This is a genomic window from Azospirillum doebereinerae (assembly GCF_003989665.1).
Taxonomy (GTDB): domain Bacteria; phylum Pseudomonadota; class Alphaproteobacteria; order Azospirillales; family Azospirillaceae; genus Azospirillum; species Azospirillum doebereinerae.
The window spans coordinates 56,153-107,419 of record NZ_RZIJ01000023.1; the positions used below are offsets into that span (position 1 = coordinate 56,153).

The 51,267-nt window shown below is 68.9% G+C and carries 54 protein-coding genes and 1 tRNA gene (1 of these 55 running past the window's edge); 30 read left to right on the forward strand and 25 right to left on the reverse strand.

Annotated elements, in window-relative coordinates:
* The 5 genes from EJ913_RS23895 to EJ913_RS23915 form a co-directional block, all read left to right on the forward strand.
* A protein-coding gene (locus EJ913_RS23895) for an ABC transporter substrate-binding protein (protein WP_127002625.1) crosses the window boundary here: on the forward strand, positions 1–552 show its 3' portion. The gene continues 495 nt to the left of window position 1, outside the view; only the last 552 of its 1,047 coding nucleotides appear in the window; the start codon falls outside the window, past its left edge; its stop codon occupies positions 550–552.
* A gap of 150 nt (positions 553–702) precedes the next feature.
* The gene (locus EJ913_RS23900) at positions 703–1,500 is read left to right on the forward strand and encodes an ABC transporter ATP-binding protein (RefSeq protein WP_127002627.1); all 798 of its coding nucleotides are present in this window, start codon (positions 703–705) and stop codon (positions 1,498–1,500) included.
* Positions 1,497–2,273: an ABC transporter permease gene (locus EJ913_RS23905; protein ID WP_127002629.1), complete on the forward strand. Its 777-nt coding sequence runs from the start codon at positions 1,497–1,499 to the stop codon at positions 2,271–2,273. The genes EJ913_RS23900 and EJ913_RS23905 overlap by 4 nt, the downstream gene beginning before the upstream one ends.
* 223 nt (positions 2,274–2,496) lie before the next feature.
* Positions 2,497–3,204, forward strand: coding sequence for an ABC transporter substrate-binding protein (locus tag EJ913_RS23910; protein WP_127002631.1), 708 nt, complete (start codon positions 2,497–2,499; stop codon positions 3,202–3,204).
* Positions 3,205–3,288: 84 nt separating this feature from the next.
* Positions 3,289–3,726 (forward strand): VOC family protein, encoded by a 438-nt coding sequence (locus EJ913_RS23915; RefSeq protein WP_127002633.1) that lies wholly within the window; start codon positions 3,289–3,291, stop codon positions 3,724–3,726.
* Between the two features lie 33 nt (positions 3,727–3,759).
* Here the strand turns inward: EJ913_RS23915 and EJ913_RS23920 are convergent, their stop codons facing one another.
* From EJ913_RS23920 to EJ913_RS31845, 3 genes are all read right to left on the reverse strand, one after another.
* On the reverse strand, positions 3,760–4,827 hold the full coding sequence (locus EJ913_RS23920; protein ID WP_127002635.1) for a COX15/CtaA family protein: 1,068 nt from the start codon (positions 4,825–4,827) through the stop codon (positions 3,760–3,762).
* Between the two features lie 87 nt (positions 4,828–4,914).
* A complete protein-coding gene (locus EJ913_RS23925; RefSeq protein WP_127002637.1) occupies positions 4,915–5,409 on the reverse strand; it encodes a lysozyme in 495 nt (164 codons plus the stop codon).
* Between the two features lie 150 nt (positions 5,410–5,559).
* The gene (locus tag EJ913_RS31845) at positions 5,560–5,703 is read right to left on the reverse strand and encodes a hypothetical protein (RefSeq protein WP_185909912.1); all 144 of its coding nucleotides are present in this window, start codon (positions 5,701–5,703) and stop codon (positions 5,560–5,562) included.
* Between the two features lie 340 nt (positions 5,704–6,043).
* Here EJ913_RS31845 and groES point away from each other — a divergent pair, with 340 nt between their 5' ends.
* From groES to EJ913_RS23955, 6 genes are all read left to right on the forward strand, one after another.
* Entirely contained in the window at positions 6,044–6,334 is a 291-nt protein-coding gene (gene groES, locus EJ913_RS23930) for a co-chaperone GroES (protein ID WP_014248860.1), read from the forward strand.
* Positions 6,335–6,385: 51 nt separating this feature from the next.
* The gene (gene groL / locus EJ913_RS23935; protein ID WP_127002639.1) at positions 6,386–8,029 is read left to right on the forward strand and encodes a chaperonin GroEL; all 1,644 of its coding nucleotides are present in this window, start codon (positions 6,386–6,388) and stop codon (positions 8,027–8,029) included.
* Positions 8,030–8,281: 252 nt separating this feature from the next.
* The gene (locus EJ913_RS23940; protein WP_127002641.1) at positions 8,282–8,626 is read left to right on the forward strand and encodes a hypothetical protein; all 345 of its coding nucleotides are present in this window, start codon (positions 8,282–8,284) and stop codon (positions 8,624–8,626) included.
* A 13-nt stretch (positions 8,627–8,639) separates the two neighbouring features.
* Positions 8,640–9,557, forward strand: coding sequence for a DMT family transporter (locus tag EJ913_RS23945; protein ID WP_244939475.1), 918 nt, complete (start codon positions 8,640–8,642; stop codon positions 9,555–9,557).
* A 359-nt stretch (positions 9,558–9,916) separates the two neighbouring features.
* A complete protein-coding gene (locus EJ913_RS23950; RefSeq protein ID WP_244939476.1) occupies positions 9,917–10,615 on the forward strand; it encodes a response regulator transcription factor in 699 nt (232 codons plus the stop codon).
* 164 nt (positions 10,616–10,779) lie between these two features.
* The gene (locus EJ913_RS23955) at positions 10,780–11,784 is read left to right on the forward strand and encodes a hypothetical protein (protein WP_127002643.1); all 1,005 of its coding nucleotides are present in this window, start codon (positions 10,780–10,782) and stop codon (positions 11,782–11,784) included.
* Between the two features lie 18 nt (positions 11,785–11,802).
* Here EJ913_RS23955 and EJ913_RS23960 read toward each other — a convergent pair whose 3' ends face one another.
* Positions 11,803–13,371: an FAD/NAD(P)-binding protein gene (locus tag EJ913_RS23960; RefSeq protein WP_244939477.1), complete on the reverse strand. Its 1,569-nt coding sequence runs from the start codon at positions 13,369–13,371 to the stop codon at positions 11,803–11,805.
* Between the two features lie 210 nt (positions 13,372–13,581).
* Positions 13,582–13,866: a hypothetical protein gene (locus tag EJ913_RS23965; RefSeq protein WP_127002645.1), complete on the reverse strand. Its 285-nt coding sequence runs from the start codon at positions 13,864–13,866 to the stop codon at positions 13,582–13,584.
* Between the two features lie 201 nt (positions 13,867–14,067).
* On the opposite strand from EJ913_RS23965, the gene EJ913_RS23970 reads away from it, so the two are divergent.
* Entirely contained in the window at positions 14,068–15,078 is a 1,011-nt protein-coding gene (locus EJ913_RS23970) for a zinc-binding alcohol dehydrogenase family protein (protein ID WP_127002647.1), read from the forward strand.
* Positions 15,079–15,101: 23 nt separating this feature from the next.
* Here EJ913_RS23970 and EJ913_RS23975 read toward each other — a convergent pair whose 3' ends face one another.
* Positions 15,102–16,007, reverse strand: coding sequence for a LysR substrate-binding domain-containing protein (locus EJ913_RS23975; RefSeq protein WP_127002649.1), 906 nt, complete (start codon positions 16,005–16,007; stop codon positions 15,102–15,104).
* 158 nt (positions 16,008–16,165) lie between these two features.
* Between EJ913_RS23975 and EJ913_RS23980 the strand changes: the two genes are divergently transcribed.
* Positions 16,166–16,672 carry a hypothetical protein gene (locus tag EJ913_RS23980; protein WP_127002651.1) on the forward strand — a complete coding sequence of 169 codons (507 nt, stop codon included), beginning with the start codon at positions 16,166–16,168 and terminating at the stop codon, positions 16,670–16,672.
* Here the strand turns inward: EJ913_RS23980 and EJ913_RS23985 are convergent.
* The gene (locus EJ913_RS23985) at positions 16,669–17,250 is read right to left on the reverse strand and encodes a helix-turn-helix domain-containing protein (RefSeq protein WP_127002653.1); all 582 of its coding nucleotides are present in this window, start codon (positions 17,248–17,250) and stop codon (positions 16,669–16,671) included. The genes EJ913_RS23980 and EJ913_RS23985 overlap by 4 nt on opposite strands.
* Positions 17,251–17,315: 65 nt before the next feature.
* Between EJ913_RS23985 and EJ913_RS23990 the strand changes: the two genes are divergently transcribed.
* Complete coding sequence (locus EJ913_RS23990; RefSeq protein ID WP_280531393.1) at positions 17,316–17,816, forward strand: GNAT family N-acetyltransferase; 501 nt, start codon at positions 17,316–17,318, stop codon at positions 17,814–17,816.
* A gap of 4 nt (positions 17,817–17,820) precedes the next feature.
* Here EJ913_RS23990 and EJ913_RS23995 read toward each other — a convergent pair whose 3' ends face one another.
* Complete coding sequence (locus EJ913_RS23995; RefSeq protein WP_127002657.1) at positions 17,821–19,383, reverse strand: ATP-binding protein; 1,563 nt, start codon at positions 19,381–19,383, stop codon at positions 17,821–17,823.
* A gap of 599 nt (positions 19,384–19,982) precedes the next feature.
* Between EJ913_RS23995 and EJ913_RS24000 the strand changes: the two genes are divergently transcribed.
* Positions 19,983–21,827, forward strand: coding sequence for a GGDEF domain-containing protein (locus EJ913_RS24000; protein WP_127002659.1), 1,845 nt, complete (start codon positions 19,983–19,985; stop codon positions 21,825–21,827).
* Here EJ913_RS24000 and EJ913_RS24005 read toward each other — a convergent pair.
* Positions 21,796–22,707: a LysR family transcriptional regulator gene (locus tag EJ913_RS24005; RefSeq protein ID WP_127002661.1), complete on the reverse strand. Its 912-nt coding sequence runs from the start codon at positions 22,705–22,707 to the stop codon at positions 21,796–21,798. The two genes, EJ913_RS24000 and EJ913_RS24005, sit on opposite strands and share 32 nt — an antisense overlap.
* A 115-nt stretch (positions 22,708–22,822) precedes the next feature.
* Here EJ913_RS24005 and EJ913_RS24010 point away from each other — a divergent pair, with 115 nt between their 5' ends.
* On the forward strand, positions 22,823–24,004 hold the full coding sequence (locus EJ913_RS24010) for an MFS transporter (RefSeq protein ID WP_127002663.1): 1,182 nt from the start codon (positions 22,823–22,825) through the stop codon (positions 24,002–24,004).
* A 7-nt stretch (positions 24,005–24,011) separates the two neighbouring features.
* Here EJ913_RS24010 and EJ913_RS24015 read toward each other — a convergent pair whose 3' ends face one another.
* The 5 genes from EJ913_RS24015 to EJ913_RS24035 form a co-directional block, all read right to left on the reverse strand.
* Positions 24,012–24,788: an ABC transporter ATP-binding protein gene (locus EJ913_RS24015; RefSeq protein WP_127002665.1), complete on the reverse strand. Its 777-nt coding sequence runs from the start codon at positions 24,786–24,788 to the stop codon at positions 24,012–24,014.
* The gene (locus EJ913_RS24020) at positions 24,785–25,654 is read right to left on the reverse strand and encodes an ABC transporter ATP-binding protein (protein WP_127002667.1); all 870 of its coding nucleotides are present in this window, start codon (positions 25,652–25,654) and stop codon (positions 24,785–24,787) included. Before EJ913_RS24020 ends, EJ913_RS24015 begins: the two co-directional genes overlap by 4 nt.
* A 5-nt stretch (positions 25,655–25,659) precedes the next feature.
* Positions 25,660–26,571 (reverse strand): nickel transporter permease, encoded by a 912-nt coding sequence (gene nikC, locus EJ913_RS24025; RefSeq protein WP_127002669.1) that lies wholly within the window; start codon positions 26,569–26,571, stop codon positions 25,660–25,662.
* An 11-nt stretch (positions 26,572–26,582) separates the two neighbouring features.
* Positions 26,583–27,593, reverse strand: a complete 1,011-nt coding sequence (locus EJ913_RS24030; protein ID WP_127002671.1) for an ABC transporter permease — start codon at positions 27,591–27,593, stop codon at positions 26,583–26,585.
* Positions 27,594–27,691: 98 nt separating this feature from the next.
* A complete protein-coding gene (locus tag EJ913_RS24035; protein WP_127002673.1) occupies positions 27,692–28,540 on the reverse strand; it encodes an EF-hand domain-containing protein in 849 nt (282 codons plus the stop codon).
* A 239-nt stretch (positions 28,541–28,779) separates the two neighbouring features.
* Here EJ913_RS24035 and EJ913_RS24040 point away from each other — a divergent pair, with 239 nt between their 5' ends.
* The 3 genes from EJ913_RS24040 (at position 28,780) to EJ913_RS24050 (ending at position 31,127) form a co-directional block, all read left to right on the forward strand.
* Entirely contained in the window at positions 28,780–29,397 is a 618-nt protein-coding gene (locus EJ913_RS24040; protein ID WP_127002675.1) for a glutathione S-transferase family protein, read from the forward strand.
* Between the two features lie 63 nt (positions 29,398–29,460).
* Positions 29,461–30,642 (forward strand): M20 aminoacylase family protein, encoded by a 1,182-nt coding sequence (locus EJ913_RS24045; RefSeq protein ID WP_127002677.1) that lies wholly within the window; start codon positions 29,461–29,463, stop codon positions 30,640–30,642.
* 5 nt (positions 30,643–30,647) lie between these two features.
* Complete coding sequence (locus EJ913_RS24050) at positions 30,648–31,127, forward strand: protease complex subunit PrcB family protein (RefSeq protein ID WP_127002679.1); 480 nt, start codon at positions 30,648–30,650, stop codon at positions 31,125–31,127.
* Positions 31,128–31,306: 179 nt separating this feature from the next.
* On the opposite strand, the gene EJ913_RS24055 is transcribed toward EJ913_RS24050, so the two are convergent.
* Positions 31,307–32,296 (reverse strand): 2-hydroxyacid dehydrogenase, encoded by a 990-nt coding sequence (locus EJ913_RS24055; protein WP_127002681.1) that lies wholly within the window; start codon positions 32,294–32,296, stop codon positions 31,307–31,309.
* Between the two features lie 253 nt (positions 32,297–32,549).
* Between EJ913_RS24055 and EJ913_RS24060 the strand changes: the two genes are divergently transcribed.
* Positions 32,550–33,071, forward strand: coding sequence for an SH3 domain-containing protein (locus tag EJ913_RS24060; RefSeq protein WP_127002683.1), 522 nt, complete (start codon positions 32,550–32,552; stop codon positions 33,069–33,071).
* A gap of 94 nt (positions 33,072–33,165) precedes the next feature.
* The gene (locus EJ913_RS24065) at positions 33,166–33,765 is read left to right on the forward strand and encodes a DUF2239 family protein (RefSeq protein ID WP_127002685.1); all 600 of its coding nucleotides are present in this window, start codon (positions 33,166–33,168) and stop codon (positions 33,763–33,765) included.
* A 21-nt stretch (positions 33,766–33,786) separates the two neighbouring features.
* Here the strand turns inward: EJ913_RS24065 and EJ913_RS24070 are convergent, their stop codons facing one another.
* The 6 genes from EJ913_RS24070 to EJ913_RS24095 all read right to left on the reverse strand — a co-directional run bounded on the left by EJ913_RS24070 (position 33,787) and on the right by EJ913_RS24095 (position 39,478).
* Positions 33,787–34,377 (reverse strand): DUF3501 family protein, encoded by a 591-nt coding sequence (locus EJ913_RS24070; protein WP_127002687.1) that lies wholly within the window; start codon positions 34,375–34,377, stop codon positions 33,787–33,789.
* 22 nt (positions 34,378–34,399) lie between these two features.
* A complete protein-coding gene (locus EJ913_RS24075; protein ID WP_127002689.1) occupies positions 34,400–35,761 on the reverse strand; it encodes a heterodisulfide reductase-related iron-sulfur binding cluster in 1,362 nt (453 codons plus the stop codon).
* 161 nt (positions 35,762–35,922) lie between these two features.
* A complete protein-coding gene (locus tag EJ913_RS24080; protein ID WP_127002691.1) occupies positions 35,923–36,336 on the reverse strand; it encodes a rubrerythrin family protein in 414 nt (137 codons plus the stop codon).
* 202 nt (positions 36,337–36,538) lie between these two features.
* Complete coding sequence (irrA, locus tag EJ913_RS24085) at positions 36,539–36,961, reverse strand: iron response transcriptional regulator IrrA (protein WP_185909915.1); 423 nt, start codon at positions 36,959–36,961, stop codon at positions 36,539–36,541.
* 127 nt (positions 36,962–37,088) lie between these two features.
* A complete protein-coding gene (locus tag EJ913_RS24090) occupies positions 37,089–38,486 on the reverse strand; it encodes an NAD(P)H-dependent flavin oxidoreductase (protein ID WP_185909913.1) in 1,398 nt (465 codons plus the stop codon).
* Positions 38,487–38,701: 215 nt separating this feature from the next.
* Positions 38,702–39,478, reverse strand: coding sequence for a glycerophosphoryl diester phosphodiesterase (locus EJ913_RS24095; protein ID WP_127002695.1), 777 nt, complete (start codon positions 39,476–39,478; stop codon positions 38,702–38,704).
* A gap of 65 nt (positions 39,479–39,543) precedes the next feature.
* Between EJ913_RS24095 and EJ913_RS24100 the strand changes: the two genes are divergently transcribed.
* A complete protein-coding gene (locus EJ913_RS24100) occupies positions 39,544–40,578 on the forward strand; it encodes a lysine-2,3-aminomutase-like protein (protein WP_127002696.1) in 1,035 nt (344 codons plus the stop codon).
* Here the strand turns inward: EJ913_RS24100 and EJ913_RS24105 are convergent.
* Entirely contained in the window at positions 40,575–41,114 is a 540-nt protein-coding gene (locus tag EJ913_RS24105; protein ID WP_127002698.1) for a tryptophan-rich sensory protein, read from the reverse strand. The genes EJ913_RS24100 and EJ913_RS24105 overlap by 4 nt on opposite strands.
* A 263-nt stretch (positions 41,115–41,377) precedes the next feature.
* Between EJ913_RS24105 and EJ913_RS24110 the strand changes: the two genes are divergently transcribed.
* A complete protein-coding gene (locus EJ913_RS24110) occupies positions 41,378–43,120 on the forward strand; it encodes a tetratricopeptide repeat protein (RefSeq protein WP_244939478.1) in 1,743 nt (580 codons plus the stop codon).
* Positions 43,121–43,127: 7 nt separating this feature from the next.
* Here EJ913_RS24110 and EJ913_RS24115 read toward each other — a convergent pair whose 3' ends face one another.
* Both EJ913_RS24115 and ddpX read right to left on the reverse strand, forming a co-directional pair.
* The gene (locus EJ913_RS24115; RefSeq protein WP_127002702.1) at positions 43,128–44,171 is read right to left on the reverse strand and encodes a polysaccharide deacetylase family protein; all 1,044 of its coding nucleotides are present in this window, start codon (positions 44,169–44,171) and stop codon (positions 43,128–43,130) included.
* A gap of 204 nt (positions 44,172–44,375) precedes the next feature.
* Positions 44,376–44,924 carry a D-alanyl-D-alanine dipeptidase gene (gene ddpX / locus EJ913_RS24120; RefSeq protein ID WP_127002704.1) on the reverse strand — a complete coding sequence of 183 codons (549 nt, stop codon included), beginning with the start codon at positions 44,922–44,924 and terminating at the stop codon, positions 44,376–44,378.
* A 70-nt stretch (positions 44,925–44,994) separates the two neighbouring features.
* On the opposite strand from ddpX, the gene tsaB reads away from it, so the two are divergent.
* Together tsaB and EJ913_RS24130 are read left to right on the forward strand one after the other, a co-directional pair.
* Positions 44,995–45,699 (forward strand): tRNA (adenosine(37)-N6)-threonylcarbamoyltransferase complex dimerization subunit type 1 TsaB, encoded by a 705-nt coding sequence (gene tsaB, locus EJ913_RS24125; protein WP_127002706.1) that lies wholly within the window; start codon positions 44,995–44,997, stop codon positions 45,697–45,699.
* Positions 45,696–46,175 carry a GNAT family N-acetyltransferase gene (locus EJ913_RS24130; protein WP_238522290.1) on the forward strand — a complete coding sequence of 160 codons (480 nt, stop codon included), beginning with the start codon at positions 45,696–45,698 and terminating at the stop codon, positions 46,173–46,175. The genes tsaB and EJ913_RS24130 overlap by 4 nt, the downstream gene beginning before the upstream one ends.
* A gap of 3 nt (positions 46,176–46,178) precedes the next feature.
* Here the strand turns inward: EJ913_RS24130 and EJ913_RS24135 are convergent, their stop codons facing one another.
* The gene (locus EJ913_RS24135) at positions 46,179–46,433 is read right to left on the reverse strand and encodes a sulfurtransferase TusA family protein (protein ID WP_127002708.1); all 255 of its coding nucleotides are present in this window, start codon (positions 46,431–46,433) and stop codon (positions 46,179–46,181) included.
* A gap of 90 nt (positions 46,434–46,523) precedes the next feature.
* Here EJ913_RS24135 and EJ913_RS24140 point away from each other — a divergent pair, with 90 nt between their 5' ends.
* The 5 genes from EJ913_RS24140 to EJ913_RS24160 all read left to right on the forward strand — a co-directional run bounded on the left by EJ913_RS24140 (position 46,524) and on the right by EJ913_RS24160 (position 50,388).
* Entirely contained in the window at positions 46,524–46,940 is a 417-nt protein-coding gene (locus EJ913_RS24140) for a Ros/MucR family transcriptional regulator (RefSeq protein WP_127002711.1), read from the forward strand.
* A 215-nt stretch (positions 46,941–47,155) separates the two neighbouring features.
* Positions 47,156–47,977, forward strand: coding sequence for a GNAT family N-acetyltransferase (locus EJ913_RS24145; protein WP_127002713.1), 822 nt, complete (start codon positions 47,156–47,158; stop codon positions 47,975–47,977).
* An 8-nt stretch (positions 47,978–47,985) separates the two neighbouring features.
* Positions 47,986–48,828: a lysophospholipid acyltransferase family protein gene (locus tag EJ913_RS24150; protein WP_127002715.1), complete on the forward strand. Its 843-nt coding sequence runs from the start codon at positions 47,986–47,988 to the stop codon at positions 48,826–48,828.
* Between the two features lie 67 nt (positions 48,829–48,895).
* Positions 48,896–48,969: transfer RNA gene (locus EJ913_RS24155), tRNA-Gly, on the forward strand.
* Positions 48,970–49,185: 216 nt separating this feature from the next.
* A complete protein-coding gene (locus EJ913_RS24160; protein WP_127002717.1) occupies positions 49,186–50,388 on the forward strand; it encodes a tyrosine-type recombinase/integrase in 1,203 nt (400 codons plus the stop codon).
* Positions 50,389–51,267 lie beyond the last annotated feature (879 nt).

Consider the following 51,267-nt stretch of genomic DNA (forward strand, 5'->3'; position numbering starts at 1 on the left):
CCCGATTCGGTGACCTGGAAGAGCATGGACCCGCCGCTGCGCGAGCCGATGCTGGTGCGCGGCGAGGTGCAGGCGATCTCCGGCTTCTACTTCACCAGCCTGCTGAACCTGCGGGCGCTGGGCGTGACCGAGAAGGACCTGACGATCTTCAACTTCGCCGACGCCGGGGTCAGCCTGTACGGCAACGCCCTGATCCCGTCGCCCAAGCTGATGAAGGAGAACCCCGAGGCGCTGAAGGGCTTCCTGCGCGCGGTGGTGAAGGGCTGGCGCGACGTGGCCGCCAACCCGGCGGACGGCATCAAGGCGATCAAGAAGCGCGACCCGCTGATCGACGACGCGCTGGAACTCGACCGCCTGAAGATGGCGCTGGAGATGTGCGTCCTGACCCCGGACGTGAAGGCCGACGGCATGGGCGGCGTGCGCGCCGACCGACTGGAGGCGGCCATCGCGCAGGTGTCGGCGACCTTCGGCTTCGCCAAGACGCCGGCGGCATCCGACGTGTTCGACGCCTCCTTCCTGCCCTCCGCCGCCGAGCGCAAGCTGACGCCGTAAGGGCTTAGCACTGAAGCCCTTCTCCCCTTGAGGGAGAAGGGTTGGGATGAGGGGTATTCCGCCGCAGGCGGAAAGCTTGCGTCCCCTCACCCCAACCCCTCTCCCACAAGGGGAGAGGGGCTCCTGACTGAAAACAGAGGAAACGGACGGATGACCGCCTTTGTGGATCTCGACCGCGTGACGTTGCGCTACGGCGCCGGCGACACGCTGGCGCTTTCCGAAACCACCATGAAGATCGCCAAGGGCGAGTTCATCGCCGTCGTCGGCCCCAGCGGCTGCGGCAAGTCCTCGCTTCTCAAGCTGGTCTCGGGGCTGATGCGGCCCTCGACCGGCACGGTGATCGTCAACGGGCAGGAGGTCACCGGCCCGCTCAAGATCGTCGGCATGGCCTTCCAGAACCCGACGCTGCTGCCCTGGCGCACCACGCTGGACAACGTGATGCTGCCGATGGAGATCGTCGAGCCGCACCGCCACCGCCTGCGCAAGGCCCGCGCCGAATACGAGGAGCGCGCCCGCGCCATGCTGGCCAGCGTCGGTCTGGCCGGCTTCGAGGACAAGTTCCCCTGGCAGCTCTCGGGCGGCATGCAGCAGCGCACCTCGCTGTGCCGCGCGCTGATCCACGAGCCCGACCTGCTGATGTTGGACGAGCCCTTCGGCGCGCTCGACGCCTTCACCCGCGAGGAGCTGTGGGCGATCCTCCAGAACCTTTGGACCAAGCGGCCCTTCACCGTGATCCTGGTCACCCACGACCTGCGCGAGGCCGCCTATCTGGCCGACACCATCTACGTGATGAGCAAGCGGCCGGGCCGCATCGTCCACGTCCGCCCCAACGATCTGCCGCGCCCGCGCAACCTGGAAACCACCTTCACCCGCGACTTCACCGATCTGGTCCACGAACTGCGCGACCACATCAGCGCCGTGCGCGCCGCCGAGGAGACCTTGCCATGACCCCGCAGGCCAAAGCGTTCCTCGACAAGGCGATGCCGCTGGTCTCGGCCATCGGGCTGTTCCTGGTGTGGGAGCTGGTCTGCCGCCTGTTCGCGATCCCCGACTATCTGCTGCCCACCCCCTCGGCCAGCTTCGCCGCCGCCTGGACCTACCGCGACGCGATCTGGATGCACGCCCTGCAGACGCTGCTGACGACGCTGGCCGGCTTCGCGCTGGCCGTCGCCTTCGGGGTGCTGCTGGGGGTCGCGGTCGGCTCGTCGCGCGCCGTCTACCGCGCGGCCAACCCGCTGCTGATCGGCTTCAACAGCGTGCCCAAGGTGGCGGTGGTGCCGGTGCTGGTGATGTGGTTCGGCATCGGCACCGTGCCGGCGATCCTCACCGCCTTCCTCATCAGCTTCTTCCCCATCGTGGTCAACGTCGCCACCGGCCTCGCCACGCTGGAGCCGGAGCTGCGCGACGTGCTGCGCTCGCTGGGAGCGACGCGGATGGACATTTTGCTGAAGGTCGGCTTCCCGCGCGCCCTGCCCTTCTTCTTCGCCTCGCTGAAGGTGGCGGTGACGCTGGCCTTCGTCGGCTCGGTGATGTCGGAGACGGTCGCCTCCAACCTCGGCGTCGGCTATCTGATGATGTCGGCCAGCTCGCGCTTCAACATGCCGCTGGTCTTCGCCGGGCTGCTGGTCATCGCGGCGATGGGCGTCGCCATGTACGCCGTCTTCTCGCTGATCGAGCACCGCTCCACCCGCTGGGCGCATCGCGGCGGCGACACCCTGTAGAGCGCCCGAGCCCGATCGCGCGCGACCGAGGCCCGCCCATCCGGCGGGCCTTTTTCATGCCCGCGACTCGTCCGGACAGGAAAAGGGCGGCCGGAACGCACCGGCCGCCCGAGGTTGAGGAAGACATCCGAACAAGGAACCTGCCTGCCCCCAGCATCGTCCGAACCCGCGCGCCTGTCCTGTCGGGGCCGACCCGCTTCGGGGAAACCCCGATCCCGTTTCCATGCCGATGTCCGTCTCCCCTTCGGACGCGTACGACGATGCCGTTCACGACCACGTCTGGACGCCGCCCGAGGAGCAGCGCCAAGCGGCCAATTGGACCACCTTCCTCACCGCCAACGGCCTTGCCGACTACCCGGCCCTCTCCGCCAAGGCGAAGGTCATCGGCATCGCCAACGCGGCGACCGACGCCGTCAACACCATCCGGCAGGCCAGCGAGTTCGGCATCGCCGAGGGCGGCCAGCAGCTCGCCGGGCTTCTGGTGTTCCTGATCGACGTGCGGGCGCTCGGCCTGAAATCGGCCAAGGGGCTGCGGCTGACCGAAAGCTTCTACTGGGACATGGACGACGGCACCCGCGCCTGGTCCAAGCCCTTCTCCGAGCGCTTCGACGGCCGCAAGCCCAGCATGGTCCACGCCGGGGTGTACAGCGCCATCACCCATTACCTGAAGGCCAGCGCCGACGCCAGGAGCGCCGACGGACTGACCGTCGCGGCGAAGATGCGCGAGACCCCCGTCAACGACTTCATGACCAGGAACGCCCGCGTCCTGCCCAACGGCTGGGTCCAGCGCGACTTCTACCTGTTCGAGGTCAAGGCGCCCGAGCAGTCCAAGGCCGACGGCGGCGACTACACCCTGCTCGCCACCATTCCGGGCGATCAGGCCAAGCCGCCCGCCGCGATGGCCGCCTGCCCGCTGGCCTCGGGGAACTGAGACCGGGACCGGCGCGGTTTACTTCCGGCATGTTCCCCCCCACTGTTTCGCGTGAAACACACGAAACAGTGGGGAGTGAACCGCATGGAACCGCGCATCAGTCTGGTCACGCTGGGGGTCGCCGATCTGGCGCGCTCCCGGCGTTTCTACGAACAGGGGCTGGGCTGGACGCCCTCCCCGGCGGGGAACGACAACGTCGCCTTCTATCAGCTGGGTGGCATGGCGCTGGGGCTGTTCAGCCGCGCGGCCCTGGCGGAGGACGCGCATCTGCCTGACGCCGGGGATCCGACGCGCTTCGGCGGCATCACGCTCGCCCAGAACGTCCGTTCCAAGGCGGAGGTGGACGCTGTGCTGGCGCTGGCGGAACGGGCCGGCGCGCGAATCCTCAAACCGGGGCAGGATGTGTTCTGGGGCGGTTATTCGGGCTATTTCGCCGATCCGGACGGCCATCCCTGGGAAATCGCCTGGAACCCCTTCTTCACGCTCGACGCGGCCGGAAACATGACGCTGTCGGCCGCGTGACCCATCCACGAACTGCGCGCCGTGCGGCGGCGGTCACCGCCGCACGGCGCGCAGTTCGTGCAGCAGCCACACCAGCGTCGAGACGACCAGGATCGCGCCCGCCTGATGGGCGGCGGCGACCGGGATCCACACCACCGTCAGCAGCGTCGCGATGCCGAGCCCGATCTGGACCAGCACCATCGCGCCCGCCGCCGCCGCCGCCCGGCCGGCGCGCCCCGGCAGCCGGGCCAGCGCCACCCGCGCCGCCAACGCCAGCACGGCCAGCCCGGTCAACAGGGCGAGCGCGCGGTGGATCAGCTGGATCGCGGCGGTGTTCTCGAACGGGTTGTGCCACCACGGCACCAGCGTGCCGATCTCCGGCGGGATCAGATGGCCTTCCATCAGCGGGAAGGTGTTGTAGGCGTAGCCCGCCCGCGCCCCGGCGACGAAGGCGCCCCAGACGATGGTGACGGCGACCAGCCCCAACGCCCAGCGGGCGTGACGGCGCAGGGACGCCGCCTCCGGACGCCAGCCGGCCAGCGGCAGCGGATCGAGCAGCCCCAGCGCGGTGCGCAGCAGCAGCGCGTAGATCAGGATCGCCATGCCCAGATGCAGGGCGAGGCGGTAGTGGCTGACGTTGGGCTGGTCGACCAGCCCGCTCTTGACCATGAACCAGCCGACGACGCCCTGGAGCCCGCCCAGCAGGAACAGCCCGGCCAGCTTCGGCCACAGGGCCGGCGCGATGCGGCCCTGGATCCAGAAGCGCAGGAAGGGGATCAGGAAGACGAAGCCGATCGCCTGCCCCCACAACCGGTGAAACCACTCCCACCAGAAGATTTCCTGGAAGCCGGCCAGATCCATACGGTTGTTGAAGACGCGGAACTCCGGCGTGCCCTTGTACAGGTCGAACACGCGGTTCCACTCGGCCTCCGACAGGGGGGGCAGGATGCCGATCAGCGGCTTCCATTCCACCATGGACAGGCCGGATTCCGTCAGCCGGGTGATGGCGCCGATCACCGCCATCGCCAGCACCAGGACGGCGCAGGCCAGCAGCCACAGCGCGATGGGACGGTCGGACGTGGGCGACGGAACGTGGACGGTGTCGGAGGTGATCGCGGTCAAGGCGGCAATCCGGAGTGCGGCGGTAGGACGTTCGCCACTCTGGCGTCATCCGCCCGCCGCGTCAAACCCCTCCCCGCCTCCCAACGATCAGGGCGTGCCGTCGGCGGTGACGACGCTGCAGCGCGGTTGGGCGGTCTGGCCCTGGAACAGCGCGGATTCGGCGGCGCGGCGGGCGACGAGGCCGGGGAGTTGCGTCTTCACGCCGTTGACCGTGGCGCAGACCCAGCGCCCGAACTGGCCGGCGGCCCCCGCGTAATCCTCCGCGTTCACCATCTTGAGCAGCGTCGAGCTGGCGAGGCTGCCCGCCCCCAGATTGAACACGAAGGAGGCGAGCGCGCCGCGCTGGTCCTCGTTCAGCGGGGCGGTGACCAGCTTGTCCACCTGGGCGGCGGCGGCGGTCAGATCGGTGGAGAGGAGGGCCGTGGCCTGATCGTCGGTGATGGTCTCGCCCATCGCGACGCCGGCCGTGTGGCCGTAGCCGATGGTCGGCACACCGGCGGGGCAGCGGTAGGCGGTCAGATACAGCCCTTCGAAATGCTTCACCAGATCGACGGCGGCTTGGCAAACCGGCTGGGTGCTCATGCTGTGGCGTCTCCTGAACGTCATCGCGCGGGCAGCCGTCCTCGGCCACCCTCATACGGGGTTCATTATAATTTATCTTCGCAAAATACGGATGCTGTTTGAGCAAGACGGATGGAAACGCGGGAGAAAGTCGCCCATTCGAAGCCAGACCTAAGGTAATATCTGAGGAAGCGCGCCGCACAGGATGAACAGCGCGGACAGCAGGACGAACAAGCCCGCGATCATGGTGTAGTCGGCCAGCCTTCCGGTCCGCCGCCGTCCGCTTTTTCGAGACGTTTCGTCGGTATCGTTCATGATCGACGCCCCCACGCCAGCCCTTCTCAATAGATAAAATTTTATACAATCCTCCGAAAACCGCTGTGACGAGTGTCACAAACGGTTTCCGTTTTGTGATTCTTTTGCAAATCCGCGCCTTGGGAAAACCAGGAAGTCTCGGAAAAAACTCAGCCAAAACAGCCAATTAAGCGATAATCGCCGCACTGATGCCGGGCATTCGAGTCAAAATCGGAAACGAGGCTCTTGAATCCAAAACCCGGTTCGATTAGCTGTCTGGCACTCGCCGAGGGAGAGTGCTAACACCCTTCCGACGGCCAATCATTCCCAAGACCAAGCCTTGTTCCTGAGGAGGCACACCATGAAGTTCCGTCCGCTCCACGACCGCGTTGTCGTCAAGCGTCTGGAGTCCGATACCAAGACCAAGGGCGGGATCATCATCCCCGACACGGCCAAGGAAAAGCCGCAGGAAGGCGAGATCATCGCCGTCGGCCCCGGCGCCCGTGACGAGGCCGGCAAGGTCGTGGCGCTGGACGTCAAGGCCGGCGACCGCATCTTGTTCGGCAAGTGGTCGGGCACCGAAGTGAAGATCGAAGGCGTGGATTACCTGATCATGAAGGAATCCGACATCATGGGCGTCATCGAGGCCTAAAGACCTCCGCCCATCCTTCTCTTCGACATTCGACATCAGAGGAATTGAGACATGGCTGCCAAAGACGTTAAGTTCGGCCCCTCCGCGCGCGAAAAGCTGCTGCGTGGCGTCGACATCCTCGCCGACGCCGTCAAGGTCACGCTGGGCCCCAAGGGCCGCAACGTCGTGATCGAGAAGTCCTTCGGCGCCCCGCGCATCACCAAGGACGGCGTGTCGGTCGCCAAGGAAATCGAGCTGGCCGACAAGTTCGAGAACATGGGCGCCCAGATGGTCCGCGAGGTCGCCTCGAAGACCAACGATCTGGCCGGTGACGGCACCACCACCGCCACCGTGCTGGCCCAGGCCATCGTCCGCGAAGGCGTGACGAAGGTCGCCGCCGGCCTGAACCCGATGGACCTGAAGCGCGGCATCGACATCGCCGTCGCCACCGTCGTCGCCGACATCCAGGCCCGCGCCAAGAAGGTCACGACCAACGACGAGATCGCCCAGGTCGGCACCATCTCCGCCAACGGCGAAGTCGAAATCGGCAAGATGATCGCCCAGGCGATGGAGCGCGTCGGCAACGAGGGCGTCATCACGGTGGAAGAGGCCAAGAGCCTGGACACCGAGCTGGACGTCGTCGAGGGCATGCAGTTCGACCGCGGCTACCTGTCGCCGTACTTCATCACCAACGCCGACAAGATGATCGCGGACCTCGAGAGCCCGTACATCCTGCTGCACGAGAAGAAGCTGTCGGGTCTCCAGCAGCTCCTGCCGGTCCTCGAGGCCGTCGTGCAGTCGTCGCGTCCGCTGCTGATCATCGCCGAGGACATCGAGGGCGAGGCGCTCGCCACGCTGGTCGTCAACAAGCTGCGCGGCGGCCTGAAGATCGCCGCCGTGAAGGCCCCGGGCTTCGGTGATCGCCGCAAGGCGATGCTGGAGGACATGGCCATCCTCACCGGTGGTCAGGTCATCAGCGAAGACCTCGGCATCAAGCTCGAGAACGTCACGCTCGACATGCTGGGCACCGCCAAGAAGGTCGTGATCTCCAAGGAGAACACCACCATCGTCGACGGCGCCGGCCAGAAGGCCGACATCGAGGCCCGTTGCGGCCAGATCCGCGCCCAGGTCGAGGAGACCACCTCGGACTACGACCGCGAGAAGCTCCAGGAGCGTCTGGCCAAGCTGGCCGGCGGCGTCGCGGTCATCCGCGTCGGCGGTGCGACCGAGGTCGAGGTGAAGGAGCGCAAGGACCGCGTTGACGACGCCATGCACGCCACCCGCGCCGCGGTGGAAGAGGGTGTGGTCGCCGGTGGCGGTTCGGCCCTGCTCTACGCCGGCAAGGCGCTCGACGCCCTGGTTCCGGTCAACGACGAGCAGCGCGTCGGCATCGACATCATCCGCCGCGCCCTCCAGGCTCCGGTCCGTCAGATCGCCTACAACGCGGGCACCGACGGTTCGATCGTGGTCGGCAAGCTGCTGGACCAGAACGACCCCAACTACGGCTACGACGCCCAGAAGGGTGAGTTCACCGATCTGGTCGCCGCCGGCATCATCGACCCGGTGAAGGTGGTTCGCACCGCCCTGCAGGACGCGGCCTCGATCGCCGGCCTGCTGATCACCACCGAGGCGATGATCGCCGAGAAGCCGGAGAAGAAGGCTGCTCCGGGCGGCATGCCGGGCGGCATGGGCGGCATGGACGACATGGGCTTCTAATAGGAAGTCCACGGCGTTCCGACGCTTTGGTTCGGAAGGGGGGCGCCCTCGCAAGGGGGCGCCCCTTTTCCTTGTCTTCGCGCTGCCTTTCGTCGCGGAGGCGCCGGCCTTTCCCGGAACTCCCTTTCCCGAAAGTCAAGGCGAAGTCCGGCTTGCTTTGGTGACGGCACCTCCCAATAATCCTGCCCCCACGCCGGGTCCCCCTTCGGGACCACGGCCGACAGTGTGTTTTTCAAAACGAGGGCCTGTTCCATGCGCTCCTTCGAGGGCCAGCATTCCGACAACGTCGCCATCAAGCGCACCCGCGAGGAGAAGCAGCGCCAGATGGCGCAGCTCAAGGAGCAACTCGCGACGCTGAAGGCCCACGCGGCCCCCTCCATCCGCGAGGCGCTGGGCAAGCGCATCGCCGAACTCGACGCCGAACTGCGCCAGCCGCCCAAGCCGCCCCGCGAAGGCCGCGAGGCCCGCGAGGACAGCCCGCGCCCGCGCCGCGAGAACCGCCCCAGCGTGTACCGCAGCGAGGACACCGGGCCGGGCGCGCGCTCCGCGGGACCGACGGCGGCCTCCGCCTTCGCGTCCCCGCGCCGCCGCAGCTGACCGGCCGGCACCCGTGACCCCCGACCGCGCGTCCCCCTCCGCAGCCCGCCGCCTGACGGATCAGGCGTGGCTGCTGATGATGCTGCCTCCCCTGTTCTGGGCAAGCAACGCGGTGATGGGCCGCGCGGTCGCGGGCGCCGTCCCGCCCATCGGTCTGGCCTTCTGGCGCTGGGTGCTGGGCACGCTGATCGTGCTGCCCTTCGCCTGGAAACATCTACGCCGGGACTTGCCGGCCCTGCGGGCGAGCTGGAAGCCGGTGCTGCTGCTGGGCACGCTGGGCATCGGCATGTTCAACACCTTCCAGTACATCGCGCTGAACTCCACCACGGCGCTGAACGCCGTGATGCTCCAGTCCTCGATGCCGGTGATGATCGTGCTGATGAGTTTCCTGCTGTTCGGCGACCGCGTGCGGCCGTTGCAGGGAGCGGGCATCGTCGTCTCGCTGGCCGGGGCGCTGACCCTGGTGTCGCACGGCGACCCGGCGGTGCTGCTGGGTTTGCGGCTGAACGCCGGCGACCTGTGGATGCTGACCGCCATCGCCGTCTACGCCGCTTACACCACCCTGCTGCGCCGCAAGCCGGCGGCGCACGGGTTAAGCTTCATCCTCGTCACCTTCGCCATCGGGGCGGTGGAACTGCTGCCCTTCTACCTCTGGGAAACCGTGACCCAGCGGCCGGTCGAGGCGACGGCGACGACCTTTCTGGCGGTCGGCTACGTCGCGCTGTTCCCCTCCATCGTCGCTTATCTCTGCTTCAACCGCGTGGTCGAGCTGGTCGGCGCCAACAGCGCCGGGCTGGCGATCCATCTGGTGCCCGTCTTCGGCAGCCTGCTGGCGGTGGCGTTCCTCGGCGAGCAGCCGCACCTGTACCACGGCGTCGGCATCGCGCTGATCGCCGCCGGAATAGCCCTGGCAACCCGCCGCCGCGCCTGAACCCTCGGCCGGAACCGCGACATTTTCCGCCTCCTCCTCGGCCCGAAAATGTCGCATCAATGCTAATCGCCCACCGCACCGGCCGAATTCTTGAAAAACCCGAAGAACACGATGGTCTTCGTTGTTTGCCACTTGCCCGCTTTTGGTAAACACCTTCTTTATTCATGGCCTTGCCGAATCACGAGAGCGGATACTATCCCCGATATCCTTTTTGCCGCCCCCGCTATCCCTCGCACAGGGAGAAAAAAGACCGAGGCCCCCGCTATGCTATGGGCAAGATGGTGGTTCGACGAACGGTCGGTCACCGAAAGGCTCAACTCGGCGCCGTGCCGATGGTTCTGTGGTGGAGGGCTGATCCAATGCTGTTGCAAACCGCTTGCCTCGTTCACGTCGTCGATGGCGACCTCCCGACCCGCAGCACCCTGGCGCGGGCGTTGGGCGCGGTGGGCATCGCCTGCCGGGTCCACAGCACGGGCGCCGACGCGCTGTCGGTGCTGGGCACCGGTTCGGCCTGTCTGGTCATCCGCAACGACCTGCCCGACATGACCGCGCAGGAGCTGATGTCCGAAGCCGCCCTGCACGGGCATGACCTGCCGGTGCTGGTCATCACCGAACAGGGCGACGTCGACGCCGCCGTCGGCGCCATGAAGGCCGGGGCCGTCGATTGCCTCGCCCATCCCTTCCAGACCGCGACCTTCCTGGAGCGGGTGCGCGCCTGCCTCGCCAGCGAGAACCCGCAGGCCCAGCAGCGCGACCGCGGCCGCGACGCCGCCCGCCGCCTGACCCTGCTGAGCCGCCGCGAGTCCGAGGTGCTGCGCCTGATCGTCGAGGGCAAGCAGAGCAAGACCATCGCCTGGGAACTCGGCATCAGCATCAAGACCGTCGAGGTCCACCGCGCCCGCATCATGGAAAAGACCGGCTGCCGCTCGATCGTCGGGCTGGGGCGTCTGTGGGAGGCGGCGGAAATGCTGCGCGCCCGCAGCCAGCGCTGCTTCGTTCCCTCCGCCGCCTCGCTGTCCGCCGCGCTCTCCGTCCCGGTCGGCGTCGCGGCCCCCTGACGCCTTTCCCTTCGGAAAGGCCCATTCTTCGGGCCGATGGGGGAAAAACCGCGCGATCCTGCGGGCTTGCCGGCTTTTCGCGTAGGCTGGCGCTTGGGTTACGGTGGCGGGTGGACGTACACTCCCGCTTCGCCAGACCACGCCGCGCCCCCAGGAGCGTCCTGATGTTGCCCGACCATTGCCACCGCCGAATCGCGATCGCCGCGCCCGCCGATACCGGCGCCGCGCGGGAGCTTGCCGCGACGCTGGGCGAGGGCGTTCTGACGGAGGACGGTTCCGGCCGTCTCGACGCCGTGGTCGCCGCGCTGTCCGCCCATCTGCTGGAGCAGCCTGGTGCCGGAACCCTGCTTCTGCGCCGCTGGGGTCGGCGGCAGGGCGTGGAATGCCTCGCCTACTCCGACCATGACATCGCGCCGGACGCCTTGACGGGGCTCCGCGCACAGGCCGACCGCTTGGCCACGCACGTCACGCCCGGAGTCGGGACGGTGACGCTCGCGCGGGTGTTGCGCCCCGGCTGCTCGGACGAACCCTCCCCCACCGACACCGCCCTGGCCGGAGTGGCCATGCTGGCGCGACCGGAGGCCGCGTCCTGCGCGGACGGCTGGTTCATCCGCTGCAACGGCGACGGCAGCGGCATCGCCCTGGTCGTCGACGGAGCGGCCGGCGACGCGTCCAGCACGGACACGGCTCGCCGCACCGAGGCGGTGGTCGCCGCGACGGCCCCCGGCCTGTCGCCGCAGATGGTGATCGGCGCCGTCCGGCGCGACGCCGCGACCGCCCCCTCCAACGAAACGGCGGCGGGTGTGACGGCGGCGGTTCTGCGCTTCGACGGCACGGCGGTGGACTACACCGCGCTCGGCACCGTGGCCGGGGCGGTGGTGCGGCGGCACGGCGTCACGTCGCTGGCGGCGCGCTGGGCCATGGTCGGCTACAACCCGCAAATGCCGGCCAGCGTGCATTTGCTGTGGAAGCCGGGCGACCACGTCGTCCTGCACAGCGACGGCTGCGCCCGCCTGCCGGTCCTGTTCATCGAACGCGGACTGCACGAGGTCGATCCGACGCTGGCGGCGGCCGTGCTGCTGCGCGACGGCGGGTTGGCGGACGACGACCGCACCGTCGTCGTCCTGCGCAACGTCGCGGCCGTTGTGGAAGAGCCGGCGAGCGACTGACCGGCCCCGGAACCGCGTTCAATCGGAACGGGCGTTCAGTCCAGACCCGGCGTTCGCCCATCCCCCCGACGAGGGCAGACCGGGCGACAGGCCCGGTGGCGGCGCCGCCGCGCCCAGCCCCTCCGCCGGACCCAAGGCCAGCAGCCGTTCCGCCGCCTGGGCGCATTGGTTGCGGAGTTCCGGCACCGCCGTCATCTCCCAGAAGGGCGCCTTGCTGACCGGCCCCAGCGCGAACAGCCGCGACGCGGGCTTCCCGTCGGTGCCGATCACCGCCCCCGTCTGGGTCACGTCCAACCCCAGCCGCAGCGGGTCCGGCCGGGCCAGCCCGTGATCGAGCAGCGCGCGCACCAGCGGGTGGCGGATGCGGCCGTAATCGCAGTTGGTGCCGGTGGCGTTGATCAGCGCCGCCGCCGTCAGGCCGTGAGGAACGGCCGCGCCGCGCGCCGCGATCTGAAGGTTCAACCCGGTGCCGGTCAGTGCCGCGTCGCGCAGCCGGCCCTGGAGGATGCTCAATTGTCCGCTTGCCCGCGCGGCGTCGATGCGGTCGGCCACCTCCGGCGCCATGCGGTGGCGGTGGACCTCCCAGAACGGACGGGCGTGGCGCAGGAAGCGGCGGCGCTCCTCCTCTGGAAGATGCGCCCAGATGCGATGGTGGTGCGGCCGCAGGGCATCGAAGGCGGAACGCCAGTCGAAGCCCTCGGCCTGCGCCCGCCGCGCGTCGGCCTTCAGCGCGATCAGCACGTCGAGCACGGTGCGCGGCATCACCTCGGGGTGGAGGAAGGATTTGTAGGGCCGCACCTCCTTGTGGCGCAGCGGCAGCAGTCCCCGGCGCGACACCGCCGTGACCGGCCCGCGATGCCCCTGGTCGAGCAGGGTCAGCACTGTGTCCACCATGGTCAACCCGGTGCCGAGGATCGCCACGGGGGCGTCGCGGTCGATGCGGGCGATGGCGGCGAGATCCCAAGGATCGCCGATGAAACGGTCGGACGCGAACGCTTCCGCCGCCGTGGCCGAGTCCAGGCAGGGAGGCGACGGTGGGAAGTTGCCGATGCACAGCACGGCGGCGTCGACCGTCAGGCGGCGCCCGTCGCCCAGCCGCACGTGCACGCGCTCGCCATCGGGCCGCAGGTCGACCGCCTCGCCCCGGATCAGCCGCAGCCGGGCGTGGTCGGGCGCGGCGGCCTGGGCCTGGGCCAGCACGTCCTTGATGTAGCCGCCGTACAGCGCGCGGGAAACGAAGGCGTGGCCACTCGGCGGAATCGCCTCCGGGCGGCCACCATTGCCTTGGGCGTCGTCGCCCTCGCGGCTCCACAGCCAGCGCAGGAAATGGCGCGGATCGTCGGGGTAGGCGCTCATGTTGTAGGCGCGCACGTTCAGCAGATGCCCGCCGTTCGGGGTCGAATAGGCGACGCCGGTGCCGTGGCAGCCGCCGCATTCGATCAGGTGGACGGCGGTCGGCGTCTCGGCGCCGCGCAGCAGATGGGCGGCCAGCACGCTGCCGGTGAAGCCGGCGCCGACGATGGCGATGCTGCGCTCGGGCGCGGCGGGGGATGGGGCGATGTGGGGGTGTGCAGGCATCACGGTCATGCGTCCTTCCACGAGGGATCGGGAAAAGGCCGGCCGTTGGCGAATGGCTCGCGTCGGCCGCGTGTCTGCTCGTTCCGATTGTTAACCTATTCTTTACCACAGGAAAGAACCACGGGCCAAGCGTGACGCGCAACGCGGGAAAACGCAAGAAGCCGCGCGGGAATATTCCGCACGGCCTACACAATCGGTAGAGTTTCCGGGGCTGCTCCGTCAGCGACCCCGTCCGCCATGGCCGCCGTAGCCGCCGTAGCCGCGACCGCCGCCGTGATGCCCCCACCCGCCCCGGTCGCTCCATCCGCTCCGGTAACCCCAGCCGGGACCGCGCCAAGGGCGCGGTTGGTCGCGGTAGACCACCACCGGGGGCGGCGCGGCGTAAACCGGCGGCCCGACCACCACCGGCCCCGAGGGATACCCCGCGTAGTACGGATCGTAGGCGACGCAGCCGGCCAACGACAGCAGCAGCGCGGAAAGCAGGGTGGCGCGGAGGATGGTCATGGCCGGGAACCTTGAAACGGGACGTCATGGAAAGAACACGCCCACGGCCCCGGTTATTCCACGCCTCTTCCGCGCCACTTCCGACGCCGGCATCGATCCGATATCGCGATCGGTGAAACAAGAACTATGAATTTCAGAAATTGGCGGAGCCGGCGCATTCTGCGCCTCGACCTTCTTCCACAACGCCAAGGGCGCCCCATCATGAAAGCCATCGGATACCGCAAGCCCCTGCCCGTCGCCGAGCCTGAGGCCCTGATCGACACCGTCCTCGACACGCCCGTCCCGACCGGCCGCGACCTGCTGGTGCGGGTCCAGGCGGTGTCGGTCAACCCGGTGGACACCAAGCTGCGCGGCAACGTCGCCCCGGCCGAGGGCGCGTTGCGGGTGCTGGGCTTCGACGCCGCCGGGATCGTCGAGGCGGCGGGGCCGGACGCGACCCTGTTCCGTCCGGGCGACGCGGTGTTCTACGCCGGCTCCATCGACCGCCCCGGCACCAACAGCGAGTTCCATCTGGTGGACGAGCGCATCGTCGGGCCGAAGCCCGCGAACCTCAGCATCGCCGAGGCCGCCGCCCTGCCCCTGACCGCCATCACCGCCTGGGAGATGCTGTTCGACCGGCTGCAACTGACGCGCGGCGGGGAGGACGGCCGGTCGCTGCTGATCGTCGGCGGGGCCGGCGGCGTCGGTTCCATGGCGATCCAGTTGGCGCGCAAGCTGACCAAAATCCGCGTCATCGCCACCGCCTCGCGTCCGGAAACGGCAGCCTGGGTGCGGGAGTTGGGGGCGCACGACGTGATCGACCACCACGGCTCCATCGCCGACCAGATCCGCGCGCTGGGGCTGAGCGGCGTCGAAGCCATCTTCTCGACCAACGCGACCGACCGGCATTTCCCGGCCCTGGTCGACATCGTGGCGCCGCAGGGCCGCATCGGCCTGATCGACGACCCGGCCCCCATCGACGTCCGGCTGCTCAAGCGCAAGAGCGTCTCGCTGCATTGGGAGCTGATGTTCACCCGCCCGCTGTTCCAGACCGCCGATCTCCAGGCGCAGCACGACCTGCTGGCCGAGGTGTCGCGGCTGGTCGAGGACGGCACGCTGCGCACGACGCTGACCGAGACGCTGGGGCGCATCGACGCCGCCACCCTGCGGCGGGCGCACGCCCTGATCGAATCGGGGCAGGCGCGCGGCAAGATCGTGCTGGAAGGCTTCTGAGCGAGAGGCTCAGGCGGTTTCGGTCAGGCGGCTTCCTGGGGAACCGCCGCCAGCACCGGCCGCGCCGGGCGCATCGCGGACAAGCTCTCAAGGATGAAGCCGACCAGCGGCTCGGCCAGACGGCGGTTGCGCGGAGTCTCGCCGAAGATGGCCATTTCGACCTCGCCGAGGTCGGGCAGGCCGTCTTCGGCGCCCAGCCGCCGGGCGCCGTCGGGAACCGAGGATTCGCTGAGCACCGCCACGCCCAGCCCGGCGCGGACGGCGGCCTGCACCCCCATGACGCTGGCGCTGGTGTAGACCACCCGCCACGGCCGCCCGATCTCCCCCAGCGCCGCCAGCCCCCGGTTGCGGAAGACGCAGGGCGCCGGCAGGGCGCAGAAGGGCAGCGGCGCGTCGGGCGCCAGCTCCAGCGTCGGGGCGGCAACCCAGCGCATCGGCTCCCGCCAGATGCCCCGGCCGCGCGTCTCGCCCGGATCGCGGCGGGAGATCACCAGATCGAGTTCCCCGGAGTCCAGCCCGCCGACCAGATCGCCGCACAGCCCGACCCGCACGTCGATGTGCAGGCGCGGGTAGATTTTGGCGAACTGGGTCAGCACGCGCGGCAGATGATCGGACAGGAAATACTCGGCGACGCCCAGCCGCAATTCGCCCTCCGCCGCCGGTTCGGCGAAGCGGCGCACCGTCTCGTCGTTCAGTTCCAGCAGGCGGCGGGCGTAGCCCAGCAGCAACTCCCCGTCATGGGTGACCGACAGCGACCGGCTGGTGCGCTCGAAGAGGCGGCGGCCGAGCGTGTCCTCCAGCTTCTTGATCTTGACGCTGATCGCCGACTGGGTGCGGCCCAGCCGCTCCGCCGCCGCCGTGAAGCCGCCGGCCTCGGCCACCGTCACGAAGGCCCGCAGCGCGTCGATGTCCAGATCGGGAAGCGTCATCGCCGTTCATTCCGCCATTGGATGGATTTCGGGGAATCTATCCGATTTGCGCATGATTGGCGAGCAGCCCCGTCCGGCCCTGGTCCAACCGGCCGCCACGCGCGTTACCCCATGGACAGGGGCGTCAACGCCCCGCGACCGGTTCGGGAGGTTCAAGCATGACCAACAAGTTTCTTCTGGCATCCGCCCTGGCGGCGGCGACGTTGATCGCCGGCTGCCAGTTTCCCGGCACCGAGGGTCCGCGCCAGACGGCGGCGCTGACCCCGCCGCCGGCCCCCCGCCCGCCCCCGGAGGAGCGCGGCATCTGGATCGTCGGCAGCCCGGCCCTGCGCGGCCCGGTGCAGAGCTCCTCGGACAAGTTCGGCGGTGGGCCGGACACCCGCCCCCGGTTGGTCGCCGAGGGGACGGCGCCGGGCTTCCGCGCCTTCTGCGCCGGGGTCGGGCTGGAGCATCCCGACATGGTGGCGTCCGACCGTCCGATCACGGCGGCGGAGACCAAGCGCTGTCAAGCCAAGGGCATCACGCTCAGCGAATACGCGCTGGGGCCGAAGCGCTTCCTCTACGTGAAGGACGCGCATATGGGCAGCGTTCCGGGCGTGCGCGACTTCGTCGGCAGTTGGAACGTGCCGGGCAAGCCGGTCCGCGACCCGACGACGGCGAGCTAACGGTCACGCCGCAGGATTGCGATGACGTAACGGCAAGGGGTCGTGCCTGGATTGACGAAGACGCAGTCCTCGGGCGGCCCCAGCCGAAGGCAGTCGCCGGGAGCGAGGTCGTAGGACGCCTCGCCTTGGCGAAAGCAAAGCCGCCCCTCGACGACCAGGATCTGCTGGTCGTCGATCATGCCATAGGCGGCGGCCGGGTAGGCGACCTCGGCACCCGCCGGCAGATCACCCCAGACGAGTTCCAACGGCGCTCCGCCGGGAATGGCCGGCGTCAGGGCGCGGCGCTGGAAACCGGTGGCCGGATCGGTCCAGCGCTCCTGCTCCGCGTGACGGTTGAGGCGCCCGCCACCGTCTTCGATCCGTGCCAGAAGTTGGGACAGAGTGATGCCGAACGCGGCCGAGAGACGGCCAAGCAAAGCGGCGGTCGGGCTGCTCTCCTCCCGCTCGATCTTGCTGATCATGGCGCGCGACACCCCTGAGCGAGCGGCGAGGTCGGCCAGGGACCAGCCGCGTTTCTCCCGCTCGGCCCGGATGCGATGCGCCAAGCGCTTTTCAAGGGAGGTGAATTCAGTGGACATAAATCCATTATAGTGGATTCATGAGGGGCACACCATCCTTATCCCCGGCTGCTGGAGCTTGCGTCGTGCCCATCCAAGTCCGTTCCGCCGAGGAAGGCGACCTTCCAGCCATCCTTGCCATAACCAACGACGCCATCGTCAACACGACGGCCGTTTGGAGCCTCACGCCGGCCACATTGGAAACCCGCCGAGCTTGGCTGGAGGAAAGGCGGTTGAAGGGTTATCCCGTCCTTGTCGCGGACGATGGGAACGGCGCGCTGGGCTTCGCGTCCTTCGGTGACTTCCGACCTTGGGAAGGCTATCGGCACAGCGTCGAGAACTCGATCTACATCGACGCCGGGCATCGTGGCCGTGGGTTGGGACGGCTGCTCCTGGGGGCGCTGTTGGACGAGGCGACACGCCAAGGCAAACATGTGATGGTGGCCGGGATCGAGGCGGAGAACACCGCCTCGATTCACCTGCACGCCGGCTTCGGCTTCGAGGAAACCGGACGGCTCCGCCAAGTCGGGCGGAAGTTCGACCGTTGGCTGGACCTCGTCTTCATGCAGCGTTTGCTGGACCGCTGAGGGATCACCCTGCCGCGAACAGGTCACCGTCCGCCGGACCATCCGTCGGGTTGCCGGCCGTGTCGTCGGCGTTGGGGTCGCCCAGCGCGGTTTCCCAGCCGAGCGCCGGCAGGCCGATGGCGCGGGTGTTGCCCAGCCCGCTGCGCGTCGCGATGAAGCCGCGCTGCTCCATGTAGGTCAGCAAGCGGCGCCCGCGCCCCTTGGACCGGCTGCCGCAGGCCCGCGCCACGTCGGCGTCGGACGGACACGGCGTGTGGTCGAGCGCGGCGCGGGCCAGCAGCAGGAACACCGGCTGGATGTCCTCCGCCAGCGTCGCGGCGACGGCGGTCGCCTTCTCCCAGGCCGGATCGTCGCCGCTGCCCGCACCCGCCCGCGCGGCGGCGAGGCGGCGGCGGAAGGCCGGCAGCGCCAATTGGTCGCCGTCCACCCCGCGCCCCCGGCAGCGCACCAGGAAATCCTGGTACAGCACGGCGAGCGGTCGGTAGGGCGCCTCCGGGTCGGCCAGCACCTCGCGCAGCACCACCTCGTACTGCGCCTCGCGCTCGGCGGCCTGCTCGGGGGTCTCCACCGGTTCGGGTGGCGGCAGCGGAAGCTCGTCCTCCGGCGGCGCGACGGGCAAAGCGGCGGCGGCGGCCCGGCCGCGCGCCAACTGCGCCATCAGGTCGGCGCTGGCCGAGGTCGAGGGGCGGCGGACGTAGCGCGGCGGCTCCGGCTCGGTCGTGGTGAAGATCAGGTCGCGGGCGTCCTCCACCGCCGTGGCGGGCGGCGGCAGCAGCGTCGGGCTGCCGGTGCGGCCCTGCGTCTCCACCGCGCCGATGCGCAACGGCAGCGGGCGGCGCGACAAAGCGGGACCCAACGCGATGAAATGGCCGCGCTCCAGGTCGCGGAACATCTCCGCCTGCCGGCGCTCCATGCCCAGCAGATCGGCGGCGCGCGCCATGTCGATGTCGAGGAAGGTGCGGCCCATCAGGAAGTTCGAGGCCTCCGCCGCGACGTTCTTGGCCAGCTTGGCGAGGCGCTGGGTGGCGATCACCCCGGCCAGCCCGCGCTTGCGGCCCCGGCACATCAGGTTGGTCATCGCGCCCAGCGAGACCTTGCGCGCCTCGTCCGACACCTCGCCGGCGGCGGACGGGGCGAAGAGCTGCGCCTCGTCCACCACCACCAGCATCGGGTACCAGAAGTCGCGGTCGGCGTCGAACAGCCCGCCCAGGAAGGCGGCCGCCGCGCGCATCTGCATCTCCGAATCCAACCCCTCCAGGTTCAGGACCACGGAGACGCGGTGCTGGCGGACGCGGGCGGCCACCGATTGCAGGGCCGCCTCGGTGTGGGCGTCGGCCTCGACCACGACATGGCCGAAGCGTTCGGCCAGCGTGACGAAGTCGCCCTCCGGGTCGATGACGGCCTGCTGGACCCAGGGGGCGCTCTGCTCGATCAGGCGGCGCAGGAGGTGCGACTTGCCGGAGCCGGAATTGCCCTGCACCAGCAGGCGGGTCGCCAGCAGCTCCTCCAGGTCGAGCGTCGCGGACGCGTTCGCGTTCGTCCGCCCCATGTCGATGCCGACCTTCATACCGCTCGCCTCCCGCACCCGGACCACCCGTGAAGCGCCCTCCTATAGCGCAGCGGGGGGCGTCGATACGAGGATGCGATTGAGCAGGGCCGCCCTTCCTCCGGCGCGGTCCGCGCCGCCAGGGGTTGCGGAAGGGAGGGACTTGCTCCCGGCCGGTCTTTGCCCATATCCTGTGGGGACCAAGGGAGCACGGGTCCTACGCCGCGCTCCCAGGTCCGGTCCTTTACGGCATCAGGTCAAGGATTTCCTTGATCGGTTGCAGCACAAGGACCAGGAGTTGGAGGATTTTGGTCATCCTCTGGTCTCCCCAGTCAGTGGGACGCGGGCGGTGGCCGGTCCGCCGCCCGGTTCCCACGAAAGCATGCATAAAGAGGAAGCGGTGGAGGAGCAACGGATCTTCTACCTTGGAGAGCGAATGAGTTGTTGCGCTCCACTTCCGCAACACATCTCCCGCTGAACGCTCGCCAAATCCAAGTCTGTGAAAAAAGGGCGTCCCGGAGTCACGAAACCGCAAAGATGGTCTGCTACAAGCGGAGCCCGAACCGGTGGTTCCGGTGCGTGACGGACACGTGCGACACGAGCGGGCGGCGGTCTCCCCCATGACCTTGCTATCCATGGACGCGGCGAAGGACGGACGACCGGCGCTGCCGAGCGGACGGGCCGATTTGCCCTCCAGGCTCCGCTTCGACTGGCCTACGGCGGTCGCCGCCCTGGTCTACGCCTTCCAACCGATCGTCCAACTGCGCAGCGGGCGCTGCCACGGCTACGAGGCGCTGCTGCGCGGCTTCGACCGCACGCCCTTCGCCGACGCGGGCGAACTGCTCGACGCGGCCGAGGCGGCGGGGGCGCTGGGGACGGTGGAGAGCGCGCTGCACGCCAAGGCGGTGGCCGCCTACCGGGGTCTGGCCGGCTGGGCCGAGGCGAAGCTGTTCCTGAACCTCGACGCCCGTCTGGTCGGCCGCCCGGATTCGCCCTGGCTGTCGCCGGACAGCGGCGGGCGGCGGCACACCGGGATCGCGCTGGAGATTTCCGAACGCTGCCCGACAGCGCCCGACGTCTCGGTCGAGTCCGCCGTCGACCTCTACCGCCGCAGCGGGCTCGGCATCGCCATCGACGATTTCGGCGTCGGCTTCGCCGGGCTGCGGCTACTCTACGAGGCGCGACCGGATTACGTGAAGCTCGACCGCTACTTCATCGCCGGCATCGACCGCGACGCGCGCAAGCGGGCGCTGGTGGCGGCGGTGGTCGGGCACGCCCACGCGCTGGGCATCCAGATCGTCGCCGAGGGGATCGAGACGACCGGCGAGTTCTACACCTGCCGGGACCTCGGCTGCGACTTCGCACAGGGTTTCCTGCTCGCCCACCCGCGCACCGACATCACGGGCGTGACGCCCCGTTGCGCCGTCGTCGAGGAATTGAACCGCAAGGATCGCCGCCAGCCCGGCGAGGCGCACCGCCGCCTGTCCGAGGTGATCGAGCGCCTGCCCCCGCTGCGCGTCGATTCGCGCAAGACCGACCTGCTGGACTATTTCAAGGGCGATTCCAGCGCGACCATCGCCCCCATCGTCGACGAGCACGACCGCCCGCTCGGCCTGATCCGCGAGCGCGACCTGAAGCGCTTCGTCTATTCGCGCTTCGGCGGCGAGCTTCTGCGCAACCGGGGGCTCGGCGACCGGCTGGACGATCTGGTCGTCACCATCCCGGTCTGCGACATCTCCACCCCGCTCGACCGCGTCATCGAGGCGTTCTCGACCGAAGCGGCCGACGACGGCATCGTGATCGTGGAGGGCGGCGCCTACGCCGGGGTGCTGTCGAGCGGCGCGCTGCTGCGGCTGGTGCACGAGCGCAACCTCGCCATGGCGACCGACCAGAACCCGCTGACCCGGCTGCCCGGCAACGCCGCCATCGTCCGCCGCATCGAGGGCGCGCTGGCCGACCCGGCGCGCGGCCATGTCCTGGCCTATCTGGATTTCGACAACTTCAAGCCGTTCAACGACAGTTTCGGCTTCCGCCAGGGCGACCGCGCCATCCTGATGTTCAGCGAACGGCTGAAGGCCTGGGCGGCGGGGGCCGGAGCGGGCGCCGGGGAGTGCTTCGCCGGGCACATCGGCGGCGACGATTTCTTCCTGGGCGTCAGCGGCGGGGACGAGGACGAGGCGCTGGCCCGGCTGGCCGAGTTGGTCGCGCAGTTCCGCTCCGACGCCGAAAGCCTGTACGACGCGGCGACGCGAGAGGCCGGCGGCTTCCTGGCCAAGGACCGTTACGGCGCCGTCCGCTCCTTCCCGCTGCTGTCGGCCAGCGGCGTGGTGGTGGTGGTCGCCCCCGGCCCGCACGGCCTGACCCCCGACGCCGTCAACGCCGCCATCGCCGACAACAAGGCCCACGCCAAGGGCGCCGCCGACAAGCTCTGCGTCATCCGCCTGCCGGAGACGGCTCCGCGCTGAGCCGGCGGGCGACGGCGAGCACCGTCTCGCGCAGGAAGCGGTGGGCCGGGTCGCCGTCCTGTCGCGGGTGCCACGCCTGGGCGACGGCGACCGAGGGCGTCTCCACCGGCAGCGGAAAGACCGCCACCGGCAGGCCCAGCGTTACGGCGTGGCGCGCCATGCCCTGCGGCACGGCGGCCACGAGGTCGGATTGCACGGCGGCGGACAGCGCGGCGTGAACGTCCGGCGTCACCAGATCGACCCGGCGCGTCAGGCCCAGCCGGTCCAGCGCGTCGTCGATGGGTCCGCGCGCCTTCCCCCGGCGCGAGGCGCAGACATGGCCGCAGGCGGCGAAGCGATCCGCCGTGAGGGGCGAACCGTCCAGCAGCGGATGCCCGGCGCGGACCACCCCGACGAAGCGTTCCCGGTAGAGGGTCTGCACCCGCACCTCCGGCCCCATCGGGCCGATGACGCCGATGTCGAGGTCGATCTGCCCGTCGCGCAGGGGATCGACCGCCTCGTCCCCCTCGCCGACGAAGCGCAGCGCGACGGCCGGCGCCCGGTGGCGCAGCGCGGCCAGCAGCGGGGCGGCGAAGAGCCCGGCAACCCCCGAACGCAGGGTGAAGCGGCGCTCCAGCGCCGACAGGTCGAGACGGTCCGGGCGCAGCAGGCTCTGCGCCTCCGCCACCAGGGAGCGGACGCGCTCGCGCATCGCCTCGGCGCGCGGGGTGGGAACCATGGACCGGCCGGCGCGCACCAGGATCGGGTCGCCGACCGCCGCGCGGATGCGGGCCAGCGTGCGGCTCATCGCCGGGGGACTGAGGTTCATCCGCTCCGCCGCACGGGTGACGCTGCCCTCGGTCAGCAGGGCGTCGAGGGCGAGCAGCAGGCCGAGATCCATGGGACGGCATCCGGTGGATTGCGTTCTCTGCACTTATAAGTTCCGACCGTTGCACTGTAAATCATGCCGGAACGGAGCGATGGATGGGCATGACCTTTCCCTGGAGACTCCGTTCATGAGCGATGCGCTCGCCCCCCCGGCACCGGCCGGGTCCGCCGTCCTGCCGCGCCTGCTGCCCTTCGTCGCCGCCGTGTTCCTCGGCTTTCTCGCCATCGGCCTGCCCCTGTCGGTGCTGCCGCTGCACGTCCACGACGCGCTCGGCTTCGGCGCCGTTCTGGTCGGGGTGGTGGTCGGCCTCCAGTCGGTGGCGACCGTGCTGACCCGCCGCCACGCCGGCATCCTGTCCGACACCCGAGGGCCGAAACGCGCGGTTCTGACCGGTCTGGCGGCCTCGGCGCTGGCCGGCGTCTGCTACGGCCTGTCGCTGCTGATGCCGGGCGGCAGCATCGGCGCGCTCGCCGCGATCCTGTGCGGCCGGGTCGTGCTGGGCTTCGGCGAGAGCCTGTTCATGACCGGGGCGCTGTCCTGGGCCATCGCCACCGTCGGCCCGCGCAACGCCGGCAAGGTGATGTCGTGGAACGGCATCGCCATGTACAGCGCCATCGCCGCCGGGGCGCCCGCCGGGCTGGCGATCCAGGAGGCGGGCGGCTTCGGCGCCTTGGCGCTGGCGGCGAGCCTCGCGCCGCTGGCCGGGCTGGCGGTCGCGGCGATGGTCCCGGCGGTGCCGGTGCCGGGCGGGGTCCGCATGCCCTTCACGGCGGTGATCGGGCTGGTGCTGCGGCCGGGTTTGGGGCTGGCGCTCGGCAGCGCCGGCTTCGCGGTGCTCGCCACCTTCGCGCCGCTGCTGTTCGCGGCGCGCGGCTGGGACGGCGCCGGGCTGGCGCTGACCGCCTTCGGCGTCGCCTACATCGCGGTGCGTCTGGTGGCCGGCGGCCTGCCCGACCGGCTGGGCGGAAAGCGGGTCGCGGCGGGCTCGCTGGCGGTCGAGGCGGTCGGGCATCTGATCGTCTGGCAGGCAAGCTCGCCCACGATGGCGGTGGCCGGCGCGGCGGTGATCGGGCTCGGCTTCTCGCTGGTGCTGCCGGCTCTGGGGGTGGAGGCGGTGAAGCGCGTGCCGGCGCAGAACCGCGGGGTGGCGCTGGCCGCCTTCGTCGCCTTCTTCGACCTGTCCATCGCCTTCGGCGCCCCGGTCGCCGGGGGGCTGGTGGGAAGCTGGGGCTACCCGGCGGTCTTCCTCGCCGCCGCCGGCGCCGCCCTGCTGTCGGTGCTGGTCACGGCGACGGACCGCCACTCGTGAAAGCCCATCAGGCGAAGTCGCGGAAGCCCTCCGCCGCCGCGCGGTCGTAGCCCTGGCTGGCGCGCAGGAGCTGCCGGGTGTAGGGCTGACGCGCCGCCCCTTGACGCAACTCGTCCACCGTCATCTCCTCGACCAGCCGGCCCCGGTTCATCACCGCCAGCCGGTCGCACAGGTTGGCGACGACGGCGAGGTTGTGGCTGACCAGCACCAGCGTCAGCCCATGCTCGGCCCGCAGGCGGCGCAGCAGGTTCAGAATCTCCGCCTGCACCGACACGTCGAGCGCCGAGGTCGGCTCGTCCAGCAGCAGCACGCGCGGCTCCAGCACCAGGGCGCGGGCGATGGCAACGCGCTGGCGCTGCCCGCCGGAGAGCTGGTGCGGGTAGCGGAAGCGGAAGGCCGGTCCCAGCCCGACCTCGCGCAGCACCCGGTCGATCCGCCGGTCGGCGTCGCCCAATCCGTGGATGGCGATGGGCTCGGCCAGGATGCGGTCCACCGAGTGGCGCGGGTGCAGCGACCCGTAGGGGTCCTGGAACACCATCTGGCAGAGCTTGAAGAAGTCCTTGGAGCGCTGGCGCGACTGCGCCGCCCCGGCCACCGCGATGCGGCCGGTCCAGTCGTGGTTAAGCCCGCTGACCGCGCGCAGAACGGTGGACTTGCCCGACCCCGACTCGCCGACGAGGCCGAAGCTCTCGCCCTCCTCCACCGCCAGCGACAGGCCGTCCACCGCGAGCACCGCGTCGGCGCCCTGGCCGAAAGCGACCCGCAGATTCTCGACCGCGATCATGCGCCGCCCTCCCGTGCCCCGTCCTCTTTCGTCCAGGCCGGATCGCGGGTCAGCACCGGCAGCTCCGCGCGCGGGTCGTCCAGCCGGGGCAGGCTGTCGAGCAGGCCGCGCGTGTAGGGGTGGGTGGCGTTGCGCAGCTCCGACGCGCGGCAGCTCTCCACCACGCGGCCCGCGTACATGATGAGGATGCGGTCGCAGAAGGACGCCACGAGGTTCAGGTCGTGGCTGACGAAGACCATCCCCATGCCGCGCTGGCCGCAGAGATCGTCGAGGATCGCCAGCACCTGCATCTGCACGGTGACGTCGAGCGCCGAGGTCGGCTCGTCGGCGATCAGCAGGTCGGGTTCGGGGATCAGCATCATGGCGATCATGATGCGCTGGCCCATCCCGCCCGACACCTCGTGCGGGTAACGGCCGTAGACGCGCTCGGGATCGCGGATGCGGACGGCCTCCAGCATCGCCAGCGCGCGGCGTTTGGCCTCGGCCGCCCCGGCGCCGCTGTGGACGCGGTAAGCCTCGGCGATCTGGCGGCCCACCGTCATCACCGGGTTCAGCGAGAATTTCGGGTCCTGCATCACCATGGCGATGCGCCGGCCCCGGATGGCGCGCAGGCGCCGGTCCGACGCCGCCAGCAGATCCTCGCCCCGGAAGGCCAGACGGTCGGCGGTGACCACACCCGGCGCCGGCACCAGCCGCAGAATCGAGCGGCCGGTGACCGACTTGCCCGACCCCGATTCGCCGACGATCCCCAGCTTCTCCCGCCCCAGGGTGAAGGAGACTCCGCGCACCGCCTCGGTCACCCCGTTGCGGGTCGGGAAGGAGACGCGGAGGTTGGCCACCTCCAGCAGGGGTTCGGTCCCGTCCATCGCCGTCACTCCCCCTTCGGGTCCAGCACGTCGCGCAGCCCGTCGCCCAGCAGGTTGAAGCCCAGGCTGACGACGAAGATGGCAACGCCGGGCATGGCGGACACCCACCACTGCTCCAGGATGTTCTGGCGTCCGGCGGCGATCATGGCGCCCCATTCCGGCAGCGGCGGCTGCGCGCCCAGGCCCAGGAAGCCCAGCCCGGCGGCGGTCAGGATCACGCCCGCCATGTCCAGCGTCGTCCGCACGATCAGCGAGGCGGCGCAGAGCGGCACCACATGACCGAGGATGATCCGCGCGCTCGACGCCCCTTGCAGGCGGGCGGCGCTGATGAAGTCGGCGCGGCGGATGGTCAGCGTCTCGGCCCGCGCGAGGCGGGCGTAGGGCGGCCAGGAGGTGATGGCGATGGCGATCACCGCGTTCTCGATGCCGGGACCGAGCGCCGAGACGAAGGCCAGCGCCAGGATCAGCTTGGGGAAGGCCAGGAAGACGTCGGTGACCCGCATCAGCACGGCGTCGACCCAGCCGCCGAGATAGCCGGCCACCGTCCCGATCAGCAGCCCGGCCAGCGGCGCCGTCAGCGCCACCAGCGCGACGATCATCAGCGTCAGCCGCGCGCCATGGATCAGCCGGGACAGGATGTCGCGCCCGAAGCCGTCGGTCCCCAGCCAATGGCCCGGCCCCGGCGGTTGCAGCCGGTTGGCGAGATCCTGGGCGTAAGGGGCGTGCGGCGCCAGCAGCGGCGCGAAGGCCGCGACCACCACCAGCGCCAGCACGATCAGCAGCCCGGCCATCGCCAGCCGGTTGCGGCGGAAGGCCAGCCAGCCGCCCCACGCCCGCCCCAGCCGGGCCTGCATCCGCGACGAGGGAGTGTCGGTGGACAGCCAGCCGCGCCAGCCCGAGAGAGACGAGTCCATCATCGCGCGCCTCATCATCGTGCTCTGGGATCGAGCAGGCGGTAGAGCAGGTCGGACAGCAGGTTCAGCCCGATGAAGACGGTGCCGACGACCAGCGTCCCGCCCAGCACCGCGGTCATGTCGGCGCTGAGCAGCGAGTTGGTGATGTAGAGCCCCAGCCCCGGCCACGCGAACACCGTCTCGGTCAGGACCGAGCCCTCCAGCAGCGTGGCGTAGGACAGGGCGATGACGGTGACCAGCGGCACCGCGATGTTGCCCAGCGCGTGGCGCCAGACGACGCGGGCCTCCGACAGGCCCTTGACGCGGGCGGTGGTGATGTATTCCTGGCGCAGCTGGTCCAGCATGAAGCTGCGCGTCATCCGCGCGATGTAGGCGACGCTGTACAGCCCCAGGATCGCCGTGGGCAGCACCAGATGGTGCAGCGCGTTCCAGAACACGTCGCTTTCGCCGGCCAACAGGGCGTCCACGGTGACCAGCCCGGTCACCGGCTCCACCAGCCCCTCGTAGAAGACGTCCACCCGCCCCGGCCCCGGCACCCAGTCGAGCCGCGCGTAGAACAGCATCAGCCCCATCAGCCCCAGCCAGAAGATCGGCACCGAATGACCGACCAGCCCCAGCAGGCGGATGGCGTGATCGGGCCAGCGCCCGCGATGGGTGGCGGCGAGCACCCCGGCCGGCACGCCCAGCGCGGCACCCACCGCGACGGCGACGGTCGCCAGTTCCAGCGTCGCCGGGAAAACGCGCAGCACGTCCTCCAGCACCGGGCGCGAGGTCAGGATGGAGGTCCCGAGATCGCCCTGCATCACCGCAGTGACATAACGCGCGAACTGCTGCCAGAGCGGCAGGTCGAGCCCCAGCTCGCTGCGCATGCGGGCGTAGGTGTCGGCGGTGGCGCGGTCGCCGACGGCGGCCAGCACCGGGTCGATGGGCACGACGCGGCCGATCAGGAAGGTGACCAGCAACAAGCCGAACAAGGTGAAGGCCACCGAGGCGACCAGCCCGAGGCTGCGTTTCAGCGTGCGCAAGGAGGATCTCTCAAGGGGACGGCTTCCATCCCCGTGAGGGAATCACACTCCATGCGCCGTGCAAAGCATCCCTTTGGTCGTGCCGGAGAGTCCCCCGGTCAGGCGGCCACCTCGTTGATGCCGCTCAGGAAGCGCAGGGTGTCGCTGCCCAGGCGGTTGGAGGTGACGCCGGTGCTCGGCGGCGGCTGCGCCGATCCGGACAGTCCGGCCATCCGCTCCTCGGCGGAGACGTAGCCGTCCTTGTTGGTGTCCAGCGGATCGTAGGTGGTGGACGAACTGCCGCCGGCCCCGCCCGCCGACGCGGTCGCGCCGCTCGACGAGGACGAACTGCTCGACGAGGATCCGCTCGACGAGGACGAGTCCGAATCCCCCGACGACGCGGTGTCGTTGGCCGGCGGCGGCGGCGGCGGCGGCGGCGGGCGGTTGCCCTCGGTCGATTTCAGCGCGCTGCTCAATTCGTCCTGCGACACCGTGCCGTCGCTGTCCGCGTCCAGGCTGCTGAACAGATCCGACGACAGAGTGCCGCTGTCTGTCGAGGAATCGCCCGATTCTGACAGATAGGACGACACCGCCGAACTCAATTCGTCCTGGCTGACGCCGCCGCTGCTGTCGCTGTCCAGGCTCGAATAAAAGCTCTGGAACCGGCTCTGCGCGCTGGCCTCCTGCGCCGCCAGCAGGGTGCTGCCGCTGCTGTAGTCGAACTGGCTGGAGAAGGAACTGAACTCCGTCGCGCTGAGCGAACCGTCGGAATCGCTGTCCAGGCTGCCGACCAGATCGTTCACCGCCGAGGACAGCTTGGAGCTGTTCGAGGACTTCGTCGTCTTGCCGAGCGCGCTGACCAGCTCGTCCTTGGACAGCGAGGCGTCGGCGTTGGCGTCGGCCTTGGAGAAGACTTTCTGGAGCACCGACGAGGTGCTGGATCCGTAACCGCTGAGCGAGGAGAGCATGACCGGACGCTCCGTTGGGAAGTCGCTGGCGTCCGGCGGCCGCTTGGCCGGAAGGCGCCCTGTTACCGGACATACGGACCGGCGTTGGGGACTCCTGCGCGGCCTTTCAAGAAATCCATCGCATTTTATGGATATGGCGCCCTTCTGGGCCGACCGCCGCCTCTGGCGTTGCGCGCGCAAATCGGCCACAGTGAGGCGAAGGACCGCGCGCGCCAGCGCGGCTGGAGGGACCGGCCCGGATGATCACGCTCCACACCTTCCCCTCGCCCAACGGGCGCAAGGCGTCGATCCTGCTGGAGGAACTCGGCCTGACCTACCGCGTCCACCGGGTCGATCTGGTGGCGGGCGAGAACAAGCGGCCCGACTTCCTGGCCATCAGCCCGATCACCAAGATCCCGGCGCTGGTGGAGGAACTGCCCGGCGGGCGCAGCCGGCGCCTGTTCGGGTCGGGCGCCATCCTGCTGCATTTCTCCGAGCGCACCGGCCGCCTCGTCCCCGACAATCTGGACGACAAGGCCGAGGCGATGAGCTGGTTCATGCTGGGCATCAGTGACCTCGGCCCGACCTCGGTCGACATGCTGCGCTTCTCGGTGCGCGCGCCGGAGAAAATCCCCTACGCCATCGACCTCTTCAAGGGCGAGCTGATGCGCTGCTACGCCGCGATGGACGAGCGGCTGGCCGAGGCCGAACACCTCGCCAACGGCTACTCCATCGCCGACATCGCCTGCTTCCCCTTCATCGCGGCGGCGGCGGTCGCGGGCGGCGGCCTGCTGGAGCGCTTCGCCAACCTGAAGCGCTGGCACGACGCGGTCGCCGCGCGGCCGGCGGTGCAGCGCGGTATGGCGGTTCCCGAATGACGCCCCATCTTCCCTACACCTCCCCGGAACGGCCCCGCCGTTCGAAAAACCAGCGTTAGAGCCATGCCCATCAACAACCGAATCGCCGCTTTCCAGGACGACATGACCGCGTGGCGGCGCGACATCCACGCCCACCCCGAGCTGGGCTTCGAGGAGAACCGCACCTCCGACCTCGTCGCCGCCAAGCTGGCCGAGTTCGGGATCGCGGTGCATCGCGGGCTGGCCGGGACCGGCGTGGTCGGCACGCTGACCGGGCTCGGCACCGGCAGCGGGCGGGCCATCGGTCTTCGCGCCGACATGGACGCGCTGCCGATGCCCGAGGCGAACGAGTTCGACTACGCCTCGCGCCACCCCGGCAAGATGCACGCCTGCGGCCATGACGGCCACACCACCATGCTGCTGGGCGCCGCCCGCTATCTGGCGGAGACGCGCAACTTCGACGGCACCGTCCACTTCATCTTCCAGCCCGCCGAGGAAGGCCAGGGCGGCGGCCTGCGGATGATCCAGGAAGGGCTGTTCCAACAGTTCGACTGCGAGCAGATCTACGGCCTGCACAACTGGCCGGAGCTGCCGGCCGGTCAGATCGCCGTTCATCCCGGCCCGGTGATGGCGGCGGCCAACCAGTTCGAGATCACGGTGACCGGCCACGGCGCCCATGCGGCCATGCCCCACCGCAGCATCGACCCCGTGCTGGTCTCCGCCCACATCATCACGGCGGCGCAGAGCCTCGTCAGCCGGGGCACCGACCCGGCCGACAGCGCGGTGGTGTCGATCACCGTGGTGGACGCCGGCACCGCCGCCAACGTCATTCCCGACAGCGCCACCCTGCGCGGCACCATGCGGACCTTCTCCGAGGCGACCCACCGCCGCATCCAGGAGCAGTTCGCCCGGCTGGTGTCGAGCATCGCCGAGGGGCTGGGCGCGCAGGCCGTGCTGAACTTCCGCCCCGGCTACCCGGCGACCGTCAACAGCGAGCCGGAGGCCCGCGTCGCCGCCAGCGTCGCCGCCAAGGTGGTGGGGCAGGAGAACGTCGTCTGGGCGCCCGCCCCGACGATGGCGGCGGAGGATTTCGGCTACATGCTGAAGGAGCGGCCGGGCGCCTACATCTGGCTCGGTCATGGCGGCCACGGCGGGCCGGGCTGCCGGCTGCACAACCCGCACTACGACTTCAACGACGCCATCCTGACGACCGGCGCCAGCTATTGGGCGTCGCTGGTCGAGACCATCCTGCCCCGGAGCGCCTGAGCCGCATGACGACCCGCCGCATCCTCGCCCCGCTCGCGCTGCTGGGCGCGCTGTCCCTTGCGGCCGGCCTGACAGCCTGCCAGACCGATGGAACGGGAGAGGAGGCGGCCGGCAACCTGCTGCCCGCCGTGGCCGCGTCGGGCACCGCCTGGCAGGGCGACCGCAGCCTCGCCGCCGAACGCGCCTACGTCACCGCCAGCAACGCCCAGGAATGGACCGAGTTGTGGGCGCGGGTCGGCGAGCCGGCCCCGGCGTCCCTGCCAAGCGACCGCATGGCGGTGGCGGTGTTCCTGGGGCCGCGCGACACCGCCGGCTACACGGTCAGCATCGATCGCGCCCAAACGGCGGGGGGCGAGTTGCAGGTCGGCTTCCACGAACGGGTGCCCGGCCCGGCGCAGGCGGTGGCGCTCAGCCAGACCAGCCCCTACGCCATCCGCCTGCTGCCCCGCGTCGAGGCCAAGGCAACCTTCCACCGCGACAAGTGACGCCGCATCCCCGCCGACTGAGCCCTCTCCCCCCCGGGGAGAGGGTTGGGTGAGGGGGACGCATGGCGACCGGCAAACATAGAAAACCACTCAGCATTTTTCTTCCGCCCTGCCGGGCGTAACGCCCCCTCACCGGCCCTAGCGGGCCACCCTCTCCCCGGGGAGGAGAGGGCTCCTTCCTACAGCAACGTTTCCAGCACCCGGTCGGGCGGGGTGTGGCCGTCGATGAAGGTCTTGACGTTGACCACGACCTTCTCGCCCATGTCGATGCGGCCCTCGATGGTCGCCGAGCCCATGTGCGGCAGCAGCACCACGTTGTCGAGCCGCAGCAGCTTCGGGTTCACCGCCGGTTCGTGCTCGAACACGTCCAGCCCGGCCCCGGCGATCTCGCCCTTGGACAGCATGCGGGTCAGCGCCACCTCGTCGATCACCTCGCCGCGCGAGGTGTTGACGATGTAGCAGTGCGGCCGCAGCAGCTTCAGCCGGCGTTCCGACAGCAGGTGGTAGGTGGCGGGCGTGTGCGGGCAGTTGATCGACACCACGTCCATCCGCGCCAGCATCTGGTCCAGGCTGGCCCAGTAGGTCGCCTCCAGCTCCTGCTCCACGTCGGGGTGGACGCGGCGGCGGTTGTGGTAGTGGATCGACATGCCGAAGGCGCGCGCGCGCCGCGCCAGCGCCGAGCCGATCCGCCCCATGCCGAGGATGCCCAGCCGCTTGCCGGTGATCCGGTGGCCCAGCATCGTCGTCGGCCCCCAGCCGGCCCATTGGCCCGACCGCACCAGCCGCTCGCCCTCGGCCAGGCGGCGCGCGGTGGCGAGCAGCAGCGCCATTGTCATGTCGGCGGTGTCGTCGGTCAGAACGCCCGGCGTGTTGGTGACGACGATCCCGCGCTCCCTGGCCGCCCGCAGGTCGATGTGGTCGACGCCGGTGCCGAAGGAGGCGATCAGGCGCAGCTTCGGCCCAGCCTGCTCGATCATCGCGCGGTCGATGCGGTCGGTGACGGTGGGGACCAGCACGTCGGCGACGGCCAGCGCGTCGAGCAGCTGCGCCGTCGTCAGCGGAACGTCGTCGGGATTGAGCCGGGTGTCGAACAGCTCCATCATCCGGGTCTCGATGACGTCCGGCAGCTTGCGGGTCACGACAACGAGCGGCTTCTTCTTGTCGGTCATCGAGCGATGCCTCCCCTAACCTCTTGGCCGGCCTTGCGATGAAAAACGGCCTGTCGTTGCCATACCAAGCGGTTGTGTGACTGTCCAGATGGCTGTGACGAATGACCGCCCTGGCGCGGGCCGGGCCGGGGGTTTGAAGGGCCGTGACAAGCGTTCCGGCTCCCCCTCGCGGCGGGCGGCGGGCCTTGCCCCAAGCGACCACCACTATCTATAGTGCGGTCCTGCGTCGCAGCCCCCGTTTTCCCGGTGCCCCATGCTCGTCCGCCGTTCCGCCCTTGCCGCGCTGGCCCTGCTCGTCGGGTTGGGGGCCGGCTTGGCGTCCGCCGCGGAACCGCGCAAGGAAAAGGACCCGACCCACGCGTCCGGCCTGCCGATCCCGCGCTTCGTCACGCTGCGCGTCGGCGAGATCAACCTGCGCTCCGGCCCCAACGGCAGCTACCCCATCGACTGGGTGTTCACCCGCAAGGACATGCCGGTGGAGATCATCCAGGAGTTCGACACGTGGCGCCGCATCCGCGACTGGGAGGGCAGCGAAGGCTGGGTCCACCAGAGCGCCCTGTCCGGCAAGCGCGGCGCCCTGGTCGTCGGCCCGGTCCGCGCCCTGCGCAAGGCCCCGCAGAGCGACTCGTCGGTCGTCGCCCGCGTCGAGGCCGGCGTCATCGGCTCGCTCAAGAAATGCCAGGGCGACTGGTGCGAGATCGACATCAAGGGCTATCGCGGCTGGCTGCAACGGGCGGATTTCTGGGGCAGCTACCCCGGAGAAAAGATCGAGTGATTTTACCCAGGGTATATTGACGCCCAATTTTACCCGGTGTAAACAAGCGTCCGTCGCCCCGGCCCCGAGCGCCGGAGGCCCCTGGAGCCTGATCATGACCAGCACCGAACCGACCCTCCGTTGCATCGCCTTCGCCGGGCACCGGAGGATCGCCGCCGGCCCCCTCGCCCAGATCGCCCGCGCCGTGAAGGAGCAGGACGACCGCGAGGGCACCCCCGCCATCCTGATCTTCGACGCCGCCACCAGCGCGCGGGTCGAGCTGGACCTGCGCGGCACGCCCGATGAGGTCGTCGCCCGGCTGGAGCCGGCCCCGGCCCCGGAACCGCGCAAGGCCGGACCGGGGCGGCCCAAGCTGGGGGTCGTGTCGCGCGAGATCTCCCTGCTGCCGCGCCACTGGGACTGGCTGGCCACGCAGCCCGGTGGCGCCTCGGTGACGCTGCGCAAGCTGGTGGAGGAGGCCAAGCGCGCCGGACAGGAGAAGGACCGCGCCCGCGACGCCCAGAACGCCGCACAGCGCTTCCTGACCGCCATGGCCGGCGATTTGCCGAACTACGAGGAGGCCACCCGCGCCTTCTACGCGAACGACGCGGCGCGCTTCACCGCGCTGATCGCCGCGTGGCCGGCGGACGTGCGCGACCACGCCGCCGAACTGGCGGCGACGGCGATGGGAAACGCCGGCGACGCGGCCCGCTGACGCCGCGCCGGACCGAGGCCCTCACGCGAAGTCCTTCGCCAGCTCCGCCAGCACGGCCTCGGGCATCACCGCCAGATGGCCGTAGTTGGGGTGGGCGATGCCGACCAGCACCCGCGCGCCCGGCTCGCGGAAGGCGGCGATCTGCGCGTCGGTGAAGTCGAAGTGAAGGAAATGGACCGACGAGGTCTTGCCGGCCGCGTTGGTGCGCTCGACGTCGCCTTCCGGCCGCCCGGCGATGGTCGCGTCGCCGACCTGGATCGTCATGTGCCCTTCGATCCCGCCCAGCGCGCTCAGCACCCGGTCGCGGCGGACCGGATCGTCGATCTCGACCATCACCGTCGCCACCAGCTCGCGTCCCTTGGGGATCAGCGGGTTGTAGGCATGGAGCTCGTCGGCGATCTGCTCCTCCCCGCCCTTCTCGATGTGCAGCATCTCGTGGATCTGCTGCCACATCGTCTCGTAGCTCTCGAAGTAGAAGGTGACGTCCGGGCCGACGGGCAGGCGGCGGTTCCTCTTGACCGCCACCAGGGCCTTGCGGCGATCCAGGCGCTCCTGGGCGTATTGCGCCATCGGCAGGATGTCGGCGCGGGTGATTGCGGTCTTCGCGGCCATGATCCGGGGTCTCCCTCCGTCTTCAAACGGTGATGCCGTAGGCGCGGGCGAACAGTTCGACCGGGTGCAGGTTCTCGGGCAACGGGCCGTCGCCATCGCCGTTGAGCCGGGCGATGCCCTGCATGATGTGCGGTCCGGCGATCGGGCATTCCGACGCGACGAAGCGCTTGCCGGACTTCAAAGCCTGGGTGGCGACCGGCTTGCCGACCTTCAGCGCCACCGGGAAGTTCTCGGTCAACACCCCCCACGACCCGCCATGGCCAGAGCAGCGCTCGATCACCTTCAGGTCGGCCTGGGGGATCAGGCGCAGCATCTCCGCCGCCTTTTGCCCCATGTTCTGGGCGCGGGCGTGGCAGGCGACGTGCAGCGCGACGCCGCCCGGCAGCGGTTCCAGTCCCGGCGCCAGCCCGTCGCGCCGGGCGATGTCGACGATGTATTCGCTGACGTCGAAGGTCGCCTGCGCCAGCGTCTCGACCGCCGCGCGGTGAGGCGCGTCCTTCGGCACGATCAGCGGCCATTCCAGCTTGAGCATCAGGGCGCAGCTCGGCACCAGCGCGACGACGTCGTAGCCCTTGTCGATCCAGGGGCCGAGCGCCCGCGCCACCGCCGCCGCCTTGGCGTCCACCCGCGCAAGGTCGCCCTGCTCCAATTGCGGCATGCCGCAGCAGGCGGGATAGACCACCTCGGTCTCGACCCCGTTGCGGGCCAGCACGGCGCGCGCCGCCATGCCGATGGCCGGGTTGTTGTAGTTGGCGAAGCAGGTCGCGTAGAGCACCGCCTTGCGCTTGCCGAAGGCCGGCGCCTCATGGTTGAGCGGCAACGGTTCGGCCTTGGCGCGCATCGCCAGGGTCTTGCCGGTGAAGGCCGGCAGATGCGCCTCGCGGTGGACGCCCGCGATCTTCTCCAGGACCGGGCGGGTCAGCCGGTTGGTCTCGGCCGAGGCCCAGTTGGCGAGCGGGGCGACCGGACGCGCCAACTCCCCGTTGCGGTCGGTTTGCGTCAACTGCTTCAAGGCGAAGGGGACGCCACGAGTCCGGGTCTCCATCGCCCGGTGGCGGACCATCAGGTGCGGAAAATCCACCGCCCATTCGTGCGGCGGCACGTAGGGGCATTTGGTCATGAAACACAGGTCGCACAGCGTGCAGGCGGCGACGACGCCCTTGAAGTCTTCGGACTTCACGCCGTGCAGTTCGGCGTCGCCCGCGTTGTCGATCAGGTCGAACAGGCGGGGGAAGCTGTCGCACAGGTTGAAGCAGCGCCGGCAGCCGTGGCAGATGTCGAAGACGCGGCGCGTCTCGGCGTCGAGCTTCGCCGCGTCGGTGAAGTCCGGGTTCCGCCAATCGAGCGGATGACGGACCGGGGGTTCGAGGCTGCCTTCGCGCATGGCGTCCCTCTTTTTGGGTGGCAGGCGTGGTGGCCCCCTCCCCATCCCTCCCCCGCTTCGCGGGAGAGGGGGTAGGAGCTTTGCAAGGGCTGGCGGCAGTTCCCTCTCCCGCAAAGCGGGGGAGGGCTAGGGAGGGGGAACCGCTGCTGCCCCCTTCCACCTCACAACGCCTCGAGCGCCTTCTGGAAGCGTCCGGCGTGGCTCTTTTCCGCCTTCGCCAACGTCTCGAACCAGTCCGCGACCTCGTCGAAACCCTCGTCGCGGGCGGTCCGGGCCATGCCCGGATACATGTCGGTGTATTCGTGGGTCTCGCCCGCGATGGCGGCCTTGAGGTTGTTGTCGGTCGCGCCGATCGGCAGGCCGGTGGCGGGGTCGCCGACCTCCTCCAGGAATTCCAGATGGCCGTGGGCGTGGCCGGTCTCGCCCTCCGCCGTGGAGCGGAAAACGGAGGCCACGTCGTTGAAGCCCTCGATATCGGCCTTCTGCGCGAAATAGAGGTAGCGGCGGTTCGCTTGGCTCTCGCCGGCGAAAGCGGCTTTCAGATTGTCCTCGGTCTTGGTGCCCTTCAGCGACATGACTGGTTCCTCCGGACGGTTTCGCCCGGCGTCGCCACGCCCCTCTTGTTCCAAAGCGTCCGGGTGCGCGGCGCGTCCGGCGTCACACGGATCGTCTCACCAACAGTTCGCGTCGTCAACAATCTGGAAAATATCTAAAGACAGCGTCAAGCCGCCGCGCCGCAACGGCTTCGCACGTCCATCCAGACCAGCGTCTGTCTGGTTACTCGCCGTCCTCGACGAGGCGGACGATCACGTCGACCCGCGCGATCCGCGTGCCGGCGGGGGCGGCTGGAAGGTTCCGGATCGCCAGATGGTCGCCGGGGATGTCCTCCAGGCGGCCGGTGTTCTCCAGGAAGAAATGGTGATGGTCGCTGGTGTTGGTGTCGAAGTAGGACTTGCCCGCCTCCACCACCACCTCGCGCAGCAGGCCGGCGTCGGTGAACTGGTTCAGCGTGTTGTAGACGGTCGCCAGCGACACCCGCAGGTCGGCCGACAGAGCCTCCCCGTGCAGTTGTTCCGCCGTCACGTGCCGGTCGCAGCCCTCGAACAGCAGGCGGGCGAGGCCCAGCCGCTGGCGGGTCGGACGCAGGCCAGCGCCTTGCAGACGGTCGAGAACGCGCTTGAAGGGGCGGGTGGCGGTCATCATGGGCGGAACCCGGAGCGCGATGGACGCGGCACAAGGCCGCAGACCGTTCCAATGTAGAACCTTTCCACCGCGCGACGCAAGAAAGCGCGTCGCGCGGTGGAGTGGCTGGCCCGATTGCGCCCGGTCAGTAGCCGGACGCGATCCGCTCGATCAACTGCTTCACCGTCGGGATGAAGCCGTCCTTGTAATAGGGGTCGGACGCGAAGCGGTAGGCGTTGTGGCCGGCGAACATGAGCTGGTTTTCGCAGTCGTCGGTGTGGCTGACCGCCTGGAGCGTCTTCTGGATGCAGAAGGAACGCGGGTCGGCCTTCTTGCCGGTGGTGCCGGCCTCGTTCTGCATCCAGTTGGAGAAGCCGCAGGCCGACAGGCAGCCCATGCAGTCCACCTGGTCGCGCAGAATCTTCTCCGACTGATCCGGGGTCACGAAGACCAGCGTGCTGTCCGGGGTCTTCAGCGCGGTGGTGAAGCCCTGGCTCAGCCAGCCCTCGGCGCGGACCTTGTCGGTCTCGGTCACGTAGACCGGGCGGCCGCGCGGACCGACCGGGAATTCGGCCGAATGCTCGCCCACCGGCTTGGAGAGATAGGCGATCTGGCGCTCCGAGCGGCCCATCAGGTCGAGCAGGAACGGGTTCTTGACCGCCGACGAATAGAAGCCGGTCGGCGAGAAGCGGTTCAGGAACACGTCGCCCGGCTTCAGGTTCAGCAGCCGGTTCTTCCAAGCGGTGGAGATCGGGCTTTCCTGGGTCAGCAGCGGACGGGTGCCGTACTGGAAGGCGATGGGGCCGAGATCGGGGTTGTCGATCCAGTCCTCCCACTCCGACAGCCACCACACGCCGCCCGCCATGACGATGGGGGTGTCGTTCATGCCGAAGCTGTTCATCATCTGGCGCAGCGCCAGGACGCGGGGGAACGGATCCTCCGGCTTCTGCGGATCTTCCGAGTTGGACAGGCCGTTGTGGCCGCCGGCCAGCCACGGGTCCTCGTAGACCACGCCGCCCAGGTTCTCGCGGAACTTGTGGTAGGCGCGCAGCCACAGCGCGCGGAAGGCGCGGGCCGACGACACGATGGGGTAGTAGTGCACGCCGTAGCTGACGGCGATCTCGGCCACCTTGTAGGGCATGCCGGCGCCGCAGGTGACGCCGTGGATCATCCCCTTGGAGCCTTCCAGCACGCCGTGCAGGATGTGCTCGGCGCCGCCCATCTCCCACAACACGTTCATGTGGATGCGGCCCTGGCCGTTCGACGCCTCGTGCGCCATGCGGGCCTGGGCGATGCCGCCCTGGATGCCGAAGGCGATCAGTTCGTCGTGACGCTCACGCCGGGTCTTGCCCTTGTACTCTTGCGGCAGTAGGTTGCCGTTATCGTCATAGCTGTCGGCGTTGACCCCCGAAAAGGTGCCGATCCCGCCGGCGGCCGCCCAGGCGCCGGAGCTTTCGCCGTTGGACACGGCAATCCCCTTGCCACCCTCGACGAGCGGCAGAACATCCCGGCCGGACATCGGCAACGGCTTCAACGCCTTCAACGAACCCTCCAAAAACCGTACACGCGTCCCGAGGGACGCCCGATCAAAGCGGCGGACACCAGACGACGAAAGACCCCGTCGGAAACCGGACCGGTTGCCGGCAGGGTGCGCCATGCGGTTCTATATATGAGGAATTGCGCCGTCCTACGAGGGGATTCGGACCGTCGCGCAAAAAACGTTCACGGTTTTCCGCAACTGCGAACGGAAGAATCGGGTCATTCCGCTCCCAACTCCGTCCCGGATCCGCCATTCGGCTCCCCTGCCAGCTCCGCCGCCAGCCGGCCCGGCGCGTCGGTGAAGACCCCCGTCACGCCCCAGGCGAACATCGTCCGCGCCCGTTCCGCGTCGTTGACCGTGTAGGCCAGCACCGGGCGCCCGGTGGCGCGATAGGCGGCGACCGTCTCCGGAGTCTGCCATTCGTGGTTCACGTTGATGGTCGCGGCGCCGACGCGGTCGGCGATGGCTGCCCAATCCGCCGGCTCCTTCCAGATCAGATAGCCGCGCGGGATCTCCGGCCAGAGATCGCGCGCGACCTCCAGGCTGGGCACCTCGAAGCTGGAGAGCAGCAGCGGCCGCCCGGCCGGCCACAACCGGCGCAGGACCGCCAGCGCGGCCTCCGCCGTCGCCACGTCCTGCCCCGGATAGGGCTTGATCTCCAGGTTCAGCGATAGGCCGAGGTCGCGGATCAGCTCCACCGCCTCCTCCAGCGCCGGCACCCGCTCGTCGGCGAAGCGCGGGTCGAACCAGGACCCGGCGTCGAGTTGGCGCAACGCCTCCAGATCGAGCAGCGGCACCGGCCCCCGGCCGGTGGTGGTGCGGTCCAGCGTGTCGTCGTGGATGATCACCGGCCGGCCGTCGCGGGTCAGCATCACGTCCAGCTCGACCCAGGAGGCGCCCTGGCGGGCAGCCTCGCGAATCGAGGCCAGCGTGTTTTCCGGGGCGCTTTCCTTGGCGCCGCGATGGCCGATCAGGCGGGGAAGAGTCGACAGCATGGGGCACACCGGAGTAAGAGCGGTCGCTTTCCTAATGACCGAATTCGTCGAGGCGGGAAAGAGCGATGAAGCCCCTGCACAGCGTTTCCGATCTGGTGGCCGCCGGGCTGATGACGCCCGACGCCGGCAAGGCCGTGGAAACGGTGGCCGAGCGCTACGCCGTGGCGCTGACCCCCTACCTGCGCGACACGCTGGCCGGGCGCGGCGCCGACGATCCCCTCTACGCCCAGTACGTCCCCTCCCCGCAGGAGGCGCACACCACCCCGGAGGAGCGCGAGGATCCCATCGGCGACGTGGCGCGCAGCCCCGTCAAGGGCATCGTCCACCGCTACCCGGACCGCGTCCTGCTGAAGCCGCTGCACGCCTGCGCGGTCTATTGCCGCTTCTGCTTCCGCCGCGAGATGGTCGGCCCCGGCGGCGAGGCGCTGAGCAACGAGGAGATGGACGCGGCGCTGGCCTACATCCGCGACCACGAGGCGATCTGGGAGGTCGTCGTCACCGGCGGCGACCCGCTGCTGCTGTCGCCGCGCCGGTTGCGCGGCATCGCGCAGGCCCTGTCGACGATGCCGCATGTCGGCGTGCTGCGCCTGCACAGCCGCATCCCGGCCGCCGATCCCGGCCGGGTGACCGGCGAGCTGATCGAGGCGCTGACCGCCCCCGGCCTCGCCACCTGGATGGCCGTCCACATCAACCACGCCGACGAGCTGACGCCGGAGGTGCGCGCCGCGCTGGCCCGGCTGGTGGAGGCGGGCATCCCGCTGCTGGGCCAGACGGTGCTGCTGAAGGGCATCAACGACAACCCGGCCGCGCTGGAGGCCCTGTTCCGCGGGCTGGTGCGCAACCGGGTGAAGCCCTACTACCTGCACCACCCCGACCTCGCCGCCGGCACCAGCCATTTCCGCAACAGCCTCGCCGAGGGGCAGGCGCTGGTGAAGGGGCTGCGCGGCCGGGTCTCGGGCGTCTGCCAGCCGACCTACGTGCTGGACATCCCCGGCGGCCACGGCAAGACCCCGGCCGCCGCCGCCTGGATCGCGGAGGACGGCGAGGGGACGTACAGGGTCGAGGACTTCACCGGCACGACCCACCGTTACCGGGGTTAGCGCGGCCAGAGCGCCGGGGTGCCGAACAGCGGGTCGGGATTCAGCAGGGCGTTGTGGACGCCGACGACCGAGGCGAAGCCGGTCCACAGGATCAGCGGCAGCCAGAGCGCGGCGATGCTCCGGTCGTCTCGGATCACCAGGGCGATGCAGGCCGAACTGACCACGAAGAAGCCGATGGTCCAGGCGGCGGCCAGGATCGGGCTTCCCAGCGTGAAATAGACCAGGGCGAAGGTCGCGTAGATCGCCCAGCTCACGGCCTGGAGCGCCAGCAGGCTCCCCCGGTGCCGGATCGGCCGCGCCGGATCCAGCAGCCGCAGATCGCCCCAGAGCTGGACGATGTTCAGCGAGAACCACATGACCGGAAACACCCAGCCCGGCGGTTGCAGGGGCGAGGGCGCGTGTCCGGCGAAGGGTTGCGTCCCACGCTCGACGAAACCCCAGGCGTTGACCAGCAGCCAGAACAGCAGAGGTTGCCACCAGCGCACACGGAACGGGGCGGACGGCGGACGGCGGGAGGAGAGAGTCGTGTCGGTCATGCCCCGCGACATAGCGCTGGCGGCGGCGCGGTCAAGCCGCCGCTTCGGCTTCCGGCCAAGGAGATGGGCGGAGAGCGGAACGGGAATCTCTTGGCGAAAAAAACACCTCCATAGGAAGAAAACACACACAGGAAACCATTGACAAAGAGTGGATATTTCTCAATAACACCATTATAAGGCGATTAAAATTATATCAAAACGCCTTTTTGATTTGTGTTCAAAGAATGGCCACCGTCTCCGAAGCGCTTCACATCGCGGTTGGCTTGCATCGACGGCAGGACTTCGCGCAAGCCGCCAAAATCTACCAGGACATCATCGCGGCGGCCCCGATGGTGGCCGACGCGTGGCATCTCCTGGGCCTGCTCCTGCACCAGACTGGGCAGCATGCGGACGGCATCGCCTGCATCCAGGCCGCGATCCAGCGCGACCGGTGCTACGCGAACTATTACGACAGCCTGGGCTCAGCCTACCGCGCCTTGCCGGACACGGCCTTGGCGGCCGCCAGTCACCGGCTGGCCATCGCCCTGGAGCCGGACAACCGGAAGCCCTATGCCAATCTCGGCAACGCCCTTCGCGACCATGGCGTGATGGAAGCGGCGGAACGGGCGTACCGTCGGGCGGCGCGGCTGGACCCCACGCACGGCGCCGCGCTGATCCCGCTGGCGGCGTGCCTGACGGCGCTGGGGCGTGGCGGCGAGGCAGCCCGCGTCCACAGGATCGGCGTCGCCCTGACGCCGGACCTGTCCCTGGCCCTCGACGCCTGGGCGAAGGCCTGCCTCGCGGACGGCGGCGCCCCGGACGTCGCCGAGCGGCTGTGCAAGCGTCTGAACGCGGCCGACCCCGGCAACCCGGAACGCATCCACAATCTCGGCCTCGCCAAGCTCACCGCGTCGACTCTTCTCACCGCCCATCTGTCCGAGGCCGCCCGGCTGGTCGATTGCGGAAAAATCCGTGCCGCCCTCGACCTGTTCAAGACCGCCGGCCTCCGCCACGGTCACGGGAACGCCCTGAGGAATTACTTCGGCACCGCGCTGCTGGCGATCCAGAGCGGGGTGATCGACGAGCCGGTGCTGGACTCCGTCGTGGCGACGGCCCTGCCCCATCTCGCCGCCAACCCCGGCGACATCAACGCGGTCGCCGTCGTCTGCTACGCCCTCTACCGCCGGGGCAAATTGGCCGTGGCTTCCCGGTTCTTCCGCAAGTTCAGTCGGCACCCGTCATCGACCGGCGAGGCGGACGCGTTCGAACGGTTCTGGACGATGGTCCAGGGAGAGCCGCGCTTCTTCGCAACCCTGGCCGCCTACGAGCCCCGCCTGCTCCAGCGACGGATGCACCACGTCCTCGCCCCACCCCGTCCGGACGCTGGGCCGATCATCCTGGCGGGATGCGACGAGGGCTACTGGCGGCGCTTCGGCGTCGCATTCCTGGCCTCCTGGGAGGAGCGGGCGCCATCCTGCGCGCTGCACGTGCACCTCATCAACCCGTCCGGGGAAACGCGCGCGGAGTTGGAACGCCTCCACGCCGCCCGGCCGGCCAAGCTGTCGGCTTCCTGCGAGATCTTCGACGACGCGGGACTGTCCAACCACCAGCGCGTCACCTACTACACCTGCGCGCGCTTCGCCGTCGCGGAGCGGTTGCTGCGCGAGGCCGGCGTCCCGGTCGTGCAGGTGGACATCGACGCGACGTTCGACGCGGATCCCGGCGCCGCGATGGCGGCTTGGCCGGGGTGGGACATCTCGATCATGCGGGACAAGCGGGGCCGCGGCCCCATGCGGGATTTTCTCGCCGGCTTCATGGCCTTCAACGCGACGGAGGGCGGGCATGGTTTCCTCGACCTCGTCCTGCGCTACATCGGCTGGCATTTCGACCGGGGACTGGTCTTCTGGGGCCTCGACCAGGCCGCCCCCTACTGCGTGTTCGACCACCTCAAGGGAACCGGGCGCGCGCCCGCGACCGTGTGGCACGACTTCGAACGCTTTCCGTTCCTGCATTTCCTGAAGAAATAGGCCCGACTCACTCCGGGATCAGGAACTGCACGCCGAACCAGCGCCAGCGCCCGTCGGGGGCCGGCAGGGTGCAGTTGACCCGGGCCCGGCCGGGCGGGAAGGGTTCCTTGATGCGGACCTCCACCCGGTCCTCGGTGATGCGTTCCAGCACCGTGCGGCCCTGCCCAGCGGCGAAGCAGGCCAGTTTGGAGCTGTCGCCGACGCTGTCCGCGATGGTGAAGCCCAGCGGCGGCGGGTTCACCGTCACCAGGGGATCGTCCGGCGTCAAATCCGACACCGGCAGGGGCAGCGCGTTGGCGGCCAATTGGAAGCGGTCGACGCTGCCGTAGGTCTCGTTCATCACGAAGCGTGGCAGGCTCCACGGATCGGCCTGCGGGTGGAGGACGCCCGATTGCTGGCCGAAAGCCGCGACGAAGCCCATCTCCGCCACCGTCTTGCGCACCGCCAGCGAGTACTCGCCCTGCGGGTAGGAGAACAGCGTCGGGCGCTGCCCCAGCTCCGTCTGGAAGCGGTCGGACATGCGGCGCAGTTCCGCCGCGACCTCCGCCGCCGTGCGCGGGACCAGCGACTGGGTGGAGGCGCCCAGCCCCCCGATGGTGACGCCGGCCGCCGCCATCTGCCGGATCTCCGGCCACGTCATGTGGGCGGGGGAGCCGCGATCGACCGCGTCTGTGGCGACGAACAGGGTGAAGGGCAGGCCGGCCGCCTTCAGCCGGGGCCACGCTTCCTGGTAGGCGGAGCGGCTGGCCTCGTCGATGGTGATGGCGACCGCGCGGTCGGGCAGCGGCTTGCCGGCCTTCAGCGCGTCGAGAATCCTGGTGAGCGGCAGGACTTGGTAGTCGCCGTCGGTCAGCTCGTCGAGATGCGCCTCGAACTGGTCGAGGCGGATGCTGATCGACGGGTTCTGGTCCTCGCCGAAACGGTCGTAGGCGAAGACCACCGCGCTGTTGCCGGTCTCCGCCGCGACGGCCACGCGCCCCACCGGGACCAAGGCGGTCCAGACGGTCAACGCGGCGGTGGCGAGCGCCTTGACGGCACGGCGAAACAGCATGGCATCCTGTGGGATGGGAAGCCGGGGCGAACCCCGACTCGACGCAAGAGGTGTGCCACACTCGACGTCGCCGGGACAAGCCCACCTCACCTCTTTTGCGCTCACAATCCGGAGGCGATGCGCGCGTGCAACAATCCGTCCGCGCTTTCGCGCAATTCCGCCTTCGCCGGAAGGGGGATCACCGTCGCCTCCGGCGGAACCGGATCACATCATCCGGCCGCCCACCGCCGTGTCGGCCAGCAGCGGATAGCGTTCCGCGTCGGGCAGCTGATAGTGCCACCACTCCGAAGCGTAATGGTCCCAGCCGGCCCCGCTCATGACCCCCAGCAGAAGCGCGCGGTTGCGCTGCTGGTCGGCGGTCAGATCGGTGCGGCCGTGGTGCGACCGCTCGGTCATCTCGTCGAAGCCGGTCCCCATGTCGAGCGGCCGGCCGCCGGCGTCCACCAGCGTCAGGTCGATGGCGACGCCGCGCGTGTGGTTGGAGCCCAGGCGCGGGTCGGCGATGTAGGTCGGGTCGGGGAAGGCGTGCCAAAGCCTCCATTGCGCCTCGACCGGGCGGAAGGCATCGTACACGCGCAGCCGGCAGCCGATCCCGTGCGCCAGCGCGATGGAGGCCCGCAGCCGCCGGGCCGCCTCGGGGTGCAGCAGGCACACCGGCGCGCGGTAGATCGGAACACCGGACAGATTGTCGGCGGTGGCGTAGAGAAGGTCCAGATCGATGTCGTAATCCGGCGGCGCGATGTCGATCAGCATGATGCGTAAAACCGTTAGTGTGCGAATGGGAGGGCCTGAGAGTGCTGTCTAGCACGGGGAAGACGGGGCGATGAAGGTCCTGGGACTGGACACGGCGACGTCGGGCTGCTCCGCCGCGCTGTGGAACGACGCGGCTGCCGATGCCCGATCCGATGGGAAGCGCATCACCGTCCGGCGCAGCGCGCCGATGGCGCGCGGCCAGGCCGAGTTGCTGGTGCCGCTGGCCCAGGCCGTCCTGGAGGAGGCCGGTGCCGGCTTCGCGGATCTCGACCGCATCGCGGTGACGGTCGGGCCGGGCGCCTTCACCGGCCTGCGCATCGCGCTGGCCGCCGCGCGCGGCATCGCCGTGGCGCACGACCTGCCCGTGGTCGGCGTCACCACCTTCGACGCCGTCGCCCACGGCCTGCCGGAGGTGGAGCGCGCCGGCCGTTCGGTGCTGGTCGCGGTCGACAGCCGCCGGACGGAGCCCTTCCTCCAACTGTTCGACGCCGCCCTGACCCCAGTCGGCGAACCAACGATGCTGGACCCGGCGGCGGTGCCCGGCTGGCTGGACGGATTCCTGCCCGCCGACGCGCCGCTGCTGCTCGCCGGCGACGGCGCGACGGCGCTGCTTGTCGTGCTGGGTCAAAGGGACGGCCTGTCGGTGGCGGCGGGCGACGGCACGCCGGACGCCGCCGTGGTCGCGGCGCTGGGCGCGGCGCGGCCGGCCGGGCTGCCGGCCGAGCCCTTCTATCTGCGTCCGCCCGACGTCACGCTGCCGAAGCCCAAACCGTGACCGCCGCGACCGGGCGGGGCGGCATCGCGCTGCACCCCGCCGGCCCGCTGGAGGCCGCCGTGGTGGCGGCGCTCCAGCAGGCCTGTTTTCCTGACGATCCCTGGGACGAGGCGTCCATCGCCACGCTGGCCTGCCCGCCCGGCGGCTTCGCCGTGCTGGCCCTAAACGGGGAGGAGCCGATCGGCTTCGCCCTGGCCCGCGTTGCGGCGGAGGACGCCGAGATCCTGGCCATCGGCGTGCTGCCGTCCGGCCGCCGCGCGGGCGCGGGGCGCCGCCTGGTGGACGCCGTGTCGACCGGCGCGCGACGTCTGGGCGCGACCGCGTTGTTTCTTGAAGTGGCCGAGGACAACGAAGCGGCACGGAGTCTATACAAGGCTTGCGGCTTCTTTTCGGTCGGCCGGCGCCCCGGATACTACAAGCGTCGGGACGGGCGGGTGGCCGCCCTAGTGCTGCGTCACGACCTGTCCGCGGGCTAGGCGTTAATTTTTCCGCACCCGCAAGCGGTGGACGCCGGTCAAATCCTCCTGGTCCTCCGCATTCAGAGACAGAATGCTGTGCCCCAGTTCCGCCAAGGAACGGGGCACGTTTTCCAAGGGTTCACCCGCGTTCAGGCGGACTTCCAGGGCCTGTCCGACCGCCATCCGCTCCACCATCAACTTGGTCTTGACGAAGGTTAACGGGCAGACCTCGTTGGTGATGTCGAGAAACAAGTCGGTGGAGTTTTTTTCGCTCATTGCTTCCTCTTTATGATCAAAGGATGGATATTGCACCTTGGCACAAACCTCTTTATATGGAGAGGAACGAATGCTGCGGAGCAAGCTTACATGAGCAACGGGTCCCCTTCCAACGCGCTGTTGTCTCTGACCACGGAGATCGTGGCGGCGCATGTCTCCAACAATACAGTGGCTCTCAACGATCTTCCGACGCTGATCGAGCAGGTCTACAAGTCGCTGGCCAATGTCGGGACCGAGCCCACGGTGACGGAAGAGCGGCCTCAGCCCGCCGTTCCCATCAAGAAGTCGGTGACCCCGGATTACATCGTGTGCCTGGAAGACGGCAAGAAACTCAAGATGCTGAAGCGGCATCTGAAGACAGCGTACAATATGTCGCCCGAAGAATACCGCGAGCGTTGGGGCCTGCCGACCGATTACCCGATGGTCGCGCCCAACTACGCGCGCCAGCGCAGCTCGCTGGCCAAGCAGATCGGCCTGGGCACGCGCGCGCGCCGCGGCGCCGCCTGAACGGCCCCGTTCTGACGGATTTATGACGGATCGCCGCCGTTTTGGCGGCCCGATGAGGCCGGTCTCCCCGACGATGTCGGTTGACCGGCGCCCGTCGCTTCGTGTTATCCCTTGCGATGCGTGTGTGCCCACTCCTTCGATCCGGTCGCTTGCTCCCGGTGACGATGGCGGTCGGTACGGCGCACCGTCGCGAACCACGGCAGCGAACCGTCGATATGGCTGATACGAGCGTGGACCAGGGCGAAGCGTCCGGAATTCGGATGGGCTCCCTGGAAGTGCGGCTGGCCGAGACCGCCGCCGAGATCGACTGGGCGCAGGCTCTGCGTTACCGGGTTTTCTACGACGAGATGGCGGCCGTCCCGACGGACGCGATGAAGGCGCAACTGCGCGATTTCGACGAGTTCGACGCGCTGTGCGACCATTTGCTGGTGATCGATCACGCGCGGGGCAACGGGCCGGACATGGTGGTCGGCACCTACCGGCTGATCCGCCGCCCGGCCGCCGCCAGGGCCGGCCGTTTCTACTCCAGCGACGAATACGACATCTCCCCCTTGGTCGCCTGGCCGGGCGAGATTCTGGAGCTTGGGCGGTCCTGCGTGGACGCCGGCTACCGGACGCGCGGCAGCATGCAACTGCTGTGGCGGGGGATCGCGGCCTATGTGTTCCACCACGACATCGCGCTGATGTTCGGCTGCGCCAGCCTGCCGGGGACCGATCCGGGCGCGCTCGCCGAACCGCTGGCCTACCTTCACCACCACCATCTGGCCCCCCCCGATCTCCGTGCCACGGCCCTGCCCGAGCGCTATGTCTCGATGAACCTGATGGACAAGGACCGGATCGACCCGAAGCGGGCGCTGAACATCCTGCCGCCGTTGATCAAGGGCTATCTGCGGCTGGGTGGCTTCATCGGCGACGGCGTGGTGATCGACCACCAGTTCAACACCACCGACGTCTGCATCGTGGTCAAGACCGACCTGATCACCGACAAGTATTTCAAGCATTACGAACGTCGCAGCCGCGACGGCCAACCGGGCTGAGTTCCACGATGACCGAAACCGCGCAAGCGTTGGGATCGACCGGACGCGGCGCGCTGCGCCTTGCGGCCTACGCGCTGTGGACGGTGACGCTGATCCCGGTGCAGGCGGTGGCCGTGGCGCTGAAGCGGCCGCTGCGGCACCGGCTGCCGGTGTTCTACCACCGCGCTTGTGCCCGCCTGATGGGCCTGGACGTGGTCGTCCGCGGGCAGCGGGCGACCGAGGGACCGGTGCTGTTCGTCTCCAACCATTCCTCCTATCTGGACATCACGGTTCTGGGATCCGTCATCCCCGGTTCCTTCATCGCCAAGACCGAGGTGGCCGGCTGGCCGTTCTTCGGGCTGCTCGCCAAGCTGCAACGGACGGTGTTCGTCGAGCGCAAGGCGCGCACGGAGGTCGGCAAGCAGCGGGACGACATCGGCGCCCGCCTGGAGTCCGGCGACAGCCTGATCCTGTTTCCCGAGGGCACGTCGAGCGACGGCAACCGCACGCTGCCCTTCAAGACCGCCCTGTTCGCGGTGGCTTCCCGGCGCATCGCAGGCAAGGCGCTGACGGTGCAGCCGGTCAGCGTGACGCCGACGCGGCTGGACGGGATTCCCATGGGGATCGCCTTCCGCCCCTTCTACGCCTGGTACGGCGACATGGACCTCGCTCCGCACCTGTGGCAAGCGTTCAAGCTCGGCGGTATGACCGTCGAGGTGGAGTTCCACCCCCCGGTGACCATCGACGGCTTTTCCAGCCGCAAGGCCATCGCCGAGCATTGCCAACGCGCTGTCTCGCAAGGAGTCGTCCGTGCCGTAACCGGCCGCCACGACGCGCCGGCCCTGGTGGAACCGCAAAAGGCGATCGCTTGATCATTCCTTGTTTTCCTCACGGGAACGCTTGAATCCGGCGAAGCTGTCGCCTATAAACAGCGGGCACGCGGGTGTAGCTCAATGGTAGAGCAGAAGCTTCCCAAGCTTACGACGAGGGTTCGATTCCCTTCACCCGCTCCAACGACTTCCCTAAGAGATCAATGAGTTAGCATCGAACCGGGATGCAGTTCGGTGCTTCGGTGTGCCTGATTTTGCTCCATGCTAGCTTACATCCGGGCTTACACAGGGCGTGTAGGCGGACTGTAAGCCGATGGCGGGCGAATCGACGCCCTCACGCGGAAAGCCCGCCCAGCGGCCTTGTAAGCGCCTCTCGTGTAAGTAGGGGGTGACACAAGCATGGCCCGCGTCCGCCTTACCAAGCCCCTTGTGGACGAGCTACAGCTGCCGGAGAAGGGGCAAGCCTTCGTCTGGGATAGCGAGGTGCCCGGCTTCGCCGTCCGCGCCACGCCCAGCGGTGCGAAAGCCTGGATCGTGCAGATGCGGGTTCGTGGCGGCAAGGAACGCCGCATGACCATCGGGTTCTGCAACAAGGTGCCGCTCGACAAGGCGCGCCAGGAGGCCAGGAAGGTGCTCGCCACCGCCGACCTTGGCCGTGACCCTGCCCAGGAGCGCAAGGAGGCGCGCGAGGTCAAGCCGGATCTGAACCCGACCTTCACCGACTTCTCGACCCGCTGGATGACCGAGGTGGCCGAGCGCCGCAACCGTGACGGCACCCTGAAGAACCGTCGCTTGCTGTTGAAGAACCACGTCCTGCCGGTTCTGGGCGAAAAGCGGATAGCCGACATCCAGCGCAAGGACATCGAGGATCTGCATCACCGGATTTCCCAGCGTTTTCCGGTCGCGGCGAATCGGGCTGTGTCCCTCTGTTCCGCCATCTTCTCCGCCGCCGAGCGGTGGGGAATGCTGCCAGCCAACCCCGCCTTCAAGATCGAGCGGAACACCGAGGAGGGCCGTGAGCGCTATCTGACGCCAGAGGAGATTGCCCGCCTGCATGTGGCGCTGGACCAAAGCCCCGCGCAGGACTCCGCCGACGTGGTGCGTCTTCTGCTGCTGACCGGCGCACGGGTGGGCGAGGTGTTGGCAATGCAGTGGTCCCATGTCGATCTGGCGGTCGGCATGTGGATCAAGCCGGCCGCCACGACCAAGCAGAAGCGCATCCATCGTGTCCCCCTGTCGCCGGCCGCCGTCGAGGTGCTGACCAAGCGTCAAGCTGCCAAAACGGCCAAGCGACCCAAGGCGGAATCGCCGCCGTGGGTTTTTCCCGGTGACGGCACGGACGGCCATATGACGACCATCCGCACCTTCTGGGCGGCGGTTTGCCGCCGGGCCAGGATCGAAGGTGTCCGGGTTCACGATGTCCGCCATACCTTTGCCAGCCTGCTTGTGTCGTCAGGTGAGAGCCTCCCTGTGGTGGGTGCCCTGCTGGGGCACACCCAGGCGAAGACGACCAGCCGTTATGCTCATCTCCTTGATGATGCACTGAGAGCTGCAACGCAAAAAATTGCCGCGATAATTGTGAACGGCTCGAAAAATGGCTGATGATCTGTTTCTCATCGAGTCGTGTGGTATTTTACATTCTCATAAGCCGAGATGGGAAAGTAAGGAAAACTATGGAAATTTGAGACGAGCTGTCTCATTGATAGAGTCAATGGCATCAAAAATACTGAGTGATGATCATAGTAGGGATATATAAAAGTTGCGTTTCGGGATTTACATTAAAGAACATTATCTGCCTGAAAGAAAACGTTTAGCATTAATAGGATGAAAGTGTGGGAATTATTACCCATCTCAGACCTGTCCGTATTATGTTTGGCGTGATGCTCATATGGAGATTGCATGGGAGTATTTGAGGCGCTCCTCAGATTACAAGACGTATTTCTCAAGATATATGAGAAAACTGAGTGAATGTTTTCCGTTCATTGCGGATTGTGTAATCGCGAAATTCGGTAGTCCGGAAAATTACCCGGAACCTTACAGAGAATTCGTCCACACTTATAAAGTGAAGGAGGACTTTCATAGCGCTTGTAGAATGCTATCTCAGTCAAATAATTACAAGGCACAATTTTAGCACTTAGATGAAAATAATGGGGATTCTTGGAGAAGCAAAAGGAATATACAAATAAGTGAGAGGACCTATGATATCATAAATATTCTTCAACATTTTGGCGTTACGCACCAAGATTGCAACATTACACCAGTTTTCTCACGGCATACCCAGCCAGTTAAAGTAGTCGGCACGAAGCACATGCTAAAAAATGAAATATACTGCTTATACCGGCTCACGCCTGAACTGACTCTGGGGGCGCAGGGGATTCCCAAATTATAGCGAGCATGATTCACCGAAGCTCCACCGGGAGTGGGGGTGACTATGTCGGCAAGCCTGAAGATCGCGGACGGGATGACGGCGGCGGCCCTGCG

Bases quoted from the DNA above. Each gene is read 5' to 3' on its own strand.
- EJ913_RS24100 (WP_127002696.1), top strand. From the start codon at position 39,544: ATGAAGCCCCTGCACAGCGTTTCCGATCTGGTGGCCGCCGGGCTGATG.
- EJ913_RS23915 (WP_127002633.1), top strand. From the start codon at position 3,289: ATGGAACCGCGCATCAGTCTGGTCACGCTGGGGGTCGCCGATCTGGCG.
- EJ913_RS24060 (WP_127002683.1), top strand. From the start codon at position 32,550: ATGCTCGTCCGCCGTTCCGCCCTTGCCGCGCTGGCCCTGCTCGTCGGG.
- EJ913_RS23905 (WP_127002629.1), top strand. From the start codon at position 1,497: ATGACCCCGCAGGCCAAAGCGTTCCTCGACAAGGCGATGCCGCTGGTC.
- EJ913_RS24005 (WP_127002661.1), bottom strand. From the start codon at position 22,707: ATGGATCTCGGCCTGCTGCTCGCCCTCGACGCCCTGCTGACCGAGGGC.
- EJ913_RS23900 (WP_127002627.1), top strand. From the start codon at position 703: ATGACCGCCTTTGTGGATCTCGACCGCGTGACGTTGCGCTACGGCGCC.
- EJ913_RS24095 (WP_127002695.1), bottom strand. From the start codon at position 39,478: ATGCTGTCGACTCTTCCCCGCCTGATCGGCCATCGCGGCGCCAAGGAA.
- EJ913_RS24160 (WP_127002717.1), top strand. From the start codon at position 49,186: ATGGCCCGCGTCCGCCTTACCAAGCCCCTTGTGGACGAGCTACAGCTG.
- EJ913_RS24055 (WP_127002681.1), bottom strand. From the start codon at position 32,296: ATGACCGACAAGAAGAAGCCGCTCGTTGTCGTGACCCGCAAGCTGCCG.
- EJ913_RS23925 (WP_127002637.1), bottom strand. From the start codon at position 5,409: ATGAGCACCCAGCCGGTTTGCCAAGCCGCCGTCGATCTGGTGAAGCAT.
- EJ913_RS24015 (WP_127002665.1), bottom strand. From the start codon at position 24,788: ATGATCGCGGTCGAGAATCTGCGGGTCGCTTTCGGCCAGGGCGCCGAC.
- EJ913_RS24020 (WP_127002667.1), bottom strand. From the start codon at position 25,654: ATGGACGGGACCGAACCCCTGCTGGAGGTGGCCAACCTCCGCGTCTCC.
- EJ913_RS24050 (WP_127002679.1), top strand. From the start codon at position 30,648: ATGACGACCCGCCGCATCCTCGCCCCGCTCGCGCTGCTGGGCGCGCTG.
- EJ913_RS23940 (WP_127002641.1), top strand. From the start codon at position 8,282: ATGCGCTCCTTCGAGGGCCAGCATTCCGACAACGTCGCCATCAAGCGC.
- EJ913_RS24010 (WP_127002663.1), top strand. From the start codon at position 22,823: ATGAGCGATGCGCTCGCCCCCCCGGCACCGGCCGGGTCCGCCGTCCTG.
- EJ913_RS23965 (WP_127002645.1), bottom strand. From the start codon at position 13,866: ATGACCATCCTCCGCGCCACCCTGCTTTCCGCGCTGCTGCTGTCGTTG.
- EJ913_RS24150 (WP_127002715.1), top strand. From the start codon at position 47,986: ATGACCGAAACCGCGCAAGCGTTGGGATCGACCGGACGCGGCGCGCTG.
- EJ913_RS23960 (WP_244939477.1), bottom strand. From the start codon at position 13,371: ATGACCGTGATGCCTGCACACCCCCACATCGCCCCATCCCCCGCCGCG.
- irrA (WP_185909915.1), bottom strand. From the start codon at position 36,961: ATGACCGCCACCCGCCCCTTCAAGCGCGTTCTCGACCGTCTGCAAGGC.
- EJ913_RS24115 (WP_127002702.1), bottom strand. From the start codon at position 44,171: ATGCTGTTTCGCCGTGCCGTCAAGGCGCTCGCCACCGCCGCGTTGACC.
- tsaB (WP_127002706.1), top strand. From the start codon at position 44,995: ATGAAGGTCCTGGGACTGGACACGGCGACGTCGGGCTGCTCCGCCGCG.
- EJ913_RS24080 (WP_127002691.1), bottom strand. From the start codon at position 36,336: ATGTCGCTGAAGGGCACCAAGACCGAGGACAATCTGAAAGCCGCTTTC.
- groL (WP_127002639.1), top strand. From the start codon at position 6,386: ATGGCTGCCAAAGACGTTAAGTTCGGCCCCTCCGCGCGCGAAAAGCTG.
- EJ913_RS24105 (WP_127002698.1), bottom strand. From the start codon at position 41,114: ATGACCGACACGACTCTCTCCTCCCGCCGTCCGCCGTCCGCCCCGTTC.
- EJ913_RS24140 (WP_127002711.1), top strand. From the start codon at position 46,524: ATGAGCAACGGGTCCCCTTCCAACGCGCTGTTGTCTCTGACCACGGAG.
- EJ913_RS24075 (WP_127002689.1), bottom strand. From the start codon at position 35,761: ATGCGCGAAGGCAGCCTCGAACCCCCGGTCCGTCATCCGCTCGATTGG.
- groES (WP_014248860.1), top strand. From the start codon at position 6,044: ATGAAGTTCCGTCCGCTCCACGACCGCGTTGTCGTCAAGCGTCTGGAG.
- nikC (WP_127002669.1), bottom strand. From the start codon at position 26,571: ATGATGGACTCGTCTCTCTCGGGCTGGCGCGGCTGGCTGTCCACCGAC.
- EJ913_RS23980 (WP_127002651.1), top strand. From the start codon at position 16,166: ATGACCAACAAGTTTCTTCTGGCATCCGCCCTGGCGGCGGCGACGTTG.
- EJ913_RS23975 (WP_127002649.1), bottom strand. From the start codon at position 16,007: ATGACGCTTCCCGATCTGGACATCGACGCGCTGCGGGCCTTCGTGACG.
- EJ913_RS23995 (WP_127002657.1), bottom strand. From the start codon at position 19,383: ATGAAGGTCGGCATCGACATGGGGCGGACGAACGCGAACGCGTCCGCG.
- EJ913_RS24065 (WP_127002685.1), top strand. From the start codon at position 33,166: ATGACCAGCACCGAACCGACCCTCCGTTGCATCGCCTTCGCCGGGCAC.
- EJ913_RS24040 (WP_127002675.1), top strand. From the start codon at position 28,780: ATGATCACGCTCCACACCTTCCCCTCGCCCAACGGGCGCAAGGCGTCG.
- EJ913_RS31845 (WP_185909912.1), bottom strand. From the start codon at position 5,703: ATGAACGATACCGACGAAACGTCTCGAAAAAGCGGACGGCGGCGGACC.
- EJ913_RS23955 (WP_127002643.1), top strand. From the start codon at position 10,780: ATGTTGCCCGACCATTGCCACCGCCGAATCGCGATCGCCGCGCCCGCC.
- EJ913_RS24000 (WP_127002659.1), top strand. From the start codon at position 19,983: ATGACCTTGCTATCCATGGACGCGGCGAAGGACGGACGACCGGCGCTG.
- EJ913_RS24070 (WP_127002687.1), bottom strand. From the start codon at position 34,377: ATGGCCGCGAAGACCGCAATCACCCGCGCCGACATCCTGCCGATGGCG.
- EJ913_RS23910 (WP_127002631.1), top strand. From the start codon at position 2,497: ATGCCGATGTCCGTCTCCCCTTCGGACGCGTACGACGATGCCGTTCAC.
- EJ913_RS23950 (WP_244939476.1), top strand. From the start codon at position 9,917: ATGCTGTTGCAAACCGCTTGCCTCGTTCACGTCGTCGATGGCGACCTC.
- EJ913_RS23985 (WP_127002653.1), bottom strand. From the start codon at position 17,250: ATGTCCACTGAATTCACCTCCCTTGAAAAGCGCTTGGCGCATCGCATC.
- ddpX (WP_127002704.1), bottom strand. From the start codon at position 44,924: ATGCTGATCGACATCGCGCCGCCGGATTACGACATCGATCTGGACCTT.
- EJ913_RS24035 (WP_127002673.1), bottom strand. From the start codon at position 28,540: ATGCTCTCCTCGCTCAGCGGTTACGGATCCAGCACCTCGTCGGTGCTC.
- EJ913_RS24135 (WP_127002708.1), bottom strand. From the start codon at position 46,433: ATGAGCGAAAAAAACTCCACCGACTTGTTTCTCGACATCACCAACGAG.
- EJ913_RS24045 (WP_127002677.1), top strand. From the start codon at position 29,461: ATGCCCATCAACAACCGAATCGCCGCTTTCCAGGACGACATGACCGCG.
- EJ913_RS23970 (WP_127002647.1), top strand. From the start codon at position 14,068: ATGAAAGCCATCGGATACCGCAAGCCCCTGCCCGTCGCCGAGCCTGAG.
- EJ913_RS24145 (WP_127002713.1), top strand. From the start codon at position 47,156: ATGGCTGATACGAGCGTGGACCAGGGCGAAGCGTCCGGAATTCGGATG.